General features: G+C 57.1%; 62 protein-coding genes, 1 tRNA gene and 1 riboswitch (1 of these 64 cut by a window edge). Of the genes, 34 read left to right on the top strand and 29 right to left on the bottom strand.

Annotated features, from left to right (window positions below):
* From pdeM to WG622_RS07685, 11 genes are all read right to left on the bottom strand, one after another.
* On the bottom strand, nucleotides 1-578 hold the 5' portion of the coding sequence (gene pdeM / locus WG622_RS07735) for a ligase-associated DNA damage response endonuclease PdeM (protein ID WP_339403068.1). It extends 85 nt beyond the left edge of the window; only the first 578 of its 663 coding nucleotides appear in the window; it begins with the start codon at nucleotides 576-578; the stop codon falls past the left edge of the window.
* A gap of 42 nt (nucleotides 579-620) precedes the next feature.
* Complete coding sequence (locus WG622_RS07730) at nucleotides 621-3032, bottom strand: ligase-associated DNA damage response DEXH box helicase (RefSeq protein WP_339403067.1); 2412 nt, start codon at nucleotides 3030-3032, stop codon at nucleotides 621-623.
* 114 nt (nucleotides 3033-3146) lie between these two features.
* On the bottom strand, nucleotides 3147-3467 hold the full coding sequence (locus WG622_RS07725; protein ID WP_339403260.1) for an ArsR/SmtB family transcription factor: 321 nt from the start codon (nucleotides 3465-3467) through the stop codon (nucleotides 3147-3149).
* A gap of 87 nt (nucleotides 3468-3554) precedes the next feature.
* Nucleotides 3555-4784 (bottom strand): mandelate racemase/muconate lactonizing enzyme family protein, encoded by a 1230-nt coding sequence (locus WG622_RS07720; protein ID WP_339403066.1) that lies wholly within the window; start codon nucleotides 4782-4784, stop codon nucleotides 3555-3557.
* A gap of 56 nt (nucleotides 4785-4840) precedes the next feature.
* On the bottom strand, nucleotides 4841-5926 hold the full coding sequence (locus WG622_RS07715) for a Zn-dependent alcohol dehydrogenase (protein WP_339403065.1): 1086 nt from the start codon (nucleotides 5924-5926) through the stop codon (nucleotides 4841-4843).
* Nucleotides 5927-6001: 75 nt separating this feature from the next.
* Nucleotides 6002-7219, bottom strand: coding sequence for a TCR/Tet family MFS transporter (locus tag WG622_RS07710; protein ID WP_339403064.1), 1218 nt, complete (start codon nucleotides 7217-7219; stop codon nucleotides 6002-6004).
* Between the two features lie 91 nt (nucleotides 7220-7310).
* Nucleotides 7311-8114 (bottom strand): alpha/beta fold hydrolase, encoded by an 804-nt coding sequence (locus tag WG622_RS07705; protein WP_339403063.1) that lies wholly within the window; start codon nucleotides 8112-8114, stop codon nucleotides 7311-7313.
* Nucleotides 8115-9302 carry an endonuclease/exonuclease/phosphatase family protein gene (locus WG622_RS07700; protein WP_339403062.1) on the bottom strand — a complete coding sequence of 396 codons (1188 nt, stop codon included), beginning with the start codon at nucleotides 9300-9302 and terminating at the stop codon, nucleotides 8115-8117.
* 5 nt (nucleotides 9303-9307) lie between these two features.
* Nucleotides 9308-10279: a threonine ammonia-lyase gene (locus WG622_RS07695; RefSeq protein WP_339403061.1), complete on the bottom strand. Its 972-nt coding sequence runs from the start codon at nucleotides 10277-10279 to the stop codon at nucleotides 9308-9310.
* A complete protein-coding gene (locus WG622_RS07690; RefSeq protein ID WP_339403059.1) occupies nucleotides 10276-11103 on the bottom strand; it encodes an alpha/beta fold hydrolase in 828 nt (275 codons plus the stop codon). Before WG622_RS07690 ends, WG622_RS07695 begins: the two co-directional genes overlap by 4 nt.
* On the bottom strand, nucleotides 11103-11786 hold the full coding sequence (locus WG622_RS07685) for a haloacid dehalogenase type II (protein WP_339403058.1): 684 nt from the start codon (nucleotides 11784-11786) through the stop codon (nucleotides 11103-11105). Before WG622_RS07685 ends, WG622_RS07690 begins: the two co-directional genes overlap by 1 nt.
* 137 nt (nucleotides 11787-11923) lie before the next feature.
* On the opposite strand from WG622_RS07685, the gene WG622_RS07680 reads away from it, so the two are divergent.
* The gene (locus WG622_RS07680; protein WP_339403057.1) at nucleotides 11924-12409 is read left to right on the top strand and encodes an FKBP-type peptidyl-prolyl cis-trans isomerase; all 486 of its coding nucleotides are present in this window, start codon (nucleotides 11924-11926) and stop codon (nucleotides 12407-12409) included.
* A gap of 69 nt (nucleotides 12410-12478) precedes the next feature.
* Here WG622_RS07680 and WG622_RS07675 read toward each other — a convergent pair whose 3' ends face one another.
* Genes WG622_RS07675 through fabA form a run of 3 tightly spaced genes read right to left on the bottom strand, consistent with a single transcriptional unit; the run spans nucleotide 12479 to nucleotide 15084 of the window.
* Nucleotides 12479-13270: an enoyl-ACP reductase FabI gene (locus WG622_RS07675; RefSeq protein ID WP_339403056.1), complete on the bottom strand. Its 792-nt coding sequence runs from the start codon at nucleotides 13268-13270 to the stop codon at nucleotides 12479-12481.
* A 42-nt stretch (nucleotides 13271-13312) separates the two neighbouring features.
* Nucleotides 13313-14542, bottom strand: a complete 1230-nt coding sequence (gene fabB, locus WG622_RS07670; RefSeq protein ID WP_339403055.1) for a beta-ketoacyl-ACP synthase I — start codon at nucleotides 14540-14542, stop codon at nucleotides 13313-13315.
* Between the two features lie 32 nt (nucleotides 14543-14574).
* Entirely contained in the window at nucleotides 14575-15084 is a 510-nt protein-coding gene (gene fabA, locus WG622_RS07665) for a bifunctional 3-hydroxydecanoyl-ACP dehydratase/trans-2-decenoyl-ACP isomerase (RefSeq protein ID WP_209358244.1), read from the bottom strand.
* A gap of 172 nt (nucleotides 15085-15256) precedes the next feature.
* Here fabA and irr point away from each other — a divergent pair, with 172 nt between their 5' ends.
* Entirely contained in the window at nucleotides 15257-15673 is a 417-nt protein-coding gene (irr, locus tag WG622_RS07660) for a Fur family transcriptional regulator Irr (RefSeq protein WP_209358245.1), read from the top strand.
* Between the two features lie 35 nt (nucleotides 15674-15708).
* On the opposite strand, the gene WG622_RS07655 is transcribed toward irr, so the two are convergent.
* Both WG622_RS07655 and WG622_RS07650 read right to left on the bottom strand, forming a co-directional pair.
* Nucleotides 15709-16446 (bottom strand): class I SAM-dependent methyltransferase, encoded by a 738-nt coding sequence (locus WG622_RS07655; RefSeq protein ID WP_339403054.1) that lies wholly within the window; start codon nucleotides 16444-16446, stop codon nucleotides 15709-15711.
* 20 nt (nucleotides 16447-16466) lie between these two features.
* Nucleotides 16467-17336, bottom strand: coding sequence for a hypothetical protein (locus tag WG622_RS07650; protein ID WP_339403053.1), 870 nt, complete (start codon nucleotides 17334-17336; stop codon nucleotides 16467-16469).
* A gap of 105 nt (nucleotides 17337-17441) precedes the next feature.
* On the opposite strand from WG622_RS07650, the gene miaB reads away from it, so the two are divergent.
* From miaB to WG622_RS07580, 14 genes are all read left to right on the top strand, one after another.
* Nucleotides 17442-18764, top strand: a complete 1323-nt coding sequence (gene miaB, locus WG622_RS07645) for a tRNA (N6-isopentenyl adenosine(37)-C2)-methylthiotransferase MiaB (protein WP_339403052.1) — start codon at nucleotides 17442-17444, stop codon at nucleotides 18762-18764.
* Between the two features lie 193 nt (nucleotides 18765-18957).
* The gene (locus tag WG622_RS07640) at nucleotides 18958-19533 is read left to right on the top strand and encodes an OmpA family protein (protein WP_339403051.1); all 576 of its coding nucleotides are present in this window, start codon (nucleotides 18958-18960) and stop codon (nucleotides 19531-19533) included.
* A gap of 11 nt (nucleotides 19534-19544) precedes the next feature.
* Nucleotides 19545-19862, top strand: a complete 318-nt coding sequence (locus tag WG622_RS07635) for a hypothetical protein (protein WP_339403050.1) — start codon at nucleotides 19545-19547, stop codon at nucleotides 19860-19862.
* Between the two features lie 157 nt (nucleotides 19863-20019).
* The gene (locus WG622_RS07630) at nucleotides 20020-21051 is read left to right on the top strand and encodes a PhoH family protein (RefSeq protein ID WP_209355688.1); all 1032 of its coding nucleotides are present in this window, start codon (nucleotides 20020-20022) and stop codon (nucleotides 21049-21051) included.
* Nucleotides 21052-21116: 65 nt separating this feature from the next.
* A complete protein-coding gene (gene ybeY, locus WG622_RS07625) occupies nucleotides 21117-21608 on the top strand; it encodes an rRNA maturation RNase YbeY (protein WP_339403049.1) in 492 nt (163 codons plus the stop codon).
* Nucleotides 21609-21638: 30 nt separating this feature from the next.
* Nucleotides 21639-22535 carry a hemolysin family protein gene (locus tag WG622_RS07620; protein ID WP_339403048.1) on the top strand — a complete coding sequence of 299 codons (897 nt, stop codon included), beginning with the start codon at nucleotides 21639-21641 and terminating at the stop codon, nucleotides 22533-22535.
* Nucleotides 22516-24030 carry an apolipoprotein N-acyltransferase gene (lnt, locus tag WG622_RS07615; protein WP_339403047.1) on the top strand — a complete coding sequence of 505 codons (1515 nt, stop codon included), beginning with the start codon at nucleotides 22516-22518 and terminating at the stop codon, nucleotides 24028-24030. Before WG622_RS07620 ends, lnt begins: the two co-directional genes overlap by 20 nt.
* Before the next feature lie 37 nt (nucleotides 24031-24067).
* Nucleotides 24068-24118, top strand: a riboswitch (SAM-SAH riboswitch).
* A 4-nt stretch (nucleotides 24119-24122) separates the two neighbouring features.
* On the top strand, nucleotides 24123-25304 hold the full coding sequence (metK, locus tag WG622_RS07610; protein ID WP_339403046.1) for a methionine adenosyltransferase: 1182 nt from the start codon (nucleotides 24123-24125) through the stop codon (nucleotides 25302-25304).
* A gap of 117 nt (nucleotides 25305-25421) precedes the next feature.
* On the top strand, nucleotides 25422-26054 hold the full coding sequence (locus tag WG622_RS07605; protein WP_339403045.1) for a COG3904 family protein: 633 nt from the start codon (nucleotides 25422-25424) through the stop codon (nucleotides 26052-26054).
* A 70-nt stretch (nucleotides 26055-26124) separates the two neighbouring features.
* The gene (gene trmB / locus WG622_RS07600; RefSeq protein ID WP_339403044.1) at nucleotides 26125-26853 is read left to right on the top strand and encodes a tRNA (guanosine(46)-N7)-methyltransferase TrmB; all 729 of its coding nucleotides are present in this window, start codon (nucleotides 26125-26127) and stop codon (nucleotides 26851-26853) included.
* Nucleotides 26854-27007: 154 nt separating this feature from the next.
* Complete coding sequence (gene aroA / locus WG622_RS07595) at nucleotides 27008-28360, top strand: 3-phosphoshikimate 1-carboxyvinyltransferase (RefSeq protein WP_339403043.1); 1353 nt, start codon at nucleotides 27008-27010, stop codon at nucleotides 28358-28360.
* On the top strand, nucleotides 28357-28968 hold the full coding sequence (locus WG622_RS07590) for a (d)CMP kinase (RefSeq protein ID WP_339403042.1): 612 nt from the start codon (nucleotides 28357-28359) through the stop codon (nucleotides 28966-28968). Before aroA ends, WG622_RS07590 begins: the two co-directional genes overlap by 4 nt.
* A gap of 92 nt (nucleotides 28969-29060) precedes the next feature.
* Nucleotides 29061-29693 carry an NAD(P)H-dependent oxidoreductase gene (locus WG622_RS07585; protein ID WP_339403041.1) on the top strand — a complete coding sequence of 211 codons (633 nt, stop codon included), beginning with the start codon at nucleotides 29061-29063 and terminating at the stop codon, nucleotides 29691-29693.
* 122 nt (nucleotides 29694-29815) lie between these two features.
* Nucleotides 29816-30814 carry an aldo/keto reductase gene (locus WG622_RS07580; protein WP_339403040.1) on the top strand — a complete coding sequence of 333 codons (999 nt, stop codon included), beginning with the start codon at nucleotides 29816-29818 and terminating at the stop codon, nucleotides 30812-30814.
* On the opposite strand, the gene WG622_RS07575 is transcribed toward WG622_RS07580, so the two are convergent.
* Complete coding sequence (locus WG622_RS07575) at nucleotides 30811-31233, bottom strand: GNAT family N-acetyltransferase (RefSeq protein WP_339403039.1); 423 nt, start codon at nucleotides 31231-31233, stop codon at nucleotides 30811-30813. The genes WG622_RS07580 and WG622_RS07575 overlap by 4 nt on opposite strands.
* 280 nt (nucleotides 31234-31513) lie before the next feature.
* On the opposite strand from WG622_RS07575, the gene rpsA reads away from it, so the two are divergent.
* The 9 genes from rpsA to WG622_RS07530 all read left to right on the top strand — a co-directional run bounded on the left by rpsA (nucleotide 31514) and on the right by WG622_RS07530 (nucleotide 40186).
* Nucleotides 31514-33190, top strand: coding sequence for a 30S ribosomal protein S1 (rpsA, locus tag WG622_RS07570; RefSeq protein ID WP_209355698.1), 1677 nt, complete (start codon nucleotides 31514-31516; stop codon nucleotides 33188-33190).
* Between the two features lie 100 nt (nucleotides 33191-33290).
* A complete protein-coding gene (locus tag WG622_RS07565) occupies nucleotides 33291-35252 on the top strand; it encodes a DEAD/DEAH box helicase (protein WP_339403038.1) in 1962 nt (653 codons plus the stop codon).
* 232 nt (nucleotides 35253-35484) lie between these two features.
* The gene (gene ihfB, locus WG622_RS07560; protein WP_209355700.1) at nucleotides 35485-35769 is read left to right on the top strand and encodes an integration host factor subunit beta; all 285 of its coding nucleotides are present in this window, start codon (nucleotides 35485-35487) and stop codon (nucleotides 35767-35769) included.
* Nucleotides 35769-36119 carry a lipopolysaccharide assembly protein LapA domain-containing protein gene (locus WG622_RS07555; RefSeq protein ID WP_339403037.1) on the top strand — a complete coding sequence of 117 codons (351 nt, stop codon included), beginning with the start codon at nucleotides 35769-35771 and terminating at the stop codon, nucleotides 36117-36119. The genes ihfB and WG622_RS07555 overlap by 1 nt, the downstream gene beginning before the upstream one ends.
* A 66-nt stretch (nucleotides 36120-36185) precedes the next feature.
* On the top strand, nucleotides 36186-36842 hold the full coding sequence (locus WG622_RS07550; RefSeq protein ID WP_339403036.1) for a phosphoribosylanthranilate isomerase: 657 nt from the start codon (nucleotides 36186-36188) through the stop codon (nucleotides 36840-36842).
* Between the two features lie 72 nt (nucleotides 36843-36914).
* Nucleotides 36915-38153: a tryptophan synthase subunit beta gene (trpB, locus tag WG622_RS07545; protein ID WP_339403035.1), complete on the top strand. Its 1239-nt coding sequence runs from the start codon at nucleotides 36915-36917 to the stop codon at nucleotides 38151-38153.
* A 412-nt stretch (nucleotides 38154-38565) separates the two neighbouring features.
* Nucleotides 38566-38937: a PepSY domain-containing protein gene (locus tag WG622_RS07540; protein WP_339403034.1), complete on the top strand. Its 372-nt coding sequence runs from the start codon at nucleotides 38566-38568 to the stop codon at nucleotides 38935-38937.
* 425 nt (nucleotides 38938-39362) lie between these two features.
* A complete protein-coding gene (locus tag WG622_RS07535) occupies nucleotides 39363-39662 on the top strand; it encodes a hypothetical protein (protein WP_339403033.1) in 300 nt (99 codons plus the stop codon).
* A gap of 35 nt (nucleotides 39663-39697) precedes the next feature.
* Nucleotides 39698-40186 (top strand): helix-turn-helix transcriptional regulator, encoded by a 489-nt coding sequence (locus WG622_RS07530; protein ID WP_339403032.1) that lies wholly within the window; start codon nucleotides 39698-39700, stop codon nucleotides 40184-40186.
* Here WG622_RS07530 and WG622_RS07525 read toward each other — a convergent pair.
* From WG622_RS07525 to WG622_RS07495, 7 genes are all read right to left on the bottom strand, one after another.
* Entirely contained in the window at nucleotides 40183-40554 is a 372-nt protein-coding gene (locus WG622_RS07525; RefSeq protein WP_339403031.1) for a DUF2237 family protein, read from the bottom strand. The two genes, WG622_RS07530 and WG622_RS07525, sit on opposite strands and share 4 nt — an antisense overlap.
* A gap of 9 nt (nucleotides 40555-40563) precedes the next feature.
* Nucleotides 40564-41727, bottom strand: a complete 1164-nt coding sequence (locus WG622_RS07520) for a serine hydrolase domain-containing protein (protein ID WP_339403030.1) — start codon at nucleotides 41725-41727, stop codon at nucleotides 40564-40566.
* Nucleotides 41728-41805: 78 nt separating this feature from the next.
* Nucleotides 41806-42489 carry an aminoacyl-tRNA hydrolase gene (gene pth / locus WG622_RS07515; protein ID WP_339403029.1) on the bottom strand — a complete coding sequence of 228 codons (684 nt, stop codon included), beginning with the start codon at nucleotides 42487-42489 and terminating at the stop codon, nucleotides 41806-41808.
* 131 nt (nucleotides 42490-42620) lie between these two features.
* Nucleotides 42621-43265 (bottom strand): 50S ribosomal protein L25/general stress protein Ctc, encoded by a 645-nt coding sequence (locus WG622_RS07510; protein ID WP_339403028.1) that lies wholly within the window; start codon nucleotides 43263-43265, stop codon nucleotides 42621-42623.
* A gap of 119 nt (nucleotides 43266-43384) precedes the next feature.
* Nucleotides 43385-44005 carry a hypothetical protein gene (locus WG622_RS07505; protein WP_339403027.1) on the bottom strand — a complete coding sequence of 207 codons (621 nt, stop codon included), beginning with the start codon at nucleotides 44003-44005 and terminating at the stop codon, nucleotides 43385-43387.
* A gap of 66 nt (nucleotides 44006-44071) precedes the next feature.
* The gene (locus tag WG622_RS07500; protein ID WP_339403026.1) at nucleotides 44072-45235 is read right to left on the bottom strand and encodes an alpha-hydroxy acid oxidase; all 1164 of its coding nucleotides are present in this window, start codon (nucleotides 45233-45235) and stop codon (nucleotides 44072-44074) included.
* Between the two features lie 78 nt (nucleotides 45236-45313).
* Nucleotides 45314-45775, bottom strand: coding sequence for an Lrp/AsnC family transcriptional regulator (locus WG622_RS07495; protein WP_339403025.1), 462 nt, complete (start codon nucleotides 45773-45775; stop codon nucleotides 45314-45316).
* Nucleotides 45776-45842: 67 nt separating this feature from the next.
* Between WG622_RS07495 and phhA the strand changes: the two genes are divergently transcribed.
* On the top strand, nucleotides 45843-46691 hold the full coding sequence (gene phhA, locus WG622_RS07490; RefSeq protein ID WP_339403024.1) for a phenylalanine 4-monooxygenase: 849 nt from the start codon (nucleotides 45843-45845) through the stop codon (nucleotides 46689-46691).
* The gene (locus WG622_RS07485; protein WP_339403023.1) at nucleotides 46691-47011 is read left to right on the top strand and encodes a 4a-hydroxytetrahydrobiopterin dehydratase; all 321 of its coding nucleotides are present in this window, start codon (nucleotides 46691-46693) and stop codon (nucleotides 47009-47011) included. Before phhA ends, WG622_RS07485 begins: the two co-directional genes overlap by 1 nt.
* Here the strand turns inward: WG622_RS07485 and WG622_RS07480 are convergent.
* From WG622_RS07480 to WG622_RS07465, 4 genes are read right to left on the bottom strand one after another with little or no spacing between them, the layout of a single operon-like run.
* The gene (locus WG622_RS07480) at nucleotides 47008-47535 is read right to left on the bottom strand and encodes a GNAT family N-acetyltransferase (protein WP_339403022.1); all 528 of its coding nucleotides are present in this window, start codon (nucleotides 47533-47535) and stop codon (nucleotides 47008-47010) included. The two genes, WG622_RS07485 and WG622_RS07480, sit on opposite strands and share 4 nt — an antisense overlap.
* Nucleotides 47516-48319 (bottom strand): tryptophan synthase subunit alpha, encoded by an 804-nt coding sequence (gene trpA, locus WG622_RS07475; RefSeq protein ID WP_209355717.1) that lies wholly within the window; start codon nucleotides 48317-48319, stop codon nucleotides 47516-47518. The genes WG622_RS07480 and trpA overlap by 20 nt, the downstream gene beginning before the upstream one ends.
* A 52-nt stretch (nucleotides 48320-48371) precedes the next feature.
* The gene (locus WG622_RS07470) at nucleotides 48372-48581 is read right to left on the bottom strand and encodes a hypothetical protein (RefSeq protein WP_339403021.1); all 210 of its coding nucleotides are present in this window, start codon (nucleotides 48579-48581) and stop codon (nucleotides 48372-48374) included.
* Nucleotides 48582-48992, bottom strand: a complete 411-nt coding sequence (locus tag WG622_RS07465; protein ID WP_339403020.1) for a VOC family protein — start codon at nucleotides 48990-48992, stop codon at nucleotides 48582-48584.
* Between the two features lie 100 nt (nucleotides 48993-49092).
* Here WG622_RS07465 and ychF point away from each other — a divergent pair, with 100 nt between their 5' ends.
* From ychF to WG622_RS07435, 7 genes are all read left to right on the top strand, one after another.
* Nucleotides 49093-50190 carry a redox-regulated ATPase YchF gene (gene ychF, locus WG622_RS07460; protein ID WP_339403019.1) on the top strand — a complete coding sequence of 366 codons (1098 nt, stop codon included), beginning with the start codon at nucleotides 49093-49095 and terminating at the stop codon, nucleotides 50188-50190.
* Nucleotides 50191-50303: 113 nt separating this feature from the next.
* Nucleotides 50304-51221 (top strand): nucleoside hydrolase, encoded by a 918-nt coding sequence (locus tag WG622_RS07455; protein ID WP_339403018.1) that lies wholly within the window; start codon nucleotides 50304-50306, stop codon nucleotides 51219-51221.
* 106 nt (nucleotides 51222-51327) lie between these two features.
* A tRNA-Ser gene (locus WG622_RS07450) sits at nucleotides 51328-51417 on the top strand.
* 105 nt (nucleotides 51418-51522) lie between these two features.
* Nucleotides 51523-52212, top strand: coding sequence for a DUF6538 domain-containing protein (locus tag WG622_RS19215; protein WP_369077067.1), 690 nt, complete (start codon nucleotides 51523-51525; stop codon nucleotides 52210-52212).
* Nucleotides 52118-52732 (top strand): hypothetical protein, encoded by a 615-nt coding sequence (locus WG622_RS07445; RefSeq protein WP_339403017.1) that lies wholly within the window; start codon nucleotides 52118-52120, stop codon nucleotides 52730-52732. The genes WG622_RS19215 and WG622_RS07445 overlap by 95 nt, the downstream gene beginning before the upstream one ends.
* Before the next feature lie 52 nt (nucleotides 52733-52784).
* On the top strand, nucleotides 52785-53813 hold the full coding sequence (locus tag WG622_RS07440; protein ID WP_339403016.1) for a DUF3987 domain-containing protein: 1029 nt from the start codon (nucleotides 52785-52787) through the stop codon (nucleotides 53811-53813).
* A 139-nt stretch (nucleotides 53814-53952) separates the two neighbouring features.
* Nucleotides 53953-54114 carry a hypothetical protein gene (locus tag WG622_RS07435; protein ID WP_339403015.1) on the top strand — a complete coding sequence of 54 codons (162 nt, stop codon included), beginning with the start codon at nucleotides 53953-53955 and terminating at the stop codon, nucleotides 54112-54114.
* Nucleotides 54115-54165: 51 nt separating this feature from the next.
* Here the strand turns inward: WG622_RS07435 and WG622_RS07430 are convergent.
* Nucleotides 54166-54364, bottom strand: a 199-nt coding sequence (locus tag WG622_RS07430; protein ID WP_339403014.1) for a hypothetical protein, incomplete at its 5' end; no start/stop codon positions are given.

Below are 54364 nucleotides of genomic sequence, written 5' to 3'. Positions count from 1 at the left end.
TCAGAGCTGCGCAATCCGCCGGTATAGGTGCCATAAGACGGCATGATGATCCGGTCGGAATCAAACAGGAACGCGGGTCTGGAAATCGATCTAAGGCGGGTCTGCACACGCACTTTGGGATGATAGTGCCCTGAAATTTCTCCACTTTTCCCCTGCTGAGCTATGTGGCGGAAGGTGAGCGGGGGCAACGGCAGCTCGGCCAAATGGCTGCCCGGCAATTGCACGGGCCCCGGATCATGGTTGCCTTCAATCCAGATCCAACGGCGGCCTGCTTGCAGGCGGTGGATCCAGTTGGTCTCGGCCTCCGGCAACTCGTCCAGAACCTCTAGATCGTCAAAACTGTCGCCCAGACAGACCACAATCGCAGCCTGCGTTTGTTGCAGATCATGTTCCAAGCGGATCAACGTATCTTGCGTGTCATAGGGCGGCAGTACCTGCCCAGACAGGCGCGCGAGACGTTCTGATTTACCAAGATGAAGGTCGGAAACACAAAGCAGGCGTTTTTCCTGCCACCAAAGCGCGCCTGACCCAAGGGCCGTCAGCTGTGCGCCTGCCAAAGAAAATTCCAAGCCGTTCATAAGTCATAGGTGACCTAAATCGGGGGTAGTGGCAAGCAGGGATCAGTTAATTTTTGCAAGGCCTGAAGCCTCCATCAATCTGGCCTCTTCCTCTGCCAAAAGCCGTTCTTCCGCAGCACCCGAAACCGAGACCTTGCCGACCTCTAAAAACAATGGCGCCGCCAGCGGTGTCACACGATCCAAAACCACATGATCGATGCGGCCTTCTATCCGCGCCAGCATCTCTTCGATGCGCGCGAAATCCACGAGGCCGCGCATGGCTTCTTCTCGGGTGATCTGCATCAACACGTGATCAGGGTCATACTTCAGCAAAGTGTCATAGAGGATATCGCTGGAAAACGTTGCTTGCCGGCCGGTCTTGCGCTTGCCGGGCAGGTTGCGGTCAATGAGGCCCGCGATGGTGGCCACGCCGCGAAACGTGCGTTTCATCAGCGCGTTTTCAGCAAGCCAGCCGTCCAAGCCGTCGCGCAACTCCTTTGGGTCCAGAAGGGGTCGCGGGTCGCTCACGTGATCCAACCCCCAGATCAAGGTGGCGTAATCGGTGGCGACAAAGCCCATTGGAGCGAGCCCCAGGTCTTCCATCCGCTTCGTCAGCAATAGCCCTAGTGTTTGCTGCGCATTGCGGCCCGCAAATCCGTAAACACACAGGTTTTGGCGATCATCATTCGGAAAGCTTTCAACCAACAGACGCCCGGGTTGTGGCAGTCTCGACATCTTGGTTTGTAGATGCAGCCAGTCGCTCGTGTGCTGGGGTAGTTCGGGCCAATCTCCTTTGTCAAACAATCGCAAAATGCGCTGGGACAATTGGGTTGAGGTCGAGAATTTCGACCCCGAGAACACCGCCACTTTGGGTTTGCGACCGCGATTGCGCGAGACTTCGACGGTCATCTCGCGCAGACCTTCATAGCGCACGATCTGCCCACCGATCAGAAAGGTGTCGCCGGTGGTGAGTGAGGCGGCAAAGGCTTCTTCGATCTCGCCCAACGGCTTGCCGCCGCGGGACCGGCCCATGCGCACTTTCAACAGGTCGCTGTCTTGAATAGTGCCCGCATTCATGCGGATCTTGGCCGCCGAACGTGGATCGCGCAGATGCCATGTTCCGTCCGGCGCCTGTTTTAACCGTTGCCACTGATCATACGCCCGCAGCGCATAGCCACCGGTTGCACAGAACGTCAGACAAAGGTCGAAATCAGCTCGGGACAGATCAGCGAAGGCCCCGGCCGAGGTCATTTCGGCGAAGAGTGCGTCCGCATCAAACGACCCCGCCGCCGCACGCAGCATGATATGTTGGCACAAGACGTCCCGAGGCCCAGCCCCTCGCGTTTCCCCATCCAGATCGTTTTCCTGCACCGCCTGAAGAGCTGCCACGCATTCAATGACCTCAAATCGGTTCGCAGGCACCAGTATGGCTTTTGACGGCGCATTATAGCGGTGATTGGCCCGCCCGATACGTTGCACCAGTCGTTTGACGTTCTTGGGCGCGCCGACCTGAATGACGAGACCCACATCGCCCCAGTCGATTCCCAGATCCAAACTGCCCGTGCAAACAATCGCCCGCAACTCGCCGCGCACCATCGCGGCTTCGACCTTTAGGCGTTGCTCTCGGTCCAAGCTGCCATGGTGGATGCCGATAGGCAGAGCTTCGTCATTGGCCAGCCACAGGTTGTGAAAGAAAATTTCGGCCTGCGCGCGGGTATTGTGAAAGATCAGCGTGGTCTTGTGTTTCTTGACCTCGTTCAGAACCGCCGGGATCGCGTAGGCCGCGCCGCCTCCGGACCAGGGTGGGGCCTCGTCGGTCTGCAGCATCGAGATATCAGGGGCAGGGCCAGGGTCTGCGGTCAGGATCTCGCAAGGGTCTGGGTTTTTGGCCAAGAGCTTCGCGATGTCGTCTGGTCGATCAACAGTCGCCGAAAGGCCAACACGTTTCATATCGGGGCACAGCGCTTGCAGGCGCGCCAGTGCCAGCATCAGTTGGTCGCCCCGCTTGCTTTCTGCCAAAGCATGGATTTCATCGACGACAACCCGCTTGAGGCCCCGGAAAATGTGGGGCGCGTCCTCGTAACTGGTAAGCAGAGCAAGGCTTTCCGGCGTCGTCAGCAGAATATGCGGCGGATCAGCCCGCTGGCGTTTCTTGCGCATTCCAGAGGTGTCGCCCGTGCGCTCTTCGACCCGAATGGGCAGTCCGATCTCTGAAATCGGTGTGCTGAGATTGCGTTGAATATCGCTCGCAAGCGCCTTGAGCGGGGAAACATAGAGCGTATGCAGCCCCTCATGCGTCCCATCTGCCAGATCGACCAATGTGGGCAGGAACCCAGCCAGGGTCTTGCCGCAGCCCGTCGGGGCAATCAACAAAAGGGCGGGGGCATCCCGTTGGTCCAGCATCTGCAATTGATGTGGATGGGCCGCCCAGCCTCGGCTGGCAAACCAGTCGTTGAATGCCGATGGAAGCGTCATAGCTGCGCGTAAGACCTTTGACGGTTGAGCTAAAGCGAGAATTTAAGGAACGCTAGGGCGCTGAGGTGCACAAGGCAAGGTCAAGAAAAGGCGAGCATAAAGCGCGGTGCGCTCTTACTCTTTTGAGGGATCTTCACGCGTGGCGTCCGTGGCGCAAAACCGTTCATAGAGAACGCCGATAATCTGGGCGACGGTCTGATCTGCGACAGAGTAATAAACGGTCTTTCCGTTGCGGCGGGTCTCAACCATCTCTTCTTCGCGTAAGCGCGCAAGCATTTGACTGACCGCAGCCTGACGCGCATCCAATAGAATTTCCAACTCGCTGACGGATTTTTCGCCTGTCGAGAGATGGCAAAGGATTTTCAATCGACCTTCATGCGCAAAGCTTTTCAGGAAGCGCGCCGCAGCGGCTGCGCTTTCTTCAAAAGACGTCATAGAGTCGGCGGAGTTTTGGATATTCACGGCTAAATCCTAAAACAATTGACCCAGCCTAGCATAGAAACCGCCATTTTGCGAAGTCACTTATTCAAGAGGTGGCGCGCCACCAGCAAAAGAGTTGCCATTCACATAGTCGCAAGGATCGTCCTGCATGTTCAGATGTAGGTCGTGGCCGGTGAAAGGATGCGCGCGGGCAAGGTCTTCGTCGACTTCGATGCCAAGGCCGGGTTCGGTGGGCGCGTGGACAAAGCCGTCTTCGACGCGAATGCCGCCTTTGATCAGATTCTTGTGGAAAGGTGTTTCGATGGTTTCGACCATCAGAATATTAGGGATCGAGATGCCGAAATGGATGTTGGCGGCCCATTCCACCGGACCCGCATAAAGATGCGGGGCCATCTGCGCGTTGTGGACTTCGGCGAGGGCTGCGATCTTTTTGGCCTCCCATATGCCACCGACGCGACCCAGCGCGGGTTGCAGGATCGTAGCGGCACCCAGGCGCAGGACTTCGGCGAATTCGGCCTTGGTCGTCAGACGCTCGCCGGTGGCCGCGGGCACGCGCACGGCTTGCGCGACTTTCGCCATTTCTGGTGCATTGTCTGGCGGAATCGGTTCCTCAAACCAGAGCGGGCTGTATTTTTCCAAGGCCTGACCAAGCCGGATCGCGCCAGCCGTCGTGAATTGCCCGTGGGTTCCGAACAATAGGTCCGCTTCATCGCCCACTGCGCCACGAATGGCTTGGCACATGGCCTCAGACATAGTGATGTCACGCATCGCCGGCATATGGCCGCCGCGCATTGTGTAAGGACCCGCTGGGTCAAATTTCATCGCCGTATAGCCTTGGGCCAAAAGATCAGCCGCCGCTTCGGCATGCATGGCGGGCGATGTCCAAAAGGCGTTTTTGTCATGTTCGGGCAGGGGGTAGAGGTAGGTATAGGCCCGCAGCCTTTCATTCATCTTCCCGCCTAAAAGCGCATAGACAGGGCGGCCGCGATCTTTGCCCAAAATGTCCCAGCAGGCGATCTCTAACCCGGAAAACGCGCCCATCACGGTCAGGTCCGGACGCTGCGTGAAGCCAGAGGAATAGACCTTACGGAACATCAATTCGATGTCCTCGGGGTTCTCGCCCTGCATATGCCGCTCAAAGACATCGCGGATCACATGGGTCATCGCCTCGGGGCCCACCGAGGCCGCATAGCATTCGCCCCAGCCAACAAGGCCCGTGTCGGTGCGCAGTTTGACCAATATCCAGTAGCGGCCACCCCAACCTGGCGCAGGGGGGCTTGTGACGATGACATCCAGATCAATCAGACGCATGAGGCTCTCCTTTGGATGTGAGCTTGCGACGAAGTCTTCGCGGGCGCAAGCGCGCCTTAGAACACGATGACGTTGCGCTTGGCTGTGCCGGTTTTTGTGTCGGCGATGGCTTCGTTGATTTGATCGAGCGTCCATGTGCCAGACACCAGCTCGTCCAGCTTCAAACGGCCCTGTTCATAGAGGTCCGCCATCCACGGGATGTCGCGCGGTACAACCACGTCACCCATTTTCGAGCCGATCATGCTCTGCCCTACGGCGGCGAAATTCGCAGCCTCATAGGTGGACACCGCGCCCGTGTGAGGCATGCCGACCATGATCATCTTGCCTCCATAGGCGAGGTAATTTGGCGCGGCGTCATAGGCAGGGGCGGCCCCCACAGTGACAAGTACCGCATCTGCCCCTCGTCCTCCGAGGGCCTCTTTGGCGGCGCGCCAGGGTTTGTCTTCCGTGGCGAGCACACCGTGGGTTGCGCCAAATTCCTTCGCGATTTCAAGCTTGTCTTCGCTCATATCCACGGCGACGATCCGGCGAGCCCCCGCGATACGCGCGCCTTGGATGGCGTTCAGGCCGACACCACCCGCGCCAATGACCACGACGTCCTGACCGGCACGCAATTGCGCCGCATTCACCACAGCGCCTACGCCGGTGATGACGCCGCAAGCCAAGAGGCTCGCGCAGGTCGAGGACATATCCTCTGGGATCTCGGCGATTTGGCTTTGGTCAACGACGACCTTCTCGGCGAAGGCTCCACAAGCCATAGCTTGGTGCAACTTGCTGCCGTCGGGCATGGTCAGTGGCCCTTTGTCTCCGTCATAGGCGGTTTGACAGATCGTCGGCGTTCCGGCCGCGCAGGCTGGGCAGGTGCCACAGGCGCGAATGAGGGTCACAACCACTTTGTCGCCCACCTGATGACCTGTCACATTGTCCCCCATCGCGGTAATGACACCCGCCGCCTCATGGCCATAGACCGCAGGCAAAGACCCGCCCCATGCGCCATCGGCATAGGAGATATCCGAGTGGCAAATCGCGACGGCAGCGAGGGTCACCTCGACCTCGCCAGAAATCGGCGCGCGCAGCTCGACGTCTTCGATAGAGAGGGGTTTGCCAAATTCGTGGCAGACAGCAGCTTTGACTAGGGCCATGTCGGTATTCCTTGTTAACTCGCACCAGCTTGGTGAGTTAACGCTAGCAGCTGACCGCCCGATTGCGACAAAGTTTTATGCGTTTTGTGTCGCTTGTGATGCACTACGCCACGTAAAGATCACGATGGCGATGCCCATCAGGACCGCTGCCAGCAGAAAGGATGCGCCGGGCAAGTAGATCGGGGCTGACTCGCGCGTGAAAAAGGCGAAGGTTTGGTTCATTACCAAGGGCGAAATCACCATGCCAATGGCCGCCACAGAGGTAAGCACACCTTGCAGTTCTCCTTGTGCGTCGTCAGGGACCACACGGGACATGATGCCTTGCAGGGCGGGTAGGCCTATAGAGGCGAGGGCTGCGATCGGCGTGAAGGCGAGGATCAACATGCCGCTGGGCACCAAGCCAATGAAAAGCATGGCGAAAATTTCGAGACCGAGACCGAAAATCACCGTGCCGCGATAGCCGAAGCGATTGATCAAAGGCTGCACCAAAAGAGCTTGGCTGGCAGCGTAGAAAATCCCGAACACGGCCAGAGATATCCCGATCATGCTGACGCTCCAGCCAAAGGCTTCGGCGGTGAAATAGCTCCAGATCGCGGGGTACACATAGGCCGAGACCTGATAGAAGAAAAACACCAAAAGAAGCGCGCCAAGGTTTGGGAGCTTGGACACGGCGGCAAAGGCACCTAGCGGGTTCGCGCGTTTCCAGCGGAAAGGACGGCGGATCTCGTCTGTGACGGTTTCTTTCAGGACGAAATAGCCAAGGATCACATTCGCGCCGGCAAGGGCTGCGGCCGCAAAGAACGGCGCGCGGGTGCCAAATTCCGCAAGCATACCCCCAAGCGCTGGGCCAAGGACGAAACCAATGCCAAAACCGGCACCAATCAGGCCAAAGTTCTTGGCCTTTTGATCCGGCGTTGAGATGTCCGCCATATAGGCGCTGGCGGTGGAATGCGTCGCGGCGGTGATTCCTCCGACGATCCGGCCTGCCAGCAAAAGCCAGATGCTGCCCGCCAGAGCCATGACGATGTAATCAAGCGCCATGACGGTCAGGGAAATCAGCAGGACGGGTCTGCGGCCATAGCGGTCAGACAGGTTGCCAAGGAAGGGGCCAAACAGGAATTGCATCGCCGCAAAGGACGCAGCCAGAATGCCACCCCAGATCGCCGCATCAGAGATGCCGACGCCCTGAACCTCTTGGATCAGATCAGGCATTACAGGCATGATCAGACCGATGCCCATGGCATCAATCACAACAGTCATAACGATGAAGATGATCGGCAATCTTGATGACATAACGGTCCCCAAACCCTCTTAGGGGTCAGAGATAAGGGATTTAAATGCAAAATCAAACTGATCAGTTCAGTTTCGGTGATTTGCCGTCGGGTCAAATTTCCGCGTCTTGGGCTATGTGGCCGATATCTTTGAGGAATTGCACCAAGGACATCGCAAAAGAAATCGGCTGATCCACGGGCGAAAGATGCCCGGATTTGCGAATGATTTCGACTTTTGAGCCCGGAATAAGCTCTACGGTCTCTCGGGTCATGTCGGGCGGGATGATCTTGTCCTCTAAGCTGGCGAGCCCCAAGGTCGGCAGGCGCAGACCGCTTGTCGGCGTGTAAAAATCAGTGGTTTTCACCGCCTCCATATAGCCGATCACCACCTCATCCGGCAGGCTCGCGAGGCTTTTGCGCCAAGGCTCGGTCTTGCCGGTCAGATGCCAGTCTTTAGTGAACCACGCCTCAATCGTGCGGCTTGTCATGCCGCCGGTGCCTTTAGCGCGCACCTCTTCGATTTGCTTGTCCCATTGGCTGGCAATCCCAACCCGCGCCGAGGTGTTCGCCAGCACCAGGCCACGCACGATATCCAGCCGCTTCACAGCCAACCCCTGCGCCACCATGCCGCCAATCGACAGGCCGACGACAACCGCATCGCGGACCTCAAGCTGATCCAGAACCCGTTCCACATCGCGCACCAGACTGCCCATCTTATAAGCACCCTCAGGCGCCGTGCTATCGCGATGCCCACGCATATCTGGGCGTATGATCCTAAGACCCGGAGGCAGGTGCTCGATCATATCCTCCCAAAGATGCGCGCCCGTCCCGAGTGCATGCAACAGCACCAAAGGCGCGCCGTCGCGCGGGCCTTCATCGATCACGTTAAGGCTATGAGTGCCGAGGTCGATCTTCATTCATTTCAATCGCATATGGGCCATGATCTGCCCGTGATCAGAGGCCAGTTTGTTATAGGGCGCTTCGGGGTGGCTGCCGTCGGTGAGATGGTCGTTAAAGACGCTAAAGTACTCCATATCGCCGATCCGGTCGGGATTGTCAGGGTTGAAATGTCGCGACAGGTAAATCTGGTCAATGCTTTCATGCACGCCGCCGAAGGCGGTCGTATAGACCACATCGCGCAGGCTCTTGCGCAGGAAGAGGTTCTCGGCGGAGACAAGCTGCATTTTCAGCAAAGCCGCGCGGATCTGGTGGTCCTCGGCCTCGCTGTAGCGATCGCGCGGCGTTTCAGCGTCGTGGCGCAGCATCCAGGCGTAGTTTTTGAATGGTGTCTCGCCCGAGATGATTTCCGAGCTGACCGCGTTTTCGCCATCGTTGAAATCGCCGGTGACGGCGACGGGGTTACCGGCCTCAAGTTCCCTAACGATCTCGCGGCGCAGAACCCAAGCCTCTGCCATGCGGCGGACGGCGGCGCGTAGGGATCCAAGGGCACGGCCAATTGGATCATATTGAGTGAGGTCCGCCTCCGGGGCAGGGCCTCCGTGATCGGGCCGGGGGAACTCGCCGAGCTTGGACTTCAGGTGGCAGTTGAAAAGCGTCACCACGTGATCGCCCACAGGCACGCGCACTTTGAGGATCGGGCGGGAGAGACGGGTGATCCGGATCGACCCGCCGTCGCCTCCGGTCAGATCCTGCATGGGAATGTCGAGCGGCTCGGGTAGGTCCTGAGTGACCTCTGGGTCTCCGACAAACCCAAACCGGCTGAGGACCGCGACGCCCGGGCGGCGATTGCCGGGTTCGCCTGTGTCATTCACGTTCTTTGCAAAGGCGATGTGGCCTGTGTCATAGGGGTCAAACCCCAGTTTTTTAAAGATCGTCTTGCGGTGATAGCGTTTGTCGCGGCTGGGGATCACGGCGGCATTGAGTGCGGCGCCACGCTCGTTGGTTTCCTCGATCACATGGCGCAGCGCGTCTTCTTCAAAGATTTCTTGAAAGCCGATGATATCGGAATCCATCGACAGGATCTGATCCGCCATCCAATCGACTTTCCACGCATGTTCCTCGGGTGTGTAGGACTGGAAGCGATAATACTCCTGATCCGCTCCGATCAGGTTTTTGACATTAAAAGACGCAAGCGTGAAATGCATGGGATCTATCCGTAGGTCTGAAGGACGTGGGCAAAGAGCGCTGGGTCGACGTTGCCGCCGGTGGTGACGGCGATGGTGGCGTCCATAGTGAGCGCGTCGCCATGAAAGAGAGCCGCCGCAAGCGACACCGCGCCGCCGGGTTCCAGCACCACTTTGAGGCGGTTGAAGGCCAACGCCATGGCGCGCTTGGCCTCTTCATCAGAGACCGCGATGCCTTGGCCTGCGAGGCGGTGGAGGATGGGGAAGGTCATCTCGCCGGGGGCTGGCGTGAGGATTGCGTCACAGAGGCCTTTTGCCGGGCTATTGTGGGCCGTGATCGTACCGGTTTCGAGCGAGATGCGTACGTCGTCAAACCCTTGTGGCTCACAGGTGCGTACTTTCATCTTTGGCGCTTTGGCTTCTAGCGCCAAGGAAATTCCCGCAGACAAGCCACCGCCGCCTGTACAGATCAAAACCTCTGCCGCATCAATGCCGACCTCCGCCGCTTGTTCGGCAATCTCAAGGCCTGTGGTGCCTTGGCCCGCGATGACCTGAGCGTCGTCATAGGGGCGGATTAGGATCATGCCAGCTTTGGTGTAAGCCTCCGCAGCTTCTTCGCGGCTTTCGCCCCCTGCGCGGTCATAGAGCACGACGTCGGCCCCCAAAGCACGGGTGTTGTCGATTTTAATCTGTGGCGCATCGGCAGGCATAACGATCACGGCTTTGACGCCATGGGCCGATGCCGCAGATGCCACTCCCTGCGCGTGATTGCCTGAAGAAAACGCGATTACGCCCTGTTTTCTCTGTGCGTCGCTGAGTGCTGAGACCGCAGACCATCCGCCGCGAAACTTAAACGACCCGGTGTGCTGCAGGTTTTCAGGTTTCACGAAAGCACGCCGTCCGGCGATCTCGTCCAAAAACGGAGACGATAGAAGCGGTGTGCGTCTTGCATGTCCCCTGAGCCGCTCGGCGGCGGCTTCGATCATGTCTATGTTCATGTGAGCCTCGCAATCCACGCACGCAGGGTGTCCAACGCTTCGGGTTCATCTAGGAAGGGGATGTGACCGCGGTCCGCGACGGTGACGGCCAGAGCATCGGGCAGTTCCTTTTGCATGCGCTCAAAGGCGGTCGCGGACAAAAGGTCGGAGTTCGCGCCTCGGATCAGGGCCACAGGGAGATGAGCGAAGGCTTTAAAAAAGGGCCAAAGGTCCGGCACGGCTTGCAGGCTTGCGGCCTCGACCGCGTCCCGCAGTTTGGGGTCGTAGGTGTTGATCAGGCCGTTCGGTGTCTGGTGATGCTGTTTCTCGACTTCTTCGCGCCAGCGGCTGTCGGGCACATTGGCAAACCCTGCCATGACGCTGGACCGGACCGCAGCTGCTTCAGCGTAGGTTTTCCACACGGGCGGACGCCCCAGATAGCCCATGATGGCCGACAGACCCGCTGTGTCCAGTTCCGGCCCGATATCGTTCATCGCAACGCCGATCAGACGATCCATACACATTGCGCCCAGCGTCATCGCAATTAGCCCGCCGCGCGAAGTGCCCAGAATGGCGAACCTCTCGAGACCCAGATGGTCCATCAATTCAATCGCGTCTTGGGCTTCGCGCAAGACGGAATAGGTGGTGAAATCCTCGACCCAATCGGATTTGCCGCGCCCGCGATAATCCATCTTGATCAGCCGCGCGCCGGGGAGATGGCCGTCGATATAGCTGAAATCGGTGGAATTACGGGTTAGGCCTGAGAGGCAAAGGACGGGGACCTCTTTGGTGCCCTCATCGGTATAAAAAATCGTGACCCCGTCAGAGGTTTGAAAATTGGCCATCAGGCCCTCGCTAAATCTGGAATTGTGGTGAGGTCAGACAGAACATGATGCGGGGTCCATGGCAAGCGGTCCATCGGCTCGCCTGCGCGGTTGACCCAAGCCGTTGTGAACCCAAAACCAGCGGCCCCTGCGGCGTCCCAGCCGTTTGAGGACACAAAGAGCACTGCGTCTCGGGCGCATCCAAAGCGGTTTGTCACCAGCTCATAGACCGAGGCGTCTGGTTTGAAGATACCCACGCTCTCCACGCTGAGCACATCGTCTAGCACATCGCCGATCCCAGCGCTGTCGACCGCGCCTGCGAGCATATCAGGCGAGCCATTGGACAGGATCGCCGTCTCAAACCCCTGATCTTTCAGGGTTTTCAGCATCTCTGGCACCTCTGGATAAGCCGACAGCTCCCAATAAAGCTGCAAAAGCCGTTCGCGCAGCGCGGGCTCAGCGAGGCCAGAGGCCTCCAGCGCCCAGTCCAAGCCCTCTTGGGTGACTTGCCAGAAATCCGTATGGGCGCCTGTGACGGCACGCAGCCAGGTGTATTGCAGCTGTTTCAAGCGCCAGTCATTCGCGACCTTGGGCCAATGGGTGGCAAATGCTTCGCGCCCCGGTTCTTGCGCCGCTTCGCGAGCGGCAGCGGCGACGTCAAACAGCGTGCCATAGGCGTCAAAAACGCAAGCTTTGATAGGCATAGGTGATCCTCCGTTGCGGCCAGAATGATCCCTTGCGACGTGAAGTCAATGCAGCGCGATTTGCATCAATGCATTTTTCCCGATAGGGGAGGCGCGTCAGAGGTCACTGGGGCGTCTGAGAACAGATTGGACAGACCATGAGTGATGCAAAACAACTCGCCAAAGCGGGCGACAACGTACAGATCCACTACACCGGCACGCTGGATGACGGCAGCACCTTTGACAGCAGCGAGGGCCGCGATCCGCTGGCGTTCACTTTGGGGTCTGGTCAGGTCATCAAGGGTTTTGATGACGGTGTGACCGGCATGAGCGTGGGCGAAGAGAAAACCATCCACATCCCATGCGAAGACGCTTATGGCCCGATCAACCCAGCCATGATGCAGGATGTGCCGCGTGAGCAGATCCCGGACGAGATCCCTCTGGAGCTGGGCATGATGCTACAGATGCAGGGGCAGGCGGGTGACGTGATCCCTGTAACGGTTGTGAATATCACCGACGAAACCGTTACGCTGGACGCAAACCACATGCTGGCGGGCAAGGATCTGACTTTTGCGTTGAAACTGGTGAGCATCGGCGCACCGGTTGCAGCGGGTGGCGAAGAGAAAAGCTGCGGCTGCTGCTAAGTCTTTCGATCAGAATAGAAAAAGCCGGGTGTGATGCCCGGCTTTTTGCTTTTCAGATGTCTATAAAACCTAGAGGTTTTCCGGCTGCGGCATCCCCAGCACGTGATAGCCGCCATCCACGCGGATGATCTCGCCTGTGGTGCAGGCTCCGGCTTCGGACGCGAGATACACAGCCGTGCCGCCAACCGCTTCAAGCGTCGCATTGGCACGCATCGGCGCGTTGGATTCGGTCTGACGGAAGGTCTTGCGTGCCCCGCCAATCGCAGCGCCCGCCAGCGTTTTCATCGGACCCGGAGAAATCGCGTTCACACGGATACCTTCTGGGCCAAGGTCGTTTGCCAGATAGCGCGTTGCAGCCTCAAGCGCGGCTTTTGCCACGCCCATGACGTTGTAGAAGGGCGTCACACGATTAGAGCCCTGATAGGTCAGGGTTAGGATCGTGCCGCCTTGCTCCTTCATCAAAGGATGCGCGCGGCGGGCGACCTCGATCAGGCTGTAGGCCGAGATGTCCATGGAGTTCTTGAAGTTCGCGCGAGAGGTGTCCAGGAACCGGCCTGTCAGCTCGTTCTTGTCAGAATAGGCAATAGCGTGAACGACGAAGTCGATGTTGTCCCAGCGCTGGCCCAGCTGATCAAACGCTGCATCCAAGGACGCATCGTCCGTCACATCCACATCGACCATGAAATCGCTACCAAGGCTTTCCGCCAGAGGCGCAAGACGTTTGCCAAAGGCCTCGCCTTGATAGGTGAAGGCCAGCTCTGCTCCGGCCCCATGCATGGCTTTTGCAATGCCCCAAGCGATCGAGCGATCGTTTGCGACGCCCATAATCAGGCCGCGTTTTCCTTTGAGCAGGTCAGACATATCTTTCGTCCCTTAAAGTTGTCTTGTTGCTAAATCAGTGGGTTAGCCGGTGTATTTCGACATGATCATCGACCCGTTGGTGCCGCCAAAGCCAAAGCTGTTGGTCATCACGCTATCAAGCCCTGCGTTTTCCACGAGGCTCGTGGCGATTTCGCCTTCGTTGATGCCGTCGGCCAGGGTTTCAACGTTGATTGATGGGGTGATGAAGTCATTGTCCAGCATCAAGAGGCAGAAGATCGCCTCCATCGCGCCAGCCGCGCCCTGACCATGGCCGGTCATGGATTTGGTCGAGCTGATCGGAGGCACATTACCCTCGCCGAATACACGGCGGACCGCTTCGACTTCGCCGACGTCGCCGACAGGGGTCGAGGTGCCGTGGGCGTTGATATAGCTGACTTTGCGACCCTCAGGCAGAGTCTGCAGCGCCAAACGCATCGCGCGCTCGCCGCCTTCGCCAGACGGGGCGACCATGTCGTGGCCGTCGGAAGTTGCTGCGAAGCCCGTGACTTCGGCGTAGATTTTCGCACCGCGTGCCAGAGCGTGGTCGAGATCTTCAAGCACCACAATGCCGCCACCACCGGTGATGACAAAACCGTCGCGGTCTTGGTCAAATGCGCGGGACGCTTTGGTCGGATCATCGTTTTTCTTGCTGGACATCGCGCCCATGGCGTCAAAGAGGCATGACAGGGTCCAGTCCAGTTCCTCACCGCCGCCCGCGAACATGACGTCTTGTTTGCCCATCATGATCTGCTCTGCGGCATTGCCAATGCAGTGCAGGGATGTCGAGCAGGCCGAGGTGATCGAATAGTTGATACCTTTGATCTTAAAGGCCGTCGCGAGGTTCGCCGAAATGGTCGAGCTCATGCATTTTGGCACGGCAAATGGCCCGATCCGCTTTGTCGCGCCGGTCTTTGCCACGGTTTGGTGCGCGGTCAGCATGGCCGAGGTGGATGGACCACCGGAGCCCGCCACCAAACCCGTGCGTTCGTTAACAACCTGATCTTCCGAAAGCCCCGCATCCGCGATGGCTTGGCTCATCGCGATATGGGCATAGGCCGCGCCGGGCCCCATAAACCGCAGGGTGCGTTTGTCGACATGTTCGCTGACGTCGATTTTCAGCGTGCCCGCCACCTGAGAGCGGAACCCGTGTTCCACCATCTCGGGGCTGGCTTCGATGCCGGATTTACCTGCCTTGAGGCTGGCGATGACTTCTTCTGCGTTATTGCCGATTGAGCTGACGATGCCCAAACCAGTGACGACGACTCGACGCATATGCGTACTCCTGAATTTGTGCCGGGGTGGGCTTAGCTTTCGGACAGGGCGACTTTCATACCTGTGACTTGGTAGATAACCTCTCCGTCGGCCTCTACAATACCATCAGCGACGCCCATTGTCAGACGGCGGGTTTGCACGGCTTTGGTGAAATCCACCTTATAGGTCAGCATTTTGCGATCCGGGCGCACCATGCCGGTCAGTTTTACTTCGCCAACACCCAGCGCATAGCCGCGTCCTTGCCAGCCGCGCCAGCCTAGGTTGAAACCGGTCAGCTGCCAGAGGCCATCCAGGCCTAGACAGCCCGGCATGATCGGGTTGCCGGGGAAGTGGCAGTCAAAGAACCAGAGGTCCGGCGTGATGTCGAATTCAGCCACCACATGGCCTTTGCCATGTAGGCCGCCATCACCGGAAATATCCGTGATCCGATCCATCATCAGCATCGGAGGAGCAGGCAGTTGGGCGTTCCCTTCGCCGAATAATTCGCCGCGGGCGCATTTAAGGAGGTCCTCTTTGTCAAAGCTGCTTGGATAATCGGCCATAGAGGCATGCCCCTTTCTTGTCATTCTGTGTCTTCATTTCCGTCTAGCACTGCATGCCATGGGGCTGCAAGGTGACACTGAGGCCGCAGCGCCTGTCTTTGCGACGCATTTTCAATTGAAAGGGGCGTCAGCGGGGCTTATATTGGCCAAGAACCAGATGGCAGGCATTGTGATGACACCAACCGCGATCAAGAATGGAACCAAATGGCTGGCGAGCGCCGATGTGCGCCCGACGCGCCAACGCGTTGCGCTTGCGTCTTTACTGGTGGGTGACGGAATGGATCGCCATGTCACTGCCGAGAGCCTGTTTGACGATGCCCGTGGCGTCGGTGAAAGCGTGTCTTTGGCGACGGTCTACAACACTCTGCGCGCCTTTTGTGATGCTGGTTTGATGCAGGAAATTACGGTGGATGGCTCTAAAAGCTATTTTGACACCAATATTTCCGACCACCCGCACTTCTTCTGGGAAGATGATCGTGTGTTGACCGATGCGCCTGCAGAGCAGCTTAAGATCGTCCAACTGCCAGAAGCACCTGCGGGTGCCGAGATTTCTAAGGTCGACGTCGTGGTGCGTCTGCGCCGTAAGTAGTCTGACATTCAGAAAATTTAGCGATCGGGGCGACGTCAGTCGTTCCAACGTTGCACGTAGTCGGTCTGATACGCCCGCTTGGCACGTTTTGGCGTCAGGGGCTTGCGCACCACGTAGTGAATGATCAAAGGCGCTCCGGCGGGCAGCTCTCCTTGAACGCGCGGGCGGCGTCCGGTTTGCGTCGGGTCGCTGACGCGGGCGGTCTGATTTGCAAGGGCGGGGCGGAGCGGTTGCAGTAGAACGTCCAAAACCTCATAGCCGCGCGCGTTTTGCCAATAGCCAAAGATCATTTCGGGGCAGATCTGATAAAACCCGTGATTTATCCAGTTATTGCAAGGGGATTGCCCGATCAGAACCCCTCCGGGTTTTAGCGCTTTGTCGATATTTTTATAGGCTGTGGGAAGGTCAAAAATATGCTCGCACGTGCCCCCGTCATAGATCACGTCAAACTGCGCCTCTAGCTCTTTGGGCAGTTTTTGGGACAGGTCACAGACGATGGATGCCTTCTCAAAATCGGAATAATCGATCGAGTCGACCTGCGAAAACCCAAGTTGATGAAACAGGGCTTCGGAATAGGCATCGTCTGCATTGTGCAGTTGATCCTCGGTCACGCCGGGCAAGTGCTCTTCGAGTGCCTTGGACAGTAATTTTGCCGAGGCTCCTCGGCGCGAACCGACCCATGTTTGACGCCCGAGCATCGCAAAACGTCCAGTGAGGTCGTGGGTTTTCACCGTCTCAATAAGGCGGGCAACGAGCGTGTCTGGAAGCGCCATTTACGCAGCACCGAAAGGGGTTAGAACCACTGACCCGGCTCCATCAACCCGAGGTCCATTAACTGACGAGAGTGCCATTCAAACGGCACCGAATTGTGCCACTTGAAGCTCTTGATGTCATAGGTCGAGCCCGCGTTGGTCTTGAGCGCCTTAGCCGCGCGGAAGGAACAGACCGAGGCGGTCAGATTGCTGTGCCATGCGCAGCTGTAGGTGTTCATTTCCTCGTCGGAAAACGTGAAATCCGGACGCAGGTAAACGCCTGGTGTGGCTCGAAAAATCGAAATTCTGTCGATCTTGCGTTTGGCCTTTGGAATATGCTCTTCAAACCGCCAGCGCAGCCCGCCGTAGAAATCCAGCTGCCGCTCTTTGGGATGATTGTGGTTCTCTGGATCAGGCCGCGCCAAAGCGTAGTAGCCAGCCTTGTCCATCATCGCCCCTTCGATGGTCACCGCGTCGCGATGCTGGTGCAGGTTTTCCGCATAGAGGTCGACCACATAGGTCAACATTGCCGAGCGGCGCTCTTCGGCGTGAAAGGCCAGCATTTCGCCAATGCTGCGCGTCTCGCAGAACGGAAACAGCAAGTATTCAGCGTTGAAGCAGTAGTAGAGCCACTGGTCCGTGCAGGCCTCTGCGACCTCATTGACCGCGGAGATCATGTCAGGGCCGCTCGCGGTCTCCATATCGATGCGGATGACCATCTCGGCGACATCATGCGCTAGCTTAAAACCGCTGGGCATAAAGGCCAGCACTTGCTTGAACCCAATGTCCTTGTGGTGGCGCAGGGTGGTGTCCAGCTCCACATCGTCTTCGGCAAAGATCAGGGCAAGCGGGCCTTTGGCGACAAGACCCGCGTCGGATTTCAATAGCTCGGCAAAACTCGTGAACTGCATCGGTGCCTACTTTTGATTTTTGCTGAAAGTGATCGAAATCGCCTCTTATTGCAAGCGTCACGCATCGTGGTATAGGGAGGCGCTCTGGATTTTAGAGGTAAGATCATGGCCGACCCCAAGAAGCTCTTTATCAAGACCTATGGCTGTCAGATGAATGTCTATGACAGTGAACGAATGGCCGAGGCTATGGGTGGGGCAGGCTATGTCACGACGGAAACGCCGGATGACGCGGATATGATCCTGCTGAACACTTGCCACATCCGCGAAAAAGCCGCCGAGAAGGTCTATTCCGAATTGGGCCGCTTTAAGGGTCTGAAGGCAGAAAAGCCGGACCTGAAGATTGGCGTCGCAGGCTGTGTCGCGCAGGCCGAGGGCGAAGAGATCATGCGTCGTCAGCCTTTGGTGGATCTGGTCGTGGGGCCTCAGGCCTATCACCGCCTGCCAGAGATGGAAGAGAAGGCGCGTGGCGGGGCGAAGGCGCTCGATACGGATTTCCCTGAAGAGGATAAGTTTGAGAAGCTGAAAGGCCGCGGCAAAGCCAAACGCGCGCCGGCGGCGTTCTTAACCGTGCAAGAAGGCTGCGATAAATTCTGTGCGTTTTGTGTGGTGCCATATACCCGAGGTGCGGAAGTCAGCCGTCCCGCCGAACGGGTCCTGAACGAAGCGCGCGATCTGGTCGAGCGCGGCGTGCGCGAGATCACCCTCTTGGGTCAGAACGTAAACGCCTATCATGGCGACGGTCCCAAGGGCGGTACGTGGTCTCTGGCCGATCTGATCTGGGAGCTCGACAAGGTCGACGGTTTGGAACGCATCCGCTTTACCACCAGCCACCCCAATGACATGCAGGACGATCTGATCGCAGCCCATGGCGAATGCAGCAAGCTGATGCCGTATCTGCACCTGCCGGTACAATCAGGCAGCGACAAGATCCTCAAACGCATGAACCGCAGCCACACCGCCGAAAGCTATCTGCGCCTGATCGAGCGCATCCGCGCGGCGCGTCCGGATATCCTGATCTCTGGCGATTTCATTGTCGGCTTCCCTGAAGAAACCGAAGAAGACTTCCAGGACACGATGGCCCTGATCGAAGAGGTCAAATACGGCCAGGCGTTTTCGTTCAAATATTCCACCCGCCCCGGCACGCCTGCAGCGGAACGTCCGCTGGTGGATGATGCAGAGGCCTCAGACCGCCTCTACCGCCTCCAAGCCCTGATCACCCAGCAACAGCAAGAGATCCAGCAGTCCATGGTGGGCCGCGAGGTCTCTGTCATGTTTGAACGCAAAGGTCGGCTTGAGGGTCAGATGGTCGGCAAGTCCGAATATCTGCACGCCGTGCACGTGGCGAATGCAGATGTGAATGTCGGCGATATCCGCGCTGTGAGAATCGTTGAAAGTAGCGCAAATTCGCTGGGTGGCGTCCTCGTTTGAGGTAACAAAAGTTAACCTTTCAGCCCGTTCCCTATATTTTCTTGGCGTTGCGCGGCTTTCTATGGTCGCCCACAATATCTTGTGGATTTCCCTTCACATGATCGGAAAATTTGCTACAGTACTGTCATGAATGATGTCGGCTCTTCCCTTGGCTGCTGCGGCCCGGGTGGCGCGCGACAGTGAGGGTAGTATCGTGGCAGATTATTTCACAACCGGCCTGCGCCGTGCATTGGGGAGCATCGCAATTGCTGCGATCACATGCACCAGCGTGGCGACCACTGCGGTCGCGCAAGGCACCAAAACCATCCGAGGCGCGGAATATAAACCAACCATCTGGGTCGATCCGGATGGCTGTCAGCATTGGGTGATGGACGACGGCGCAGAGGGCTATATGACCCCGAATGTAAACCGTCATGGCATTCCAGTTTGCGACCATTCCAAGCTTTGCGGCATGATGAATGCGGATCAGTTCTTTGCCTCTGGCAGCTATCGCATCACCAGTCAGGGCCGCGCGCGACTGGCGCAGTTCTTTCAACAGAACGGCTCGGATGCTTACATCATCATCGGCCATACGGACAGCCGGGGCTCTGACGAAAGCAATATGAAGCTTTCGTTCAACCGCGCCGCGACCGTCGCGAATGTCGGTGTTAGCACGGGTGCGAATATCGTGGACGTGCGGGGCTATGGCGAACGCATGCCGCGGGCTTCGAATAAAACATCTGTTGGACGCGCGGAAAACCGCCGCGTCGAAATCATGTGTCTGAATTAAGGGGAGCGACGATGAAACTGAAATCAACAGCACTCGCTCTCTTTGCAGCCACCGCGATTTCCGGCTGTGTGGAAACTTTTGAGGGCGGCAAGAACATCACCGATCGAACTATCGATCAGGGCTTTGACGACAAACACCTCAGCCAGCTTGTGGCGGGTATTTGGGTCGATCCAAACGGCTGTGACCACTGGATTATTGACGACGGCCTCGAAGGCTATCTCAGCCAACGTCTTGATCGCTATGGCAAGCCAGTCTGTTCCGGTATCGCGCCGCCAAACACGGCAACTGGCCCTTACAAGGAAGGGTCTAAGTTCCACGACAAGATATGATCCGGTCCCAGATCACAGTTCATTACCCAAAAGACCGCGCGCACCCGCTCGCGGTCTTTTTTTGTAACTGTGGCGTGAATTTTACAGCCAACTGCTTGCAGGTTTTTTGGAAAATTTGCAGGCTAAGACTCAGCCATTATTCAAAAAGGAGAGCTGCTTGGCCATAAGTGCCCTGACCCCGCCATCCACTGGGGAAACATCGAAAGAAGTTCTGATCGAGTTCCCAGACAATCGCCTTTTGATCGACCTTTGCGGTGAATATGACCGCAATCTCGCGGATATAGAGCAGCAGCTCTCGGTTCAAATCATTCGCCGTGGCAACCAGTTGGCCATTTTGGGCGAAGAGGCCCATCAAAAAGAAGCGGCCGAGGTCTTGCAGTCCCTCTATCAACGTCTGGAAACCGGCAAATCGGTCGAACACGCGGATATCGATCGCGAGCTGCGCATGGGTGGATCGGAAAAAGGCACCGGAGCGCGGGACGGCGACCAGATGGAGCTCTTCAAAGGCGGAAAGGTCGAGATCAAGACCCGTAAGAAGCTGGTTGAGCCTCGGACCGATGCACAAAAGGCCTATGTGCAGAACCTCTTCAAAAACGAGATGGCTTTTGGGATTGGCCCCGCAGGCACCGGTAAAACCTATCTGGCTGTCGCAGTTGGCGTGTCGATGTTCATCGGAGGCCATGTGGACCGTATCATCCTTAGCCGCCCTGCGGTCGAAGCGGGTGAAAAGCTCGGCTATCTGCCCGGCGACATGAAGGACAAAGTCGACCCCTATATGCAGCCGCTTTATGATGCGCTGAACGATTTCCTTCCGGGCAAACAACTCGCGAAACTGATCGAAGAGAAAAAGATCGAAATCGCGCCGCTGGCCTTCATGAGGGGCCGCACGCTCGCGAATGCCTTTGTTGTGCTGGATGAGGCGCAAAACGCTACAACCATGCAGATGAAAATGTTCCTGACCCGTCTGGGCGAAGGTTCTCGCATGGTGATCACCGGCGACCGCAGCCAGGTTGACCTGCCGCGCGGCGTGCAATCGGGCCTGCGTGATGCAGAGCGGCTGCTCAGCGGTATCAAAAACATCAGCTTCAACTATTTCACTGCAGATGACGTGGTCCGTCACCCGCTTGTGGCCGCCATCATCAAGGCCTACGACGCGGATTCTGAACGCGCCATGGCCGACAAAGCCTAGGCTTTCATCTTGCGCAAAATACTCACGGGGGTGTGGGGGCAGTCGGCCCCCACGAGGCCAGTTACATGATCGTAGACATTCAATTTGAAGACAGTCGCTGGCAGGATCTGGACTTGCAGAGGCTGGCCGATCAGGCCTACGCTCAGACGCTGGCCCATCTCGGCTTGGGCGATGACTGGGAGGTCAGCCTTCTCGCCTGCGATGATGCGCGCATCGCCGATCTGAATGCCGAGTTTCGCGAGAAACCGACCCCCACCAACGTCCTCTCATGGCCCTCCGAGGAACGCGGCTCTGATGAGGACGGTGGCAACCCCGATCTGCCCGAAGGACCAGACCCGGAACTCGGCGATATCGCCATCGCCTATGACACCTGTGCCCGCGAATCCGAGGCCGCAGGCAAGCCAATGCGCGACCATGTCACGCATCTATTGGTTCACGGCGTGCTACATTTGCTGGGATATGATCACATTCGTGACAAAGATGCCGCCCTTATGGAGGGTTTAGAGGTCGAGATACTTGGCAAACTAGGGTTGAGTAACCCATATTATGAAGGATAACGGGGTTTCTCCCCGATTTGGAAAGGTACAATGGGCGACAGCACCGACGGGTCTTCTATCGCAGCGCAGAGCGCGCAGGGCGAGATCCCAGAATTAAATAAAAGCGGCGGGTTTTTTCGTCGCATTCTCGAAGCGATTAGCCCCGCAGATGTGGGCGAGGTCGCAGAACCTCAGCAAACAAATAAGCCGAGCACCCAGACCCATGGGATGATAAACCTGCGTCGGATGCGGGTTGAAGATGTGGCCGTGCCCAAAGTGGACATCGCCTCGGTTCCTGTCACCATGACACGTGCCGAACTGGTAGATGTGTTCCGCGAAAGCGGCTTCACGCGTTTGCCTGTCTTTGACGGCACGCTGGATACGCCGGTTGGTTTTGTGCACCTCAAGGACCTGGCGCTGAAACACGGGTTCAATGGATCTGGCGGGCGGTTTTCATTGCGTCAGATGCTGCGGCCGCTCCTGTTCGTGCCACCCTCTATGCCCATCGGTGTTCTGTTGACAAAAATGCAGACCGAACGGCGTCACATGGCTTTGGTCATTGACGAATACGGCGGCGTGGACGGCCTCGTGACCATCGAAGACCTGATCGAACAGGTGGTCGGAGAGATCGAGGACGAACACGACCAGGAAGAGGCAGCACTGTGGCGCGAGGAAAGCCCCGGTTGCTATCTGGCGTTGGCGAAATCTCCGCTGGATGAGTTTGAACCGGTCATTGGGCGCTCGCTGACCAACCACGAAGAGATCGACGAAGAAGAGATCGATACACTGGGTGGTCTGGTCTTTATGCTCGCTGGCCGTGTGCCCGCGCGGGGCGAAGTCGTTGTGCACCCCGATGGCACAGAGTTCGAAGTCGTGGACGCCGATCCGCGCCGCATCAAACGGCTGCGTGTGATCCTAAGCGATCAAAATGCCCATGCCGACGGCTGATCTGGTGTCGCGATATGCCGGGCTGCCCCGTTGGGGGCGGCTTGGTATCTGGGCGATATTGGGTGTGATTTCGGCTTTGGGGCAAGCGCCTTTTGGATGGGCGCTTGTCTCGGTTCTTGGCTTTGCGTTCGCCTTTCTTTTCTTTGAACGCACAAAGGGCACCGATGCGCCAACTTTACAGGGTTGGGCCTTTGGGTTCGGCTACTTTCTTCTGACACTCCAGTGGCTTGTGAGCCCTTTCCTTGTAGAGCCTGAGCAGCATGGCTGGATGGCGCCCTTTGCCTTGGTGCTTATGCCTGGCGGGCTTGCGTTGTTCTGGGCCGCTGCTTTTTGGGGGGCTGGTCGCTTGGGCAGAAGTTCTGCCTTGATCTTTGCGCTGCCTCTGATGGAGCTGGCCCGCGCATATGTTTTCACAGGTTTTGCTTGGGGCATGCCTGCTTATGGCATGGTTGATAGCGCCTTGGGGCAGGTGGTCACCTGGGTCGGATCGCATGGGTTGAATGTCTTTGTGCTCGCGATTGCTTGGACCGTTGCGCAGGCGATCAACTCTCACGGGCAGTTTCGGCTCGCATTCCTAGGCCTCGCTGTCGCCGCAGTGCTCGCCATTCTCTGGCCTGCGCCTGAGCCAATGGCACCGCGCGACGACGCTCCAATGATCCGGTTGATACAACCCAACGCAGCGCAACATGAAAAATGGGATCCGGACCTGATCGATGACATTTTTGTTCGTGGCCTTGCCTTGACGCGAGCAGAGGCTGACGGCCCAATTGCCCTGACCATCTGGCCCGAGACGTCTTTGCCCGAGATCCTGAACTATGGCGATGAGCTCTTGAAGCAGGTCACAGAGGCCGCCGGACTTACGCCCGTGGTGATCGGAGCGAACCGTTTTGAAGGCCCACGCCTTTTCAATTCCGCCGCGCTCATCGGATCTGATGGCGAGGTCCATGCGATCTATGACAAGCACCACCTTGTGCCCTTTGGGGAATATCTGCCGTTTGGCGATTTCCTTGCGCGGTTTGGCTATTACGGCATGGCTGCGAGCCAGGGGCATGGTTTCTCACCCGGAGCTGGGGCCGAGTTGATGGATCTTGGCCCGTTGGGCCTCGCGCTGCCATTGATTTGCTACGAAGTGGTTTTCCCGCAAGATGTGCGCGCCAGTCAGATCCGAGCCAATATGCTGATGCAGATCACCAATGATGCGTGGTTTGGAACGTTCTCGGGCCCCTATCAGCACCTCGTTCAGGCGCAGATGCGGGCGATGGAAATGGGCCTGCCGATGGTGCGGGCAGCTAATACGGGTGTCTCGGCCATGATCGATGCACGCGGTCGGATCGTGGCGCAATTGCCGCTGAATGAAGCGGGATATCTAGATGTACGCCGCCAGGATCCTTTACCGCAAACGCTCTATGCCTGGGTAGGAGACGCGCCTGTTTTGGCATTTCTGATCCTGGTGCTTCTGGGATACATCACCGTCCGCCCCCGCGAATTCGCTTGACCGCATGGTCAACCCCGCCTAAGTCCCGTTGATATCACCGCCGCCACAACGGCTTCCTGACGTGGCGGTTAGATTTCTCAATGGAGCACTTCATGGCACGACAGAATTACACGTTCACTTCCGAGTCCGTTTCGGAAGGACACCCAGACAAGGTCTGCGACCGCATTTCCGATGCAGTCCTCGACGCTTTCCTCGCCGAGGAACCAGAGGCCCGCGTCGCAGCAGAGACCTTTGCAACCACAAACCGCGTTGTTATTGGCGGTGAGGTGGGCTTGTCTGATCCGGACAAACTCAAAGATTACATGGGCCAGATCGACGCGATCACCCGCGCTTGCATCAAAGACATTGGCTATGAGCAAGACAAATTCCACCATGAGACCGTAGAGGTCACGAACCTGCTGCACGAACAATCCGCGCATATCGCGCAGGGCGTGGATGCGGCCGCTGACAAAGACGAAGGCGCGGGCGATCAGGGCATTATGTTCGGCTACGCGACCAACGAAACCGACGCGCTTATGCCGGCTCCGATCCAGTATTCCCATGCGATCCTGCGCCGCCTGGCCGAGGTGCGTAAATCCGGTCAAGAGCCTGCGCTGGGCCCGGACGCGAAATCTCAGCTTTCCGTTGTTTATCGCGATGGCAAGCCTGTGGGCGTCTCTTCTGTGGTTCTCTCCACGCAGCACTTGGATGAAGCGCTGAGCAGCGAAGACATCCGCGCAATAGTCGCGCCGTATATCGAAGAAGTTCTGCCTGAAGGTTGGCTGACCTCAGAGACCGAATGGCACGTGAACCCAACCGGCAAATTCGTCATCGGCGGCCCTGATGGGGACGCGGGTCTGACCGGCCGTAAGATCATCGTGGATACCTATGGCGGCGCGGCACCTCACGGGGGCGGTGCGTTCTCTGGTAAAGATCCAACCAAGGTGGACCGCTCCGCAGCCTATGCGGCGCGCTATCTGGCGAAGAACGTCGTGGCTGCAGGCATGGCAGATCGCTGCACGATCCAGCTGTCTTATGCGATTGGCGTGTCCAAGCCGCTGTCGATCTATGCAGACACCCATGGCACTGGCAACGTCGCCGACGCGGCGATCGAAGCGGCCGTGGCGTCCGTGATGGATCTCACGCCACGCGGCATCCGCCAGCATCTGGGTCTGAACAAGCCGATCTATCAGCGCACCGCAGCCTATGGCCACTTTGGTCGTACGCCGGATGCCGACGGCGGGTTTAGCTGGGAAAAAGACGATCTGGTGACAGCGCTGAAAGCGGCCGTCTAAGCACATCGCGCTGACGAAAGAGACACAAAGGTCGCCAAACTGGCGGCCTTTTTCTTTGCCGCCTTGGCAGCTCTCGCTTGCTGCGCTAGCTCTGAAGGGCACGCCGGAGGATCTGAATTGCGTAGTTTACTTGTTGTTTTTGCCACACTTTTGGCCACTCAAACCCTTGCTGAAAGCCATGGCGACCTGCCACCCAAGTTCGAAGTGCGTGGCACGACTTTGGTCTATGACACTGAGACGAGGGTAAACTCCGAGATTGAATCTGACGACGTGGACCACCTATTGGCGGTCTTGCGCGCCAACGAAGAGCTTCGCGTGCTGGAACTCAACAGCAGCGGTGGCAGCGTTTGGGCCGGGCGTGAAATGGCGCGGATCGTGATTGATTTCGGGCTGGACACCATCGTGCATGGGGAATGCGCGAGTTCCTGCGTCCGCGTTTTTCTGGCAGGCCAAAACCGACAGATGACCTTAGGGTCCAAACTAGGTTTTCACCAACCCTTCTGGAGCGCGGCCAATATGCAGAGCTACTACGAGCAATGGCGCGAGCAGGACGGCTGGGACACACCGTTTGATTTTTCCGAATGGGTCTTTGAAGACACGCAACGCGAGTTCCACGAAGACCTCACCTATATGATTTCACGCGGGGTAGACGCTGAGTTCGCGGTGAAAAGCAAAGGCATCCCCAATAGCGACAACTGGTACCCGACGCGGGTCGAGCTGACCTTGGCGGGGGTTCTCCGCAGCGAATAATCCAAACGAAGGGCTTGCACATGACGCGCTCATACGGCAGAGGGCGCGCAGCAAAGCCTATGGATCCCCTATGTCTAACCCATCTGATACGCCCAAAACCCACCCCTCTGGCGCGCCTTGGCGGAACTTCTATGGCCGCTTCAAAGGCAAGGGGCTGCGCAAATCTCAAGAGGCTTGGCTGGACGAGGATCTGGCGGCTCTGTCGCCCGGTAAGGTGAGCTGGGAGGACAATCCAGAGCGGGAGGCTTTGGATCTGGCGGGGCTGTTTGGAGACCGCGATCTATGGCTGGAAATCGGCTTCGGTGGCGGCGAGCATATGATTCATCAGGCCAGTCAGAACCCCGACGTCGGGTTTATCGGCTGTGAACCCTATATCAACGGCGTCGCCATGCTTTTGGGCAAGATCCGCGAAGCAGGGGCCGAGAATATCCGCATCCATCCGGGCGACGCGCGGGATATGTTTGATGTGTTGCCATCAGAGTCCGTGTCCAAAGCCTTTTTGCTCTATCCCGATCCGTGGCCGAAGAAACGTCACCATCGGCGTCGCTTTGTGACACAAGAGCATCTGGTGCCGCTGCATGGGGTTATGAAACCCGGCGCGATCTTGCGGGTGGCGACCGATATTCCTGACTATGTGCGTCAAACCCTGCAAGAGGTGCCTAAGGCCGGCTTTGAATGGTTGGCCGAGACGGCGGAGGACTGGCGGCAGCCTTGGGGAGACTGGATTTCGACTCGCTATGAGCAGAAGGCATTTCGTGAAGGGCGCAAGGCCCATTATCTGACATTCCGCAGGGTTTAGGCGGGCAGGGGCTTTGCCTCTTTGTGCGGGATTGCAAGCAATCCTTCCCATTCACCCTGAAGTACTTGCGGCAAGATGAAATCTTGGCTTGGTCATGGACGCCGGGAATGTTCTGCGCTAACAGCTTGCCTGACTTGGAATAAGGAAGACCCGAATGTCCGGACATGGCGCCCCGATCCCAATGACCTCTCGTCCCTGCGGCCCGCTGAAAGGCGAGGCAATTGTGCCCGGCGATAAGTCGATTTCGCATCGGTCTTTGATCTTGGGTGCTTTGGCCGTGGGCGAGACCAAGATCTCGGGGCTTTTGGAAGGCGAAGACGTGATTGACACCGCCAAGGCGATGCGCGCCTTTGGGGCAGACGTTGTCGATCATGGCGGCGGAGACTGGTCTGTGTTTGGCGTAGGTGTCGGAGGTTTTGCCGAGCCTGATCAGGTGATTGACTGCGGTAACTCTGGAACTGGCGTACGACTGATTATGGGGTGCATGGCGACGACAGGGATCACGGCGACATTCACGGGCGATGCGTCTTTAAATAAACGTCCGATGGCGCGGGTGACGGATCCGATTGCCCTGTTTGGGGCGCAATCGGTGGGCCGTTCTGAGGGGCGTTTGCCGATGACCATTGTGGGCGCGAAAGAGCCGGTGCCGGTGCGCTATACGACGCCTGTGCCGTCGGCGCAGGTGAAGTCTGCGGTATTGCTGGCGGCTTTGAATGCGCCGGGCCAGACGGTGGTGATCGAGAAAGAAGCGACACGTGATCATACCGAACGGATGCTGGCTGGTTTTGGCGCGGATATTTCTGTGCGCGATACGGATGAGGGGCGCGAGATCACCCTGACGGGTCAGCCCGAATTGGTCGCGCAAGAGATCGCGGTGCCGCGTGATCCGTCCTCGGCGGCTTTCCCTGTCTGTGCGGCTTTGATCACACCGGGCTCTGATGTGTTGGTGCCCAATATTGGTCTCAACCCGACCCGCGCTGGGCTCTTTACCACGTTGCAGGAAATGGGCGCGGATCTGACCTTTGAGAACGAGCGCGAAGAGGGCGGTGAGCCTGTTGCCGATCTGCGGGCGAAATTCTCGCCGGACCTGAAGGGTATCGACGTTGATCCGGCGCGTGCGGCGAGCATGATTGACGAATATCCCGTGTTGTCTGTGGTGGCCTCTTTTGCCCAAGGCGATACGGTCATGAAGGGCGTCAAAGAGCTGCGTGTCAAGGAAAGCGACCGTATTGATGCGATGGCCAAAGGGCTTCGCGCCAATGGCGTTGAGGTCGAAGAGGGAGAAGATTGGTGGATCGTCAAAGGTCTGGGTCACGGCAATGTGCCTGGTGGCGGCACCTGCGAAAGCCAGTTGGATCACCGGATTGCCATGAGCTTCATGGTGATGGGCATGGCCGCACAAAAACCGGTCTCTGTAGATGACGGCGGGCCAATTGCGACGTCTTTCCCGATCTTTGAAAACCTGATGGGCAATCTTGGCGCGCAAATCGTGCGCACGAACGCATGAGCTTTACCGTCGCGATAGACGGGCCTGCTGCGGCGGGCAAAGGCACGATTTCCAAGGCGGTCGCCGCGCATTTCGGATTCGCGCATCTGGACACGGGGCTTCTGTATCGCGCTGTCGGGGCCAAGGTTCTCACTGGGGCTGAGCCGATCGCTGCGGCAGAGGCTTTGATGGCCGAAGATTTGGAGGCCGACAACCTTCGCACGCCCGAGGTGGCCCAAGCGGCGTCCAAAGTGGCCGTGATCGCTGAGGTGCGCGCGGCATTGGTGGCTTTTCAACAGACCTTTGCGCGCCGCGCTGGCGGAGCGGTGTTGGATGGGCGCGATATCGGCACGGTGATCTGCCCAGATGCCGAGGCCAAGCTCTTTGTCACCGCGAGCGCTGAGGTGCGGGCTGAACGGCGGTATCTTGAGCTTGCGGCCAAGGGCCATAAAGACACCCGTGAAGAAGTTTTGGCCGATGTCAAAGCGCGGGATGAGCGGGATACGAACCGTGCAGAGGCTCCGTTGAAGGCCGCAGACAATGCCATTCTGATCGACACCAGTGACCTCTCAATTGAGGATGCAGTGGCGCGAGCGGTGGCCGAGATTGAGGCGCGGTTGCCTGCCTGATCCAGCGGCGACGCAGAATTGACAAGGGTCGCTGCTTGACCGGAGTCCGCGCCGGATTATCTCGGGGGTCAGCAGAAAGAATAGGACAAGAGATGTTTCTTGAAAAACTGGACTGGCGTTATGCGGTCAAGAAAATGGATCCCACCAAAGCTGTCGCCCAAGCCGATGTCGACCTGATAATCGAGGCGATCAGGATGGCACCGACCTCGAGCGGGCTGCAGCCCTTCGAGCTTTTGGTGATCACCAATGACGAGATCCGCGCTAGGATCCAGAAAGTCGCGTGGAACCAGGCTCAGATCACCGAAGGCAGCCATCTGTTGGTGTTCGCGGCCTGGGACACCTACACCGAAGAGCGCATTGATGCGGTCATGCAGCATATGGCCGAGGAACGCGGCGGGCTGACAGAAACGCTCGAGAGCTACTATACGAATCTCAAGAAAATGTACCTGCCGCGCGAGGCAGAGGTGAACTTTGAGCATGCGGCGCGTCAGTCCTATATTGCCTTGGGCTTTGCCATGGCAGCCGCGGCGGAACTGGGCGTGGATTGCACGCCGATGGAAGGGTTTGATCCCGTTAAGGTCGATGAGATCCTTGGTCTTTCGGCAAAGGGGCTGCGGTCAGTGACGCTTTTGCCTTTGGGTGTTCGGGCCGAGACGGGCGATTGGCTCAAAGACATGCCAAAGGTGCGGAAATCGAAATCCGAGATGGTCTCGGAAATCGCCTAAACCGCCGTCGTGATTAGAATGAGAGCCCCAGCCATAAGGTTTGGGGCTCTTTTCTTGGCAAGCTGTGATCCGGGCTTTACGTTTACCGCAACAGAATTGATTTCCCCTCAGGAGTTTACGCAATGAAGACGCGCAGAATTGGTCGCAATGGTCCCGAAGTCTCGGCCCTTGGCATTGGTGCCATGTCGTTTTCCAATTTCTACGGCGAGACCGATGAGGCGCGCTCGCATGCGATCCTGGATGCGGCGCGCGAGGTCGGCGTGACCCATATCGACACGGCTAATGTCTATGGAATGGGCACGTCCGAGACGGCCATCGGGACATATTTCACCAAACATGGCGCTGGGCTACGCGATGGGTTCCACATCGCCACCAAAGCCGCCATCACCCGACGCGATGGCAAACGGTTTTACGACAACACGCTCGCGCATCTGGAAAGCGAGCTGGACCAGAGCCTCGCGCGTCTGGGCACCGATCACGTGGATCTCTTCTATGTGCACCGCCGCAATCCTGACATCCCGATTGAAGAGGTCGCGGGGTTTCTGGGGCAACTGAAAGCCAAAGGCAAAACCCGTGGCATCGGCTTTTCCGAAATCGCGCCCACGTCCCTGCGCCGCGCGGCGTCTGAGCATCATGTGGATGCGGTGCAGTCAGAGTATTCCCTGTCCACCCGCGCGCCGGAACTGGGCCTCGTGCAGGCCTGCGCCGAACTAGGTGCGGCTTTGGTGGCTTTCTCACCCGTCGGGCGATCTTTGCTGACGGATGACCCGATTTCTCTGGAGCGCGCGTCGGGCTTGCCGTGGCTTGGCACGAACCCAAGGTTCCTAGAGCCGAACTACAGCGCCAATTTGGAGGCCGTGAAGCCCTTCCGCGCGCTGGCCTCGGATATGGGCCTACCCGCCGCCGGCCTCGCCATCGCCTGGGTCTTGGCACAGGGGGAGCATGTGACAACGATCCCGGGCACGCGCGCTGTGACGCATTTCATGGAGCTGGTGGCGGGGTGGGAACGCGTGTTGACGCCTGAAGAGTTGAAGGCCGTGGAAGAGGCCTTGCCGCTGGGGTGGGCCCATGGGGATCGCTATAGCGAGGATCAGTGGGTTGGGCCTGAGCGGTATTGTTAGGGCTTTTGGGTCAGGCTTTGGGACATCCGAAAGTAGGGGATGGCACCTTTGAAAAATCGGTTGCCATCAATGGAAAACCCGAGTCTTTTGTAAAAGGGTACGGCAGTTTCTCGGGCGTCGAACCAAAAGACTTCCGCATCCAAGTCTTGGGCCACTTTCAAAAGGTGTTGGAGCATCAAAGATCCAAATCCTAAGCCTTGAAAATTCGCATCAGTAGCGAACTTGCGCAGTCTAACCGCTTGGCCGTCGCGAAAGAGGGAGGCGACGCAGATCAACTTCTCTTCTAAAAAACCGCCAAAATGCATCGCAGTTTCGTCCCCGTCGAGCATTGAGTGTTCGACGGGATAGCCCGGCCAAAGTATTTTGTGACGCAAGGGCAGGGTGTCTCCGGCGGAGATGGCTTTGATCACAATCGACATATGGAGTTGTTTGCAGAAAGTCACGGGATCGGCAAGTCACTGAAAATCGAGGCTTAAGCCTTGCAAAACAGGCGATTCCCCCATAAACAGCGCGCTATCTGACGACCGACAAGAGTCGCAGTCATGGTGAGCAGGGCCTAAGGGAAACCTTTGGCCCTTGTTGTTTGTGTTTTTTGCCATGGATTGCAACGCTTTAGCGCTCGGCCCCAGATGAACGAAACCAAGACCGGCGGAGCCAACCGCGCGGCCAGTAAAACCGATCAAAGGATATACACGCCACATGGCAATGACATCTATGGAGGAATTCGAAGCCCTCTTGAACGAAAGCTTCGAAATGGACACCCCTGATGAGGGGACCGTTGTAAAAGGCAAGATCATCGCAATCGAAGCGGGTCAGGCCATCATCGACGTAGGCTACAAAATGGAAGGCCGCGTTGATCTGAAAGAATTCGCAAACCCTGGCGAAGCTCCTGAAGTTTCCGTTGGCGACGAGGTAGAAGTCTATCTGCGTGCCGCTGAAAACGCGCGTGGCGAAGCAGTTATCTCTCGTGAGATGGCACGCCGCGAAGAAGCTTGGGACCGTCTGGAAAAAGCATATGCCGACGATGCACGCGTCGAAGGCGCGATCTTTGGCCGCGTCAAAGGTGGTTTCACCGTGGATCTGGGTGGCGCAGTTGCGTTCCTTCCAGGCTCTCAGGTCGACGTACGTCCAGTACGCGACGCGGGCCCTCTGATGGGCATGAAGCAGCCGTTCCAAATCCTCAAAATGGACCGTCGTCGTGGCAACATCGTTGTCTCCCGTCGTGCGATCCTCGAAGAGTCCCGCGCAGAACAGCGTGCTGAGGTTATCGGCAAGCTGGCAGAAGGCGATGCGGTTGACGGTGTTGTTAAGAACATCACTGAATACGGTGCCTTCGTTGACCTGGGCGGCGTTGACGGCCTGCTGCACGTCACCGACATGGCATGGCGCCGTGTGAACCACCCGAACGAGATCCTGACCATCGGCGAAACCGTCAAAGTTCAGGTCATCAAGATCAACAAAGAGACCCACCGTATCTCTCTCGGCATGAAGCAGCTGATGGAAGATCCATGGGATATCGTTGCTGCGAAATACCCGCTGGAATCCACCCACACTGGTCGCGTCACCAACATCACCGACTACGGTGCATTTGTTGAGCTGGAGCCAGGTGTAGAAGGTCTGGTTCACGTCTCTGAGATGTCCTGGACCAAGAAAAACGTACACCCAGGCAAGATCGTGTCTACTTCCCAGGAAGTCGAAGTCATGGTTCTGGAAATCGACGGCGCCAAGCGTCGCGTGTCCCTTGGTCTCAAGCAGACCATGCGCAACCCATGGGAAGTCTTCGCGGAAACCCATCCAGAGGGCGCGGAAGTCGAAGGCGAAGTCAAGAACATCACCGAATTCGGTCTGTTCATCGGCCTGCCAGGCGACATCGACGGTATGGTTCACCTCTCCGACATCTCTTGGGAAGAGCGTGGCGAAGATGCGATCCAGAACTACCGCAAGGGCGATCTCGTCAAAGCGGTTGTCTCTGAGGTTGACGTCGAGAAAGAGCGTATCTCTCTGTCCATCAAAGCGGTTGGCGGCGACAAATTCGCAGACGCGACGGGCGGCGTGAAGCGCGGCTCTATCGTGACTGTCGAAGTGACCGCGATCGAAGACGGTGGCATCGAAGTGGAATACGAAGGCATGAAGTCCTTCATCCGCCGCTCCGATCTGGCGCGTGACCGCGCGGACCAGCGTCCAGAGCGTTTCAATGTTGGTGACAAGGTCGACGTTCGCGTCACCAATGTCGACAACAAGACACGCCGTCTGGGTCTTTCCATCAAGGCACGCGAGATCGCAGAAGAGAAGGAAGCAGTTGAACAGTATGGTTCCTCTGACTCCGGCGCGTCCCTGGGCGATATCCTCGGCGCAGCTCTGAAGGGCGACGAGTAATCGCTTAGATCTCTGATCTAAAACCTTTTGGCCTCGCCCAATCGGGCGGGGCCTTTCCTTTTTCAAGGCCTCAGGCCTTCCGTTTCGAAAGACCCCGACAGTGAAACAAGCCCTACAAGACGCGCTGGATGAGCGCGGCTATTCCACTCTGACTCCGGTTCAGCAGGCTGTGATCAGCGACGAGCATCTGGGGCGGGATCTGTTGGTCTCGGCACAAACCGGATCGGGCAAGACCTTGGGCTTTGGTTTGGCGATTGCGCCGACGGTTCTGGGCGAAGGCGAGCGGTTTGAACGGGCCGACACGCCCTTGGCGCTGGTGATTGCGCCGACCCGCGAGCTGGCGATGCAGGTGAAGCGTGAGTTGGGTTGGCTCTATGCGCAGGCCGGAGCCGTGATGGCCTCCTGTGTGGGCGGCATGGACATCCGCAGTGAGCGCCGTGCGCTGGATCGTGGGGTGCATATTGTCGTCGCTACGCCGGGGCGGTTACGCGACCATATCGAAAAAGGAGCGATTGATCTGTCGGACGTGCGCGCGGTGGTGCTGGACGAAGCCGATGAGATGCTCGACCTGGGCTTCCGCGAAGATCTGGAGTTCATTCTGGGCGAATGCCCTGAGGATCGTCAGACGCTCTTGTTCTCAGCCACTGTGCCGAAAATGATCACGGCTTTGGCGCAGAATTATCAGAATGACGCTGTGCGCGTGGTCGTGAAATCTGAGACCCGCCAGCACGCCGACATCGAATACCGCGCCATGCAAGTCATTGATCGCGATGTGGAAAACGCGGTTATCAATAGCTTGCTTTATTATGATGCGCCCAATGCCATCGTCTTTGGCAACACCCGCGCGACTGTGAACCGTCTGACCACGCGGCTGTCGAACCGAGGCTTTCGCGTTGTCTGCCTGTCAGGCGAGCTGACCCAAGCCGAACGCACCAACGCGCTGCAAGCGATGCGGGATGGGCGCGCGAATGTCTGTGTGGCGACCGATGTGGCGGCGCGGGGGATTGACCTGCCGAACCTCGATCTGGTGGTGCATGCGGAACTACCAAGCAGCCATGAAACGCTCCTCCACCGCTCCGGTCGCACGGGGCGGGCAGGGCGCAAGGGCACATCAGCTCTCATCGTCACCAAACGCAGCGCCAAGAAAGCGCAGCGCATTCTCAAGATGGCAAAGCTGGACGCAGATTGGGGTGGTGCGCCAACTTCGGAAGAGGTTTCTGAGCGCGAAGACGCGCGTATGATGGCCGATGAGGGCTGGGCGACTCCGGTCAATGAGAGCGAACAGGACACCGTCGCGGCTTTGACTGAGGCTTTCACCGCAGATCAACTCGCGGCCGCTTATCTGCGCCTGCGGCGCACTGCACGCTCGGCCCCGGAAGAGTTGAATAGCTTTGCTGACACCAAACCCCGCCGCAAAGAGGACTTCGGACCAAGCACTTGGTTCTCGGTCGCTGGTGGCCGTGCCGCGGATGCCGAAGTGCGGCGTCTTTTGCCGATGATCTGCAAGGCCGGAGATCTCACCAAAGACGACATCGGCGCGATCCGCATTCAGCAGAGTGAAACCTTCGTGCAGGTGCTAGATTCAAGCGTCGATGGCTTCCTTGCTGCCATTGGATCGGATCAGACCATCGAGGGCTCTAAAGTGACCCAAATCGAAGGCGCACCGAAATTGGAGCGGCCGGAACAATCCGACCGCCCGTTCAAATCGCGTGGACCCAAGCGCGACGGTGGCAAGACCTTCAAAAAACCTCGTCGCGATGAGGACCGTCCAGCCAAGCCACACCGCAAAGGCGACAGCAAAAAGCTGCGTGACGAAACGGTGTGGAGGGACCTTGGCCCCAAAGCCGACAAGGCCGCCACGGATAAACCAAAGAGCCACAAGAAACGCGACAACGGGCCAGGCGACAAACCCAAGGGTCCACCGCCGCCCAAAGGCAAGCCGAACAGCAAAAAGAACAAGGCCCGTGCCGCGGCAGCCAAGCTGGCGGCCAAGGGGAAAGGAAAGCCTGCAGCCAGAGCCTCGGGCAAAGGTGGCGAGGCGCGTCCCAAACGGCGAACATAGGGTCGTTAACGCATCGCGAATCGGGAATTTATTCTGCGGCGCAGCATCGAAATTGCTGCGTTTTAACCCAGCTTAAATTCTGTGTGATGCATTAAATCCCCCGAATCCTGACCTTTTTCGCACCAAAATCAGGGGTTTGGCGGATCTTAAGGTTTCCGTTTGGCCAATATTGTTTCTATAGTCTGAACTGTTGTTCAAAAAAACAAAACAGAACACTGGGGAGTGGCTATAGATGATCCGGTCTGAATTGATTCAGAAACTCGCGGACGAGAATCCGCATCTTTATCAACGCGACGTAGAGCGCATTGTGAATTCCATTTTCGAAGAGATCACCGAAGCCATGGCGCGTGGCGATCGGGTCGAGCTGCGCGGCTTTGGGGCGTTTTCGGTAAAACAGCGCGATGCGCGCGTCGGCCGTAATCCGCGCACCGGCGAGTCTGTCGCAGTTGAAGAAAAGCACGTTCCGTTCTTTAAGACAGGGAAGCTCTTAAGAGATCGTCTAAACGGAAAAGCCTAATGCGCTACATTCGCTATGCCTTTTTGGCAAGCCTTGGGGTGGTCCTGATATCGGTGGCTCTGGCCAACCGTGGTATGGTCACTTTGAACCTGCTGCCCACTCCGATGGGAGAGTTGCTGAACTTTAACTTCTCGGTGTCATTGCCGCTGTTTATCGTGATTTTCATGGGGATCGGCGCGGGGCTTTTGATCGGCTTCTTTTGGGAATACCTGCGCGAGCATAAACACCGGGCTGCAGCCGGGGCCGCACAGCGCGATCTGAAAAACAGCCAACGCGAAGTGCGCCGCCTGAAGGGCAAAGCGAACGAAGGTAAGGACGAGGTACTGGCCCTTTTGGATGAAGCGAGCTAGATCCTGTCACAAGAGATCACCTGATGGCCCCGGAGATCCTCTGGGGCTTTTCATTTTGAGGGCCTTATGGACACCAAAGTCAAAATCTGTGGGCTGACCACGCCCGAGACGATCAAGGCTGCGGCCGAGGCGGGCGTGACCTATGTCGGGTTCAATTTCTTTGACAAATCGCCACGCTATGCCGCGCCCGAACTGGCACGCGCGCTTGCGTTGGACACGCCGGTCGGCGTGGCAAAAGTGGGGCTTGTGGTGAATGCGGATGACGCCCTTCTAGATCATCTGACTGACACCGTGCCTTTGGATATGATCCAACTGCACGGAAAAGAAACGCCCGAACGTGTGGCAGAGGTGCGCGCGCGCTATGGTTTGCCTGTGATCAAGGCAATCGGCATTGCGACGGCTGAGGACGCCAAACAGATCGATATATACGGTCAGGTCGCAGATCAGCTATTGGTCGATGCCAAGGCCCCCAAGGACTCGGTGCTGCCCGGCGGCAATGGGCTGGCCTTTGACTGGCAACTCATCAATCGCAAGTTCTGGCCCAAACCGTGGATGCTGGCTGGAGGGCTAACACCTGAAAACGTGGGCCTTGCGGTTCAGATGACGGGGGCGCGGCAAGTGGACACGGCCTCGGGTGTCGAGAGCGCGCCGGGCGTGAAAGACCCTGACCTGATGCGCGCTTTCATCACGGCGGCGCGACAAAAGCCTGCACCGAAACTTTGACGTCACTTTCCGATGGTGTCCGGGCGCTTTCCGTCCTAAGACTTTCGGCAACTTCTGAGAAATGAGGCAGCTATGGCCAACGATCTTTTCAACAGCTTCATGAACGGCCCTGACGACAAGGGCCGCTTTGGTGACTTCGGCGGACGTTTTGTGTCTGAAACGCTGATGCCGCTGATCCTGGATCTGGAAGCGGAATATGAGAAAGCCAAGACCGACCCAAGCTTCTGGGCCGAGATGGATGACCTCTGGGCGCATTACGTGGGCCGCCCAAGCCCGCTCTATTTCGCGCCACGCATGACCGAGGAACTTGGCGGTGCCAAGATCTACCTTAAGCGTGACGAGCTGAACCACACCGGCGCGCATAAGATCAACAACGTGTTGGGTCAGATTATTCTGGCGCGTCGCATGGGCAAGACGCGGATCATCGCAGAAACCGGCGCAGGCCAGCATGGCGTTGCGACCGCGACGGTCTGTGCCAAGTTTGGCCTGAAATGTGTCGTCTATATGGGTGCGCATGATGTTGAGCGTCAGGCGCCGAATGTGTTCCGAATGCGTCTCTTGGGTGCCGAGGTTGTTCCTGTGACCTCCGGTCGTGGCACGCTGAAAGACGCCATGAACGACGCTCTGCGCGACTGGGTGACCAATGTCGCCGATACTTTCTATTGCATCGGTACCGTGGCTGGCCCGCACCCATACCCTGCAATGGTGCGTGACTTCCAAGCGATCATCGGCAAAGAAGTTCGCGAGCAGCTCGCCGCGCAAGAGGGCGAAGGCCGTTTGCCTGACACGGTGATTGCGGCGATCGGCGGTGGCTCTAATGCAATGGGCCTGTTTTTCCCGTTCCTGGATGATCAATCCGTCAATATCGTCGGCGTCGAAGCGGGCGGCAAAGGCGTGAACCAAAAGATGGAGCACTGCGCGTCCCTCACCGGAGGTCGTCCGGGCGTTCTGCATGGCAACCGCACTTATCTGTTGCAGGATGACGATGGTCAGATCCTTGAGGGCTTCTCGATCTCGGCAGGGCTCGATTATCCGGGTATCGGTCCAGAACACGCCTGGCTGCATGACATCGGCCGTGCGCAATATGTGTCGATCACCGACAAAGAAGCGCTGGAGGCGTTTCAGTTCTCTTGCCGCACCGAAGGCATCATTCCTGCGCTCGAGCCTAGCCATGCGCTGGCCCATGTGATGAAGCTCGCACCGACCCTGCCTAAGGACCATATCATCGTGATGAACATGTGTGGGCGTGGCGACAAGGACATCTTTACTGTCGCGCGCCACCTTGGCTTTGACATGAAAGACGCTGAGTAAAACTTCAAAACGTTAGACACTTAAAAGGCGCCCTATTTTGGGCGCCTTTTTTGTTTGGTAGGTCGCCAAATTCCAGTCGTCATCGTCTGGATTGCGCATAAACCGATGGATTAGGCATCTCAACCAAGGCTTAGGCGCTCTATTTGGCTGCTCTACATTGCTGAAAACACGATTGCAGTTTGGGGTTTGGTGGTGATGCAATTAAGGGTTTAATTTTAATGGGAAATTTAGAAAATTGAGAACGCCACTCTGTTAAACTTTCGTTCCAATTTCTAACCCTTGGTACTGAAACCCGCGATCTAAACCCCAGCCCAATATCTCTGGCCGTGTTCTCGACCCAAGTTGTGTCCAAGGCAGCCAACGCTGTCGAACAACCCTCGTAAGACTAACCTCGTAAACACAGGACACACACATGAAGAAAATTCTCTCCACCACCGCGATCGTTTTTCTTGGCACAGCTGCCTTCGCACAAAGCACCGACTTTGAAGCGCGGATCACAGCTGATCTGGAAGGTCAGGGCTATACCGTTGTCGATGTTGAAACCGAAGGCGGCGAAGTGATCGTCGAAGCTACCCGCGACGGTACTGAGTTCGAATTCACATATGACGCAGCCACCGAGGCCCTGCTGGGCACCGAAGAAGAGCCAGTCGACGCCGATGATGATGAAGACATGGACGACGAAGACGACGACATGGACGACGAAGACGACGACATGGACGACGACGAAGATGAAGACGAAGACGACGAAGATGAAGACGAGGACGAAGACGAAGACGACGACTAAGTCGCTCTGAGGACCGTCTTTAGGTGACTTTAAAGCCCAACGCTTGAACAGTTACCTGCTGGCTGATGCCGCATCCCCGAAGTCGCATCAGCCAGCTTTTTTCGTTGCATTTGGGTGAACTGATGAATGCCCGCGACCTGTCTGCAGCCACTTTGCGCCTTTGGCGCAGTTGGCAAAGATGAAAACGACGAAGATGAAGATGACGATGCCGCAAGTGACGATGAAACATAGGTCCCAAGTGGATCGAGTTCAGCGAAAGGCCCCACAAACTTCCCCACACTCACGGCTTTCGCTTGAAATCACTTGAATGATCGTCATGCTGACCAATGCAAAACGTCCCGTAGCAGCATTGGTCAGCAGCCTATTCGGAGAAGACGATGAAGAGAAAATTTGTACTAGCGTTTTGCATAGGATGTGCCTTCGCAATGCCAGCGTCCGCTGCTCCTACAGTCGAAGAAATTATCGCTCAGCTTGAAGCTCAGGGCTATACCGATGTCTCCGTATCGCGCACTTGGCTGGGTCGCATTCGGATTGAAGCCGAAAGCGGCACCCATGAGCGCGAGATCGTGTTCAACCAACGTACTGGCGAGATCCTGCGTGATTTCTGGGAAGAGCTCGAGGATGACGGCGATGACGATGATGTCGAAGAGTCAGAGGAAGCTGACGAAGAAGGATCTGACGAGGGTGATGACTCGGAAGATGAAGACGAGGGCGATGATGATTGACCCGGTTACCATCGGACAGGAGTTGACGTCCCCGCATGGATAAAAACCGCGCGTTTCTGATTGCAGTTACAGCCGTGCAGGGCGCTTGCGCGGTGTTTTTTGTGTCTGACATTTTGTTGACGATCATAGGCGTCCGGACAAATCCAATCCGCTGGCAAACCCGCGAACTGCTTGAAATAGGCGCTGCGATTGGCCTGACCCTTGGGGTGGTATTCGGCTATCTGACCCTCAGACGTTCTCTAAAAAGAACAGCTGCGGCCGAGGCCAGTTTGCGTTCTGTACAGATGACATTTCAGGAGCACATCCAAGACCGCTTCAATGCTTGGGAACTTACCGCCGCCGAGCGGGATGTGGCGCTTTTTACAATAAAAGGGCTTAGCGTGTCAGACATCGCCGAGTTGCGTGCGACATCCGAGGGCACCGTCAAAGCGCAGAGCGCGGGGATTTACCGCAAGGCTGGCGTGAATAACCGTACGCAGCTTGTCAGCCTGTTCATTGATGACCTTTTGGAACAGGACTGCTAGGGCAGGGCGTATTGCTCCAGCACACGTAGTGGAACGATGTCCGTCGCTCTTAAATGCGTTGCAGATAGGTTCACGCGCGGGGCGCAGCCTTCGTCATGGGCCTGCAGAAACCGCGCCGCGCACAGGCACCAGCTGTCCCCAGCCTTGAGGCCTGCAAAGCCGTATTCCGGGCGCGGGGTCGACAAGTCATTGCCGACATATTTCGAATAGGCGAGGAATTCGTCTGTCATGACCGCACAGACGGTATGGCTGCCTTGATCGGAGGCGCAGGTGTTACAGGCCCCGTCGCGGAAGAAGCCTGTCAGAGGCTCTGTGCTACAGGGAATAAGGGGTTCGCCGTAAATATTGACGCTGGGATCTGCTTTCATATCACCAGATTACAGGTTTTCAGCGATGGCGCGAAACATTTCTATGTTGGAGCTGTTCACACCTTGGTTGCGAAAGCCGCGATCTGCGCCGTTGGTCACGATCACGATGTTCCGAGGGTGATCGATATAGATGTATTGGCCATAGATGCCGCGTGCAAAATACTCTCCGGGGCGGGCGTCTGAGGGCATCCACCATTGGAACCCGTATTGCTGCCGTCCCGCTTTGGTTGGCGCTGACGGGGCGGTCGAGGCGGCGATCCAATCGGCAGGCACTATCTGTGCGTCGTTGAATGCCCCATCATTCGCAATCATCTGACCAAAGCGCGCGTAGTCGCGGGTGGTGAAGTTCAAACCGCCCAGCACAAAGGCAACACCAACGCCGTCAGTGACGTAATAGCCATCGCGTTCCATGCCCAAGGGCGTCAGGATCTTTTCGGTCAGAAGCTCGGCGATTGGACGCCCGGTCGCGCCTCGGATCACCATGCCGATGACGTGCGTGTCGATTGACACATACTGCCACGCGGCGCCCGGTTCTGCGAAAGAGCTGTCGATAGAGGCCGTGAAGTCGTCCATCTTTTGCCCCAGCGCGAGGACACGTCCCATACGGTTGATATCGGAGTTGAAGTCCAGATAGTCCTCGTCGAACTCCACCCCACTGGCCATGTTCAACACATTGCGCACGGTGGCGTCTTTGTAGGCGCTGTCCGCAAGCTCAGGCGCATATTTGATCACCGGATCGTCAAGCGAGTCGATGGCCCCTTCGGCCAGAACCACCCCAAAGAGCGCAGACAGATAGCTCTTGGCAACGGACCAAGAGATCCGACGATCCTCGGCGCTGGTGCCAAGGAAGTACTCCTCAAACCGCATCTCTCCGTCTTTCAGAACGATCAGAGAGGTGACGCTTCGGTCTTTGATCCACTGATCCGCGCCATTGGGTAGGGTGATCGTCTCGCCCTGTGGGAAAACATAGGCCGGCCCATCGCCTTTGGGCAGGTCGGTTTTCAGAAACGCCGCCTCCATGGACGAGAAATTGCCAACGATCTTGTCAGCATCAAACAGAGAGTTCACGACCAAGAGCCGTTGGATCTCCTCGCGTTTCCAAACAGCAAGTGCGGCGACAACAATCACCAGAACCAAAATGATGCGGAATACAATTCGACCCAAACGGCGCATGTGACCTCTCCCTCAACCCTTCTTCAGCATGAGAGTAGAGGCGCTAGCGTGCAACGAGGACGCTACGGAACCTTAGGTCTAGCGGAACTTGTCCATCAGTTTTTGAAGGGGGGACTTGTCCTCGACCGGCTCTGGCTCTGTGGCCTTCGGGGCTGGCGTAGGTTTTGGTTTCGGCTTGCTGGTCGAAGACCGCGGCGGGGCCACACGCAACGCAACCGCATTCATGAACTTGCCGCCATCATCGCGCGCCAGATGTTCCGCCCCATCGCTGATCCCGCGCATGAGGTCATCCAGCCACTCCTGATCCGCCTTGGCAAAATCCCGCAAGACATAGCCCGCCACGGCGTCTTTGTGACCCGGGTGCCCAATCCCCAAACGCACACGGTCGTAGTGCGGCCCAATATGCTGGTGAATGGAGCGCAGCCCGTTGTGGCCCGCATGGCCTCCGCCCGCCTTGACGCGACACTTGCCCGGGGCCAGATCCAACTCGTCATGCAAAACCGTGATGTCGGTGCTTTCGAGCTTGTAAAACCGCATCGCCTCTCCAACCGATTGGCCGGATTTGTTCATGAAGGTCATCGGCTTAAGCAAGATGACCTTGTCGCTGCCAAACTTGCCTTCGCTGACCTCGCCCTGAAATTTGCTGCGCCAGGGCGAAAACCCGTGATCTTCGGCGATCCGGTCCAACGCCATAAAGCCGATATTGTGACGGTTCCCAGCGTATTTGTCGCACGGGTTGCCTAGTCCTACGAAAAGTCTCATGGCGTGATCTCTGCGGTGTCTTTCTTGTGCCTTCATACGCGGCTTTGATCCTCAAAGCGAGAGACCCCCAAAGAAAAACGCGGCGCCCGAAGGTGCCGCGTTTCAATGCATTGGCAAAAGCCGCGCGAGGATTATTCCTCTGCTGCCGCCTCTTCGCCCTCTGCTGCGTCGCCTTCGCCGTCGTCGTCGCTGTCAGAAGACCGCAGGGAAGATGGTGCAGAGATGTTCGCGATCACGAAGTCACGATCGATCGTTGGTTTCGCGCCTGCTGGCAGCTCAACCGCAGAGATGGTCAGAACGTCGCCAACTTCTTTGCCCGCCAGATCAACAACGATCTTTTCAGGGATGTCGCCCGCGGTCACGTTCAGCTCAACTTCGGAACGCACAACAGTCAGAACGCCGCCTTTTTTGATGCCAGGCGCTTCTTCTTCGTTCACAAACTCAACCGGGATAAACAGGTTGATTTTGGAAGTCCGACGCAGACGCAGCAGGTCCAGGTGGGTCGGCAGGTCTTTGACAGTGTGGCGCTGCACGTTACGGCAGATCACGCGCACGTCTTCCTGACCTTCAACTTTCAGGTTGAAAAGGGTCGACAGGAAGCGGCCGTCTTTCAGCTTTTTGAAAAGCACGTTGAATGGGATGTTGATCGCGATAGGATCCGCGTCACCACCATAAACAACACCAGGTACGAAGCCGTCGCGACGAGCTTGACGAGCGGCGCCCTTGCCTGTCCCCGTCCGGACTTCGGCGTGAAGATCAGGGATCTGTCCAGCCATTTGAATTCTCCAATAGATTAGGGCAGGGTTCCTCCAAGGCTGTAACCCCGCGTGAAGCGCTGGCCTTAGCGTAGAATCATCAGATTGCAAAGGGGTATTCGCGTGTTTTCGGCCGCGATTTACCCGTTGTATTGCTGCAAATGCCCGCCTGTGTCCAAAACCCTTTGATAAAGGGCAAATTCATCGGCGCGGAAGGCACGCAGCTCGGCTTCGACGTCAGGCGACAGAGGTGTCGGTTTGTCAGGTGAGACGTTCTTTTGCTGGAACTCAAATGTCTTGCCAAAGCGGTCATTGAGAAAGCCTCGCACGACCTGCTGTTTTTCATAAGCAAAGATGTGGTGGACGGGGATCACGCCATCAAACATCGACAGAAACCCAAGCTGCGTGCCGATAGCAGCGGCTGGCGGCTGCGGCTCTTGCATCACGAGGCGGACGAAGTCGTCAAAGCTCAGATTCTGACAATCCGCGCGTCCGCCTTTTTCTACGGGCCGCGCGCGGTATCTGTACCAGCTTCGGATCTGCTCAATGGGATCGCGGATGATCGCCATGACCTCGGGTTTGAGGCCATAGAACTCGTCCAGAAACGGCACCATGCGGCGTTTGAACTGGCCTGCGGTCATATGTTTGCGGCGTTTCGCAAAGACGATATCGGCGTGCGGGCGCAGGGCCATTTCATAGGCCGTGCTGCCTGTTTTGGGCATCGCGAGGAAGGCGAGGTTTTGCTCGAAGTAGATTTGCACGGGGTGGCCTGATCGTTTTGATCAGACTATCACCTGTCCACATTTAGGTGTCAAAGGCGAAACGCCTTATTCCCACTCTCCCGAAAACCCTTTCGGCACCATCAGCACATCGCGATCAATCTCATCGATTGTGCGTCGCCCGGCCAGTCCCATCGAGATATCCAGCTCTTTGTGAATGACCTCAAGCGCCTTGGTCACACCGGGTTCCCCCATCGCGCCCAGCCCGTAAATGAAGGCCCGCCCGATATAGGTTCCTTTGGCCCCAAGCGCGACGGCCTTGAGTACGTCCTGCCCAGACCGGATTCCACTGTCCAGATGCACTTCGATCTTGTCGCCCACCGCATCCATAATCGGGGGTAGGGCGCGGATGGCCGAGAGGGCTCCGTCGAGCTGTCGCCCGCCGTGGTTTGACACGATGATCGCATCGGCTCCCACGTCCAAAGCTTTGACCGCGTCGCGCGGGTCGATGATGCCTTTGATGATCAGAGGGCCGTCCCACATCTTGCGGAACTCTTTGATGCGGTCCCAATCGAGCGCCTGATCAAAGCTCTTGGCGGTCCATTCAAACAGAGAGCTCGGGTCGTTCACGCCCTTTGCGTGCCCAATGATATTGCCAAACCCGCGCCGTTTGGTGCCGAGCATCTCCAGCCCCCAGCGCCACTTGGTCGAGAGGTTGATGATATTCTTGAGCGTCGGTTTGGGCGGGGCAGACAGGCCGTTCTTCAGATCCTTATGGCGCTGGCCGAGCATCTGAAGGTCGACTGTAATCACGGCGGCCGAACATTTCGCATCTTTAGCGCGGTCAAACAGGCGACGCATGAAGTCATCATCTGTCAGCGTATAGACCTGCATCCAGAAAGGCTTGTCCGTGTTCTCGGCCACATCCTCAATCGAGCAGATCGACATGGTCGAGAGCGTGAAGGGCACGCCAAAATTGCCCGCCGCCCTTGCGGCTTTGATCTCACCGTCAGCCGATTGCATGCCCGTCAGACCGACAGGGGCCAAGGCCACGGGCATCGAGACATCCTGACCGATCATCTGCGTCGCTGTGCTGCGGCCCGTCATATCGATGGCGACGCGCTGCTTGAGGTAGATGTCCGCAAAGTCCGAGGTGTTCTCGCGGAAAGTCTGTTCGGTATAGCTGCCGCTTTCCGCATAATCATAGAACATGCGCGGCACGCGGCGCTCATAGATGCGTTTCAGATCCTCGATGCAGGTGATCACTGGCATAGCGTAACTCTCTAAATTGGTAAGGGATGTTTGCCAATTTGGGCAAAAACTTGCAATCCCCAATTTTGGGTAGCGGGGTTAGACCGGCAAAACCGTCGAGGATTTCGTGCGGCGCAGAACGAAGTTCGTGTAAGACGAACTGATTATGCCGAGCCTTAAGACACGCTTCATAATGAACTGTTCCAGCGCCTCGGCGTCTTCGGCCACGACCTTTAGGAGGTAGTCGTTGGACCCGGTGATCGAGGCGCATTCGATGACCTGCGCTTCGTTTTGTACAAAGCGATCAAAGGTTTGGATGGTTTCCTCTTTGTGATCAATCAGGGACAATTGCAGATAGGCCTGCGCGTTCAGGCCCAGAGCCTTTTGATCCAAAAGTGCCACATAGCCTGTGATGATCCCGCTGTCCTGCAGGCGTTTCACACGACGAAAACAGGGGGATGTGGACATGTTCACCTGCCCGGCGAGGGCTTGCAGGCTGATTTTGCCGTCTGTCTGGAGGGTGCGTAGGATTGTGCGGTCGATTTCGTCTAAGTTGGGCATGAATTTTGGCTTTGGCGTTTTGTGAGGCACATTTTGCCCTAATAATTGCTGCAATGCTAGATTTTAGGTGATTTTTTGCCCCTGTTTCGCGCGAAACTTTCCCAAAGAGAGGAAAGTCATGCCGAAATCGACCGCTTATACCGCCAAAACGCCCGATAAAAACGGGTTGATTCCCTACACCAGCGAAGAAGACGCCGTTTGGGCGGATCTGGTAGACGCCCAATGGGACGCGGTTCAGGCCCATATGGCGCGCCCGTATCTGGATGGGCTTAAGAAACTCGATATGCCACGCAGCAAAGTGCCTCAATGCGCGGATATTTCTGCTGTCTTGCAGCGCGAGACGGGTTGGAAAGTCGCGCCAGTGCCAGCGCTTATCGGGTTTAAGACGTTTTTTGACATGCTCGCCGATCGCACCTTCCCTGCAGCGTCCTTCATCCGGTCTCGCGAAGACTTCGACTACATCGAAGAACCCGATATCTTTCACGAGATTTTTGGCCATACGCCGCTGCTGACCGATCCCCGTTTCGCGGCGTTCTCCGAAGCCATTGGACGGGCAGGGCAAACAGTCGACAAATCGCAATACTCCTGGCTGATCCGCCTTTACTGGTTCACGATTGAGTTCGGTCTGACCTACGAGAACGGCGCGCTTAAGGCGCTTGGCTCTGGGCTGGCTTCCTCAAAAACCGAGCTGCCTCATGCGGTCATCAGCGGCGATCCAGTGGTCCGTCCCTTTGACATTCAGGACATCCTGCGGACGCCTTATCGTATCGACATCCATCAGCCGGTTTATTTCGTGATCGAGACCCTCGACGACATGTTCGCCGCCGCCGACCGCGACCTGACGAAGGATATCGTAGAGGCGCAATCCAAGGGCCTGTTTGAGCCGCTTTACCCTCCAATCCCAAAGGCATCGTAATGGCAACTCAAGAAACCTGCGAGCCCTGCACCCTGGGCGACGGCCTTCTGTCTTCAGAGCAGGTCCAAGCACGTTTTGCATTGCTGCACGGCTGGGAATTGGCCGGGGATCACATCAAAAAGCGTTTTGACTTCAAAGGCTTTGCCAAAGCGGTTGAGATGGCGAACCTAGCGGCTTGGCATTCCAACAAAATGGGCCACCACGCGGACATCGCCTTTGGTTGGGGCTATTGCGAGGTCACCTACACAAGCCACGAGGCAGGCGGTTTGACGGCCAATGATTTCATCTGCGCGCGTAGGCTCGACGAGTTACTCAGCTAAAGCGTCAAATGCCGATAAACCAGATCCTCGGGAGCTTGGCGCGGCGCGTCGTCGTCGCGCGTCGCCCCGAGGCGTTCGGCGAGCTTTTGTGATTTCTCGTTTTCTGGGTCGATATAGCTGACCAGCCCTTTGATGCTGAGCACCTCATAGGCCCAACGCCGCATGCATTCGGCCGCTTCAAAGGCATAGCCTTTGCCTTCCGCAGCCTCGTAAAGCATCCAGCCGAGTTCTTTTTCTGGGAAAAGCGGCCCGTGGTTGATGCCGACTTGGCCGACAACGTCTCCGGTGGCCTTCTCGACCATCATCAAAGCGCCGTGGCCGAACAAGGCCCATTGGCCTGCGTCCTGGCAAAACATGCCCCATGCGTCCCGCTCTGAAAAAGGCCCGCCCATATAGGCGGCGCGCTCTGATCCCATCAGCTTTTTGTAGGCCGACCAATCGTCCAGCTCCATCGGGCGTAGGATCAGGCGGTCAGTTTCAAGCGTGGGGGCTTGGGGCATGGGCTCAGGCGCGGTGCGCTCCATCAGCAAGGGTTTTCACGAAGGCCAGAACTTCGTCTGCTGGCTTGCCTTCGCCAATCATTTTGACAATGGCCGAGCCCACGACTGCGCCGTCGGATACGGAGGCAATCGCCTCTGATTTCTCGGGCGTGTTGATGCCAAAGCCCACGATCACAGGCAGGTCGGTGGAGGATTTGATCCTTTCGACTTCTGGGCCGACATTGGTGGCCTGCGCTTCAGCCGCGCCGGTGATGCCGGTGATCGAGACATAGTACACAAAGCCAGAGGTGTTCTGCAGAACCTTCGGCAGGCGTTTTTCATCGGTGGTCGGCGTCGCGAGGCGAATAAAGTTCAAACCCGCCGCTTGCGCTGGAATGCAGAGCTCGTCGTCTTCTTCGGGCGGCAGGTCGACTACAATCAGCCCATCGATGCCCGCGTCCTTGGCGTCTTGCAGGAATTTGTCCACGCCGCGGCTGTAGATCGGGTTGTAGTAGCCCATCAGTACAATCGGGGTCGTATCATCATCTTTGCGGAAATCGCGTGCCATCTGCAGCGTAGTTTCCAGCGTCATGCCCTGATCCAGCGCGCGCTGACCGGCCAGCTGAATGGTTGGGCCGTCTGCCATAGGGTCGGTGAAGGGCAGGCCGAGCTCAATGATATCAACACCCGCTGCTGGTAGGCCTTTGACCACCTCAAGCGAGGTCTCATAGTTCGGATCACCTGCCATCACATAGGACACAAAGGCTTTCTTACCTTGCGCCTTCAGCTCGGCGAATTTGGCGTCGATGCGGGTCGTGAAGTCGGTCATTGGGCGATCCTTAATACTACGCCCAGCGGTTTGCCTAAAGTTTTGGGGGAAATCAATCCTTCGCGGACGGCGCGGGCGCTTTGCGACCCAAAAGACGCGAGATCATGCGGCGCAGCGGCCCGGGGCCTGCGGATTTGCCGAGGCTGATGCCCGCGTGGATGCGTTCGATTTCATGATTGTCGATCACCCGTTCCGCACAACCGCAACCCTCTCCGAGGCCGACCTTGGTATAGTAGAATTTCTCAAAGCTCTGCTGGCGCATTTACTCTTCCTCTTTGGCGATCATGATCATCCAGTGGGTGCCGAAGCGATCCTTGCATGTTCCGAACCCGTAGGCAAAGAAGGTTTCCTGATAGTCCATCAGGATTTCGCCACCTTCAGCCAGTCTCGCAAACTTCGCGCGGCCGTCTTTGGCATCCTTGGCGTAATGGGTCACATGCACCGAGGCCTGAGGGGCATAGCTCTGACCTGGCAGAATATCAGAGGCCATCAGCATGTGATCTCCAATCCGGATATGGGAATACATCACCCGCGCATCCGGCGGCATGCCGGCCTCGGGCGGGGCCTCGGCAAAGGACGTTTTCACAACCTCATCGGCTCCTAGAATTTCGGCATAAAAATCTATCGCTTCTTCGCAGTTGCCATCGAAAAATAGAAATGGCGTAAAGCTCATTATTCATTCTCCCTTGAACACAATACGTGGACCCTAACACCACCTTGCGTCATTCCCAAACACTCAGTAAGAGCGGCAGAGCAAATGACAGGAGGCCAATATGGGCTTTAAAGTTGGGATCGTCGGGCTGCCGAATGTGGGCAAATCCACCACGTTTAACGCGCTGACCAAAACGGCGGCTGCGCAGGCGGCGAATTTTCCGTTCTGCACGATTGAGCCCAACGTCGGAGATGTGGCTGTGCCCGATGATCGTCTGGACAAGCTGGCGGCAATCGCGAGCTCTAAGCAGATCATCCCAACGCGCATGACATTTGTCGATATCGCGGGTCTGGTGAAGGGCGCGTCAAAGGGCGAAGGCCTTGGGAACCAGTTCCTAGCCAACATCCGCGAAACCGACGCTATCGCTCATGTTCTGCGCTGTTTTGACGATGACGACGTGACCCACGTGGATGATCGCGTGGATCCCGTTGCCGATGCAGAAACCATCGAGACCGAGCTGATGCTCGCGGATCTGGAAAGCATCGAGAAACGCCGTCAGGGTCTGGTGCGCAAGCTCAAAGGCAATGACAAAGAGGCCAAAGAGCAGGACCGCCTGCTGGCTATGGCGCAAGAGGCGATTGAAAATGATCGCCCCGCGCGCACAGTCGAGATCGCGCCAGAGGACGAGAAACTGTGGAAAGGCCTGCAGCTCTTGTCCACCAAGCCTGTGCTTTACGTGTGCAACGTCGGAGAATCCGAGGCGGCCGAAGGCAACGCGCACTCCGCCGCCGTGGCTGAAATGGCCGCCAAACAGGGCAATACCCATGTAATCATCTCGGCGCAGATCGAAGAAGAGATCAGCCAGCTTGAGGCAGAAGAGGCCGAGATGTTCCTCAGCGAAATGGGGCTTGAAGAAGCCGGTCTGGATCGTCTGATCCGCGCAGGTCATGACCTCTTGCAACTGGAAACCTATTTCACCGTCGGCCCGAAAGAGGCGCGCGCTTGGACCATCAAAAAAGGCACGCTGGCCCCACAAGCGGCGGGCGTCATTCATGGTGATTTTGAACGTGGTTTCATCCGCGCCGAAACCATCGCCTATGACGACTACATCGCCTGCAATGGCGAGCAGGGCGCCAAAGAAGCGGGCAAGATGCGCGCCGAAGGCAAGGCCTATGTTGTGCAGGACGGCGACGTGATGCACTTCTTGTTCAATACCTAAGCCTCACCCGAGGCTTTCGGAAAATTTGAAACTGTTCCAGCCGGGCAAGGCGCATTCGCGCTTGCCTCCGTTAGCGCTATCTACATTATGGGCCGCTAAAATATGAGGACCCTATGACAAAGATCATTATCGATACAGATCCCGGCATTGATGACGCCATGGCAATTTTCTACGCGGCGGCGGCTGAGGATATCGAGTTGCTGGGCCTCACTGCGATCTTTGGCAATGTGACCGTCGACACCGCCACGCGCAACGCGCTGCGACTGGTTGAGGCAGTGGGGCTCGATATTCCTGTGGCTCGGGGTGCCGAGAAGCCTCTTGAGATGCCGCACATCAAGCCGTCAGCCCATGTTCATGGCGACGAAGGCTTTGGCGACATCCCCGCCGCAACGCCCAAAGGCAACGCCATCAAAGAAACTGCCGCAGAGTTCCTCGTCCGCATGGCGCGTGAGCACAAAGGCGAACTGGTGCTCTGTCCAATCGGCCCGTTGACCAATATTGCGCTGGCCATCCAAGCGGATCCAGAGTTCGCCTCAAACGTGGATCGCATTGTCCTGATGGGCGGTTCGTATAAAGAGGGCGGCAATATCACGCCCTATGCCGAGGCCAATGTTTACCACGACCCACATGCGGCCGAGGTTGTCTTTGCCTCCGGTGCCAAGGTCGAAATGGTCGGGCTGGACGTCACCCATCAGATCCTCTGCACCAAAGAGGATTTCGCTGCGATGGCCGAGGCCGCGCCCAAGCTGGGTGGCATGCTTCAGGACATGAGCCACTTCTATCTGAAGTTCTATGAAACCGTCGGCAAATTTGATGGTTGCAGCCTGCATGACCCCGCCGCCGTGATTGCCTGCACGCACCCGCATCTGTTTACATCCGAAGAGGTCGGCATCACCGTTGTAACTCAAGGCGAAGAAATTGGCGAAACCCGAGCTGCCGCTGACGCTCGCAGTGAAACAAGCGTTTTGATGGGCGTGGAAAGTGAAGTGGTGAAGTCCTTGTTTATGCAGAGAATTTCTGGTCTTTCGTGACCGCGCCATGCGCAGTTTGACACGTTTGATCAACGATCACGAGCCTATCAAAAAAATGATAAAAAGCCCTTGTGGAAGTAGGGGCTTTTCTTTACTTCCGGTCAGTGGAGACGTGGCCGAGTGGTCGAAGGCGCTCCCCTGCTAAGGGAGTATACCGGAAACGGTATCGAGGGTTCGAATCCCTTCGTCTCCGCCACGAACAAGCGATTTGAGTTGGTGTGTTTGTAATTTTTCCAAATAAAATCAATTGCCTACTGATCCTTAACTGAATGTTGTAAGTTCCTCCCGCATAAAAACCCGCATGGAATCCCGCATAGTCGGGTTGATTGCTGGAGGACCTCTAGTGGGGATTACGCAAGATCGTGGACGCTACTATTTTGTTCTAAATGTACCCAATCATCTTTTCGGCAAAGTGCTCGGGAAGTCGGGACAGCCCGTTCGCCAAGTGCGACAGGCTTTGCGGACAGCAGACCTGAGCGTTGCAAAGCGCAAGGCCGTTGAGGTCGAGAAGCGGATCCGAACGCAATGGCACTTATTGGAACTTGGTGAAGACGCTCTAGCTTATGAGCAGTACCAAGCAGCCAAGAGCGGGGCCGAAAGTCGTGGGTTTGACTATGTTCCAAGCGATGTGTTGCTCAAACGGTCTTTTCAGGAGAACATTCCTCGCCTGCTGGCTGCGTCAGGCACTCTCTCACGCCAAACTTCGCCAGAAGTGCGTGATGCCTTGCTTGGGAGCGTCAACGTCTCCCTTCCCCCACTTAGGAAAGTTTGGGAAGAATTCAGAGAGCTCACAAAGACAAAGCGATTGCGTAAATCGGATCGTCAGAAGCACCTATGGGCATTACCCCGCGAGCGCGCTGTCGCGAACTTCGAAAAGGCAAAGCGCGCAGGTGAGCTTGGACCGGATCGACCGTGGGGATGCTCTGGCATTCAGGTCTTGGTGGGCAAGCAAGGTGGAAGCCGGAAAAGCCAAAGCCGAAACCGCCAATAAGGACTTTGGCCATCTTTCCCAGATCGTTTCCACTTGGTGTGAGCTAAAGGTACATGGCGATCTGGAAAACCCATTTTCCAAGTTACGCTTTGACGAGGCCATTGATCCAGAGAACCGCAGGCCTGCCTTCTCCAGAGATTGGGTGCGAGGCAAACTGCTGGCTCGAGGTGCTCTTGATGGTTTGAATGAGGAAGCGCGGGACGCTTTTCTAGTGTTAATCAATACTGGCCTGCGTCCATCGGAAGTTTTGAGTTGTCCACTTGAAGATTATTGCCTGGATGCCCCCATTCCATTCATCAGGGTGGCACCCAACGGTCGAGAGCTTAAGCAAAGACACACTGCACGAGAAATCCCGTTGATCGGTGTGTCCTTGGCAGCCGCAATGCGTATTGCCAAACGGGGTGGAATACATCGGTATCCTCACAAAGCCACGAGTTGGTCAAACCTCGTGAACAAATACCTCATGGTGAATATTCTAAGAGAAACACCCGCACATTCAGTCTATAGCCTAAGGCACTAGACGCAAACATATTAAGGAAGCCGGCAGTGAGGGAAATGTTGTCGAAGGGCAGGTGCCCCAAGCCCCCGTTGAACCCTCGGACCCTAGAAAGATCCTCTCTGATCTAACTTTCGAAGGCCTTCTGCACCATTTTGAGAGCGGAAGCCCCTCGGTCGGGATCTTTTCTGACGAAGGGGGGCAGATTTTTGGGGGCCATGCCATGAGCAAAAAAAATTTGCTCAAGACAGTTGCGGGGTTGTCCAAAGTTTGGGATGCCGCACCGCTCAATAGGACAAGGGCAGGGCAGCCTCTTCGCACGTTTAGGCATAGGCGGGGATGCTTGCATTTGATGCTGCAAGGCAAAGTTGCAGAGAGTGTTTTTGCAAACGAAATTCTAAAAGATCAGGGCTTCCTTTCGAGGTGCCTCATCGCCGTTCCCGAAAGCCACATTGGCACGCGCCTGATCAGAGAAGATGACACCACAATGCGGGAGAAAGAACGGGCGAAGGTAAACCTTGCCGAGTTTAGCGCCCAGATCTCACATCTCCTTTCCAAGTCTAAAGACCTTAATGGTGATGCAAAGGAACTGAACTTGGGTGTGCTCTCGTTAGATCCAGGGGCTCGGGACGAATTGATAGCCTTTGCCAACAGGCTTGAGGCACAGCAAGCAAAAGGCCAGTCGCTTGAAGGCATCCGTGGTTTTGCATCCAAGGCTGCTGAACAGGCAGCACGCATTGCGGGTGTTTTTACACTCTTGGCAGACCCAGATGCGCAATCAGTCAATCGCGAGACAATATCTGATGCTGCCCACCTTGCGAACTGGTACGTCGAACAAGCTCTTTGTGCATTGGATGCGGGCTTCGTAGATCCTGCGATGAAGGAAGCTGAACAGCTAAGACAATGGTTGATCAAGAAACATAGAAACACGACTTTTGTGAAACGTGATGTCGTCAAGAGCGGGCCTAGCAACATTCGCGACACAAGGAAGGTTGAGCGTTTATTAGCGATTTTGGAAGAGTACCATTGGGTTGAAAAGTGCTCTGACGTCGAACAGGGACAGGTTCGCACACGCAAAGCATGGCGGCTGGTATGTCATGACTGAGCGATTTGGCTGTACTTTTCAAAGGGAGCAGGAAAATCCTGCGTTTCTGCATGCGTCTGACCCAGTCGCTGCGACAAATGTGGGATTTGTCGCAAAGCTAAAAACACATAGGGCGCTGATAAATATAAAGAAATCGAAAGTGTCGCAAAAGTCGCTTGTCGCAAGGTCCATGGCGCAAGACCCAGAAGTGCACTCAGTCTTCCAAGAGATGGTGGCCACGTTGGTGCGCGAAGCTGGCATGAACAATGAGCAAGCAGAGTCGCAAGCTTTCGTGCAAGTCATGGACGCATTCCGAAACTAGAAATCGCGGGTCCTTTGCGGGGGCGCTGCCATACGGGTTATTCGCGCCCCGCTAAAAGTCGAAAAGCCGTGGCCCCACAGACTTTGTATTTGGGTTGTTGTTGTCGTTGTAGCGGTAAGGGCGTATTCTGTTGAAAAACTCACCCTTGATCGAGGCCGAAGTCACTGATTCAATTTCCATATTGAACGGGGGATTGAGTGATGATGGGACCGAGACAAGAAGCGCAGGCGGCTTTGTTTTACGAGTTTTC

This window comes from Cognatishimia coralii (assembly GCF_037478305.1).
GTDB lineage: Bacteria > Pseudomonadota > Alphaproteobacteria > Rhodobacterales > Rhodobacteraceae > Cognatishimia > Cognatishimia coralii.
This window is presented reverse-complemented; position numbering and strand designations above follow the sequence as displayed.

What these genes read in the sequence shown, in the direction of transcription:
- WG622_RS07730 (WP_339403067.1), bottom strand. Translation starts at nt 3,032, where the DNA reads ATGACGCTTCCATCGGCATTCAACGACTGGTTTGCCAGCCGAGGCTGG.
- WG622_RS07725 (WP_339403260.1), bottom strand. Translation starts at nt 3,467, where the DNA reads ATGACGTCTTTTGAAGAAAGCGCAGCCGCTGCGGCGCGCTTCCTGAAA.
- WG622_RS07720 (WP_339403066.1), bottom strand. Translation starts at nt 4,784, where the DNA reads ATGCGTCTGATTGATCTGGATGTCATCGTCACAAGCCCCCCTGCGCCA.
- WG622_RS07715 (WP_339403065.1), bottom strand. Translation starts at nt 5,926, where the DNA reads ATGGCCCTAGTCAAAGCTGCTGTCTGCCACGAATTTGGCAAACCCCTC.
- WG622_RS07710 (WP_339403064.1), bottom strand. Translation starts at nt 7,219, where the DNA reads ATGTCATCAAGATTGCCGATCATCTTCATCGTTATGACTGTTGTGATT.
- WG622_RS07705 (WP_339403063.1), bottom strand. Translation starts at nt 8,114, where the DNA reads ATGAAGATCGACCTCGGCACTCATAGCCTTAACGTGATCGATGAAGGC.
- WG622_RS07700 (WP_339403062.1), bottom strand. Translation starts at nt 9,302, where the DNA reads ATGCATTTCACGCTTGCGTCTTTTAATGTCAAAAACCTGATCGGAGCG.
- WG622_RS07695 (WP_339403061.1), bottom strand. Translation starts at nt 10,279, where the DNA reads ATGAACATAGACATGATCGAAGCCGCCGCCGAGCGGCTCAGGGGACAT.
- WG622_RS07690 (WP_339403059.1), bottom strand. Translation starts at nt 11,103, where the DNA reads ATGGCCAATTTTCAAACCTCTGACGGGGTCACGATTTTTTATACCGAT.
- WG622_RS07685 (WP_339403058.1), bottom strand. Translation starts at nt 11,786, where the DNA reads ATGCCTATCAAAGCTTGCGTTTTTGACGCCTATGGCACGCTGTTTGAC.
- WG622_RS07680 (WP_339403057.1), top strand. Translation starts at nt 11,924, where the DNA reads ATGAGTGATGCAAAACAACTCGCCAAAGCGGGCGACAACGTACAGATC.
- WG622_RS07675 (WP_339403056.1), bottom strand. Translation starts at nt 13,270, where the DNA reads ATGTCTGACCTGCTCAAAGGAAAACGCGGCCTGATTATGGGCGTCGCA.
- fabB (WP_339403055.1), bottom strand. Translation starts at nt 14,542, where the DNA reads ATGCGTCGAGTCGTCGTCACTGGTTTGGGCATCGTCAGCTCAATCGGC.
- fabA (WP_209358244.1), bottom strand. Translation starts at nt 15,084, where the DNA reads ATGGCCGATTATCCAAGCAGCTTTGACAAAGAGGACCTCCTTAAATGC.
- irr (WP_209358245.1), top strand. Translation starts at nt 15,257, where the DNA reads ATGACACCAACCGCGATCAAGAATGGAACCAAATGGCTGGCGAGCGCC.
- WG622_RS07655 (WP_339403054.1), bottom strand. Translation starts at nt 16,446, where the DNA reads ATGGCGCTTCCAGACACGCTCGTTGCCCGCCTTATTGAGACGGTGAAA.
- WG622_RS07650 (WP_339403053.1), bottom strand. Translation starts at nt 17,336, where the DNA reads ATGCAGTTCACGAGTTTTGCCGAGCTATTGAAATCCGACGCGGGTCTT.
- miaB (WP_339403052.1), top strand. Translation starts at nt 17,442, where the DNA reads ATGGCCGACCCCAAGAAGCTCTTTATCAAGACCTATGGCTGTCAGATG.
- WG622_RS07635 (WP_339403050.1), top strand. Translation starts at nt 19,545, where the DNA reads ATGAAACTGAAATCAACAGCACTCGCTCTCTTTGCAGCCACCGCGATT.
- ybeY (WP_339403049.1), top strand. Translation starts at nt 21,117, where the DNA reads ATGATCGTAGACATTCAATTTGAAGACAGTCGCTGGCAGGATCTGGAC.
- WG622_RS07620 (WP_339403048.1), top strand. Translation starts at nt 21,639, where the DNA reads ATGGGCGACAGCACCGACGGGTCTTCTATCGCAGCGCAGAGCGCGCAG.
- lnt (WP_339403047.1), top strand. Translation starts at nt 22,516, where the DNA reads ATGCCCATGCCGACGGCTGATCTGGTGTCGCGATATGCCGGGCTGCCC.
- metK (WP_339403046.1), top strand. Translation starts at nt 24,123, where the DNA reads ATGGCACGACAGAATTACACGTTCACTTCCGAGTCCGTTTCGGAAGGA.
- trmB (WP_339403044.1), top strand. Translation starts at nt 26,125, where the DNA reads ATGTCTAACCCATCTGATACGCCCAAAACCCACCCCTCTGGCGCGCCT.
- aroA (WP_339403043.1), top strand. Translation starts at nt 27,008, where the DNA reads ATGTCCGGACATGGCGCCCCGATCCCAATGACCTCTCGTCCCTGCGGC.
- WG622_RS07590 (WP_339403042.1), top strand. Translation starts at nt 28,357, where the DNA reads ATGAGCTTTACCGTCGCGATAGACGGGCCTGCTGCGGCGGGCAAAGGC.
- WG622_RS07585 (WP_339403041.1), top strand. Translation starts at nt 29,061, where the DNA reads ATGTTTCTTGAAAAACTGGACTGGCGTTATGCGGTCAAGAAAATGGAT.
- WG622_RS07580 (WP_339403040.1), top strand. Translation starts at nt 29,816, where the DNA reads ATGAAGACGCGCAGAATTGGTCGCAATGGTCCCGAAGTCTCGGCCCTT.
- WG622_RS07575 (WP_339403039.1), bottom strand. Translation starts at nt 31,233, where the DNA reads ATGTCGATTGTGATCAAAGCCATCTCCGCCGGAGACACCCTGCCCTTG.
- rpsA (WP_209355698.1), top strand. Translation starts at nt 31,514, where the DNA reads ATGGCAATGACATCTATGGAGGAATTCGAAGCCCTCTTGAACGAAAGC.
- ihfB (WP_209355700.1), top strand. Translation starts at nt 35,485, where the DNA reads ATGATCCGGTCTGAATTGATTCAGAAACTCGCGGACGAGAATCCGCAT.
- WG622_RS07555 (WP_339403037.1), top strand. Translation starts at nt 35,769, where the DNA reads ATGCGCTACATTCGCTATGCCTTTTTGGCAAGCCTTGGGGTGGTCCTG.
- WG622_RS07550 (WP_339403036.1), top strand. Translation starts at nt 36,186, where the DNA reads ATGGACACCAAAGTCAAAATCTGTGGGCTGACCACGCCCGAGACGATC.
- trpB (WP_339403035.1), top strand. Translation starts at nt 36,915, where the DNA reads ATGGCCAACGATCTTTTCAACAGCTTCATGAACGGCCCTGACGACAAG.
- WG622_RS07540 (WP_339403034.1), top strand. Translation starts at nt 38,566, where the DNA reads ATGAAGAAAATTCTCTCCACCACCGCGATCGTTTTTCTTGGCACAGCT.
- WG622_RS07535 (WP_339403033.1), top strand. Translation starts at nt 39,363, where the DNA reads ATGCCAGCGTCCGCTGCTCCTACAGTCGAAGAAATTATCGCTCAGCTT.
- WG622_RS07530 (WP_339403032.1), top strand. Translation starts at nt 39,698, where the DNA reads ATGGATAAAAACCGCGCGTTTCTGATTGCAGTTACAGCCGTGCAGGGC.
- WG622_RS07525 (WP_339403031.1), bottom strand. Translation starts at nt 40,554, where the DNA reads ATGAAAGCAGATCCCAGCGTCAATATTTACGGCGAACCCCTTATTCCC.
- WG622_RS07520 (WP_339403030.1), bottom strand. Translation starts at nt 41,727, where the DNA reads ATGCGCCGTTTGGGTCGAATTGTATTCCGCATCATTTTGGTTCTGGTG.
- pth (WP_339403029.1), bottom strand. Translation starts at nt 42,489, where the DNA reads ATGAGACTTTTCGTAGGACTAGGCAACCCGTGCGACAAATACGCTGGG.
- WG622_RS07510 (WP_339403028.1), bottom strand. Translation starts at nt 43,265, where the DNA reads ATGGCTGGACAGATCCCTGATCTTCACGCCGAAGTCCGGACGGGGACA.
- WG622_RS07500 (WP_339403026.1), bottom strand. Translation starts at nt 45,235, where the DNA reads ATGCCAGTGATCACCTGCATCGAGGATCTGAAACGCATCTATGAGCGC.
- WG622_RS07495 (WP_339403025.1), bottom strand. Translation starts at nt 45,775, where the DNA reads ATGCCCAACTTAGACGAAATCGACCGCACAATCCTACGCACCCTCCAG.
- WG622_RS07485 (WP_339403023.1), top strand. Translation starts at nt 46,691, where the DNA reads ATGGCAACTCAAGAAACCTGCGAGCCCTGCACCCTGGGCGACGGCCTT.
- WG622_RS07480 (WP_339403022.1), bottom strand. Translation starts at nt 47,535, where the DNA reads ATGGAGCGCACCGCGCCTGAGCCCATGCCCCAAGCCCCCACGCTTGAA.
- trpA (WP_209355717.1), bottom strand. Translation starts at nt 48,319, where the DNA reads ATGACCGACTTCACGACCCGCATCGACGCCAAATTCGCCGAGCTGAAG.
- WG622_RS07470 (WP_339403021.1), bottom strand. Translation starts at nt 48,581, where the DNA reads ATGCGCCAGCAGAGCTTTGAGAAATTCTACTATACCAAGGTCGGCCTC.
- WG622_RS07465 (WP_339403020.1), bottom strand. Translation starts at nt 48,992, where the DNA reads ATGAGCTTTACGCCATTTCTATTTTTCGATGGCAACTGCGAAGAAGCG.
- ychF (WP_339403019.1), top strand. Translation starts at nt 49,093, where the DNA reads ATGGGCTTTAAAGTTGGGATCGTCGGGCTGCCGAATGTGGGCAAATCC.
- WG622_RS07455 (WP_339403018.1), top strand. Translation starts at nt 50,304, where the DNA reads ATGACAAAGATCATTATCGATACAGATCCCGGCATTGATGACGCCATG.
- WG622_RS19215 (WP_369077067.1), top strand. Translation starts at nt 51,523, where the DNA reads ATGGAATCCCGCATAGTCGGGTTGATTGCTGGAGGACCTCTAGTGGGG.